We start from the raw sequence: 57,183 nt of genomic DNA, 5'->3' as shown, positions 1-57,183 counted from the left end.
CCGCGCTCGGCCCAGTCGGAAGATGGATAGCGAGATGGGCTGGCCCCGCTAAAGCTGACATCACCTTCGCAGTGCACCGCGTGCATGGGGCCACCGCCCCAACGGCGGCACATACTGCAATGACACAGAGCGATGTGATCTGTAGAAGGTGCGTTAATTTCAATCGCACCACACAGGCATTGTCCTTTCATGGTTCTTTCCTCCATGGTTTTTTCCCCGGGTGAGAGAAAAGAGTATAGCCAGTTTTTTATTGTCCCTTACCACTCAAAACGCAAACCCACTAACGGCAGCAGGCTGCCGTCCTCTTCGGAAATTTCGCCGGTGCGTTCATTAAAGTCGATGTTGGAGGGGTTCTCAGAGCCCAACAAGTTAATAATATCCACAAAGGCAATCACCTGGGTGCGACCAAAGGCGCGGCGATAATCCACGCGAACATTGAGCGAGCTGTAGCCGTCGTAGCGCAATGTATTGTTGGTAATGGTTTCGCGGCTGTAGCGCAGCGGCTCGCCTTCGCCCAGTACATTGTCGTGAATAATGTATTCGCCATAGGGCCTTCCCGACGCCCATTTCCAGCGCCCGGATAATTTCCAGCGTTGGTTGATCTCCCAGGTGCCGCCCAGACTCACGGAGTGGGGCCGGCCATAGTCAGCGTCGTACTCCGGACCGGTGGGGGAATCTTTTAACACCGCATCGTTATAGGAATAGGTGGCGCTGGCCGACCAGCCGTTATCAAACTGGCGGGTAATGGCGGTATCGACACCGAAAGAGGTACCCTCACCGTTATTGTTAAAGCGCTGATTCACGCCGTCCGCGACCACGACCAAATCGCTCAGCTGTTGATAGTAGGGCTCAATGAACATATCCCACAGGGGCGCAAAACGGTATTGAAGCCCCAGGCTAATTTGATCAATGGTTTCATAGCCGAGCGCCGCGTCGTTGGTATTGCTGGCCAGGTCCTGGATCTCGGGGCGCTGTAAATAGCGCCCGGCGGTCGCACTGAGACTGGTGTCAGGGGTGAGCTGCCAGGAGGCCGCCAAACGCGGTGATACGCCCTCGGCATCGGTAAACTCATCGCCTTCATAGCGCAGGCCCACGCGGGCGTCCCATTGGCTCCAGGCAAACTCCTGCTCGACAAAACCGGCGTATTGCAGGCCGCGTTTTTGGTAATTTGTGTTGACCCCTTCGGGCGTCAGGACGATATATTGCTGCGAGGGATTGGGGCGAAAATCCGATTGCTCGTATTCGTAGCGAATCCACTCGCCGTCAATGCGCCTTTGCAGATCCAGCTCCAGCTGGCTTAAGCGCAACCCAGAGTTAAACCGACCCCAGCCATTGTCGCTGGAAAAATCCAGCCGCCAGCCCAGTTCGGTGTCCTCCTGACTGGCGGTGATAATGGGAAAGCGACGAGGAATCTGGTTTTCTGGCGTGTCCGGGGCAACATCGTCGGGGTAGGCTTCCCCTACCTGGCTGTCTTCGCCAAAACGGCGATAATAAAGGCGATTGGTCAGCTCGGCGTTGTCGCCAAGCAGTAGTCGATAGCTAATCGCGGCCAGAGTGTTATCGGTGGATTGTTCTACCAGCTCGACATTGTCGTAGTTGCCAGTCTCGTCTTCGTCCGAGTTAAGCACATGCTCCAGGGTGCGCTCGTACTCTTCCGGCGCGTGAATCAATAAAAACTCCAGCTCGTTACCGCTGGCAAAATTAGTGTGGGTTTTAAAAATAATATCGGTCACTTGCGGTTCACCGACATCGTTCATTCCCACCAGATCAAACAGTCGGCCAAAGTTAAGCTGGCGCGCGGAAAACAATACGCTGGTGTTATCGGCGACAAAGCTCGGGCCATCGTAGCCTACCTCCAGTCCGGCGATATCCAGGCGCGCGGTGTAAGAGGGGGTGTCCGGGTTACCTTGGGCGACGTCTAGCTCCAGCAGCGATCCGGCTCGCCCGCCATAAGCAGACGACCAGCCCCCCGGCTGAAAGCTGGCGCGGGCGATAACATTGGGGGCAAAAATACTGTAGCGGCCGCCGTCTTCGGCATCGGCCAGCTCGCCAAAGCTATCGTTAAAGTGCACGACGGTATCAAAGGGAATACCGTCGACTAAAATTTGATTGTCGCGGGGACCACTGCCGCGCACGGTATAGGTAGAAAACTGACTGTCGGCAAAGAGTCCGGGCAGCCCATCCAGGGCGCGCAGTACATCGCTGCCGCTACCGGCAGAGCTGCGCAAGGCCTCGCGATCTTTCTCGCTGGCCCCTACCGAGCTTAGCCAATTGCCGCCAATGCTGTTGCCCAGCACTAATACTTCTTCTATGTTGTTTTTGGCCGCTGACATAGCCACTTGCACGGGTGTGGTTTTATCCTCTACCAGCCGCACACTGGGCAGTCGCACACCATCATACCCCTGCGACTTTAACTCTAGCTGATACAAGCCGGCATCTAAATCTTCGATGCGGCTGCGACCCTCGGGGTTGGTTTGTACACGCCACTGACGATTGTCGCGATCGGTGATGATTACCTCGACATTATCTAGGGCGCGTTTGCTGCTGGCGTCGGTGACATCCAGCAATAAATCGGCGGCCCAAGTGCTGGGTATACTGAAACAAAGGGCTAGCGGGAGGAGGGCAAACGGGCGGCGAGTTGGCATAAGACATCCTTAGTCGGGTTGGCAAAAGGCCTTGCCCAAACTATACGCTAAAAACCGAGAATGGATGTGTGATCGAAAAAACGGCGTCGTGAATGATTGGGTTTGAATAAAACGTTAACCCCGCAAGGCGAACGGGGCTAACGTAAAAAGGTGTTTAGTCGGCGCTGTCCCAATCCAGCCGTATATCCCACTGATGGCGGAATTCGCTGTCCAGGGGTTCGATAGAGGTATCTATCTCTCGGTAAACATTATCCGCAGGTGTGAGCACCGCATCGCGGCCAAACAAAAAGCTCTGCTCCTGCACAATGCGGTAGTAGGCTTTGTTTAGATCCAGAGCGCGGCGGGTTGATGGCGCGATAATGTCGTAGATGGAATCTTGCGCTTTGACCTTAGAGGTGTTGACCTTGCCTTGCTTATCAAACCAGCGCTCTAACATCTCGCCGTTCTGGCGGAATTCATCGCCGCCTCCAACACGCTCGAGGTAGGTGAGGTACTCGCCTTTGGTTTCGCCAAGGTTAGGTGCATCTTCGATAGACTTTAAATTTATATAGCCCCATCCCGCAGTACCCGGTTTTTTACGGGCAAAGGCAAAGGTATTGTCGATGGTGGTGCCAATGGTTTTGTGACACCCCATGCAAAAGAAAGTCTCCTGCTGGTTTTGCTCGCGCAGCTCACCATTGGCATCTTCGATAAAGCCCCACAGCAGCCAGCCCATGCCATTGCTGGTGCCGCGATCGCCGTGAGTTGAAACTTGCGGCAGGTTGCCAAAATGTTTTTCTTTGGCTTCGCGGTAATAGCTACTTTTTAGCCGCTGCCTGGACATCATGGTGTGTTTGCGCATGTAACGTACTTCTTTCATGCGCCGCGCATTGACGATGTTTTCACCGTCGACGCCGACGTAGCGCACGGTGTGTAAAAATTCTGTTCCCTGCGGATACAACATACGCGTGAGGGGAATATCAGAGGCATCGCCAAAATAATGAGTGCGACGCTTGAGGTTTTTAACCTGTGATTCTTCGACGCCATTGTCGTTAAAATCGATACCGGCCGCGCGCTCGTCAAGCGCAATAGTTTCAATGCTCTGGGCATCGGTAATGGCCATTTCCAAAAGCGCCAGGTTGGCAAAATAAACGTCTTTAGAGTAGTTGCCCGAGATTTCACTGAAGGCTTCTGGCAGACGGATCATGACATCGTCGGTAGAGCCGTTGGTGGGCCAGAAGGTACTGGGTACGGGTTTGTAGTTAAACGCTACCCAGCGGCTGCCGTCTTTTGCCAGGCCATTTTCATCAAAGGCGTCCGCACCATCGGCAAGGTTTTTAATGTTGGGCGCACGGCCTTGCCAGGCATCCGAATCCAGCCACTTGGCGAGGGCGCTGTAATTATCCTGGGCAATATACTCGCGAATAAACTCATCGCTGATGTCGTTAATTTCGTCGCGGCGATTTTTGAATAAATTGGCCCAACGGTTGGTGTTGCCAATGTCGGAGAACTCATAAGCTCCCTGTAAAAAACCGTCATTCAGAGCGTTGGGGCGGTGCTTATCATCGTAGCTTTGGTGACAGATATAACACGGGTTGTGTTTACTTTCGGTTTTGGTATAGCACTGCGGGGGAATAACCGCTTCGGGGTTATAAACTTCGCCGTGCTCGATATAAGCCTCGGCAGAGTATTCGGGGGTATAACCCGACTCGGCTTGTGCGCTGTGGGTTAGAGCCGGTGTCGAGCTTTGTTGATCACAACCGGTGAATAAAACAGTGCTAAAAACAATCAATAATACGATGCGATACATAGGTGTACCTGTCGATCTTTCTTATACGAAAAAAGGGAGTCGCCAAGCGACTCCCATCAAAGTGAGGTATTGCTGAATTATGCAAACTTACTCATTAACAGACGGATCGTACATCCACAGAGTGTTGTTCTCCTGGAAGCCGTCTTCACCGATAACGATGCGGCCGTCTTCCAGCACGATGACATTGTCGGGCTGAGACAGAGCGTTCACATCACAGCGCTCGGCGCCATCGAGGCTAGAGCGATAGGTTGACCCCATGACTACCGGCTCGATACGGCTTACATCATAAGCATCGGCACCGGTCATCAATGGCATACGGTAAACGCCACCGCAATCTTTCACTCGAGGTGTCAGCTGAATATCACCTTCGTCGTCCACCATGCCGTTGTCCATATCGGCGATGGCGAAGTAAACATAGGCTTGGTTTACCTCTTCGCCTTCGATCAGATCGGTACCTTCAACGGCTTCTTCGGCGCGCTTGTGGTTAACGTAGATACCTTCAAACTTGCGCCATTCGGCGGTAGCGCCCTTGGCGCGGGCCGCTTTGCGTGACTCTAAAAAGGCGATGCGATCGTCCATGGGCATACCGGCAGTGGTGCTGCCGCCGCCGTCGGCCACGCTTGGGTAATTGGCTTCGCCTGCCGCCCAGGCTTCGGCGTCGGCGTCGGTCAGGTAGTTGCTTTGGCCTTCAACGAAATCGGCGGTGGTGATGTCATCGAAGTCGGCAATCCAGCCATCGATGGTGGCGTTGTCGCTATGAGCCAGCTCAATCCACTCTATGTCAAAGCCGGTGGTCAGTGGTTCAAAGCTGCCGGCGTCTTGGGTCAGCTTGGCGCCGTACAGGGTCCCGGAAGACAAGTCGCCCGCGTTGTCAGCGACAAACTTAAAGAACACACCGTTGGTGTCGTCTTGCGACAGGTAAACGGTTTTGGAGTCGGGCATGACAATGGAGTTTTCGTGCTCGAAACGACCCATAGTGTAGTGCTTAACCGGCACCGGCTTGTCGCTGGTGGGCTCAGTAATTTCCACAATATAGTGGTAGCGATAGGTGTTGGGGAAGCTCGAAGCGCCATCGGCGTCAGTGGCGGTTGGATCGATATACATGGCCAGCATGTCGCGCGCGGTTTGTTGCGATGGGTCGTTCCACTCTTCGGTGTTATCGCCCTGGTTGCCCCATTCTTCGGAGGTTAGCGGCGTGCCCCAAGGGGAAACTGAACCGAAGCAGTTGGCGATGGTGCCGTAGGTGCCAAAGTCCAGCATTTGCACATCGTTGCTGTCCACGGACCAGTAACCGGTGCTGGCGTCTTTGTTCAATTTGATACGGCTCATGCCGCCGGGGATAGATTCCCAGTTGGTAAACAAGTAGCCTTCGTTATCACCGGTGGGAATGTAGGCGTTAAAGTCCGGCATATCGCTGGATACCACCTGAGTGCTGCCGTCGGTGGCCATTACATTGCCTATACCCTCGGGCAGGCCGCCGCCAAAAGTATCTGCAGTCTGGGCCAGTACCTGGTACTCACCATAGGCCACTTGAACGGTTTCGCGCTCTTGGATGGTTTCTGGAACGCCTACCGACACCAGATTTTTAGGCAGCTTATTGACGTTAACCCCTGCCAGTACACCCACGGTACCTGTGTGGAAAGTTTTGCCTTCGCTGTCGGTGGCCGAGTTGGCATCGCTCGGATGCTGGGCGTTAAAGAACAGATCACCTTGCTCGGTAACATAGGCGCCGGTCACTTCCGCACCTGCTGGCACTGTGGCCAGGCGGGTAAGGCCGGGAGTCATCAGGCTGGCACTACCGCCACCTGAACCGTTAGAACCATCGCTGCCGTCAGCGCCGTCGGCACCGTCTTGACCGGCCGGCCCCTGGGGGCCTTCTGGGCCTTGAGGACCTGCTGGCCCCTGAGCACCGTCTTTTCCATCGTCGCCATCACACGCAGCAAGCATCATTGCACTGATTACCGCCAGCATAAGGCGGCCTTTTCCGTTCAGTTGAAACGTCATTGTCTTCTCCTCGGGTTTTTATGATGTGGCTAAACACGGAGGAAGACGTTAGGTGCTGGAAATGACGGAGAGAGAAATATTCAGTGAAGTTTTTGTGAACCTTTTAAGACAAATAAGCCACGGTGATTGCCGTGGCTTATTACATCAGGGGATAAAGATGAACGGATTAACTGGCGAGCGCATCGGCATCCAGCGCGGGTTTGTCGTGGCGGTTGCCTTTAACAGCACCCTTGCGGTGGGACAGTGCGGCTTCCATCTTCTTCGCCGCCTGGGCAATTGCCGTATACATATCATGGTCTGAGGCTTGCACGGCAACCGCTGCGCCCAGGTATTGAGTGGTCGCCTCTATGCTCTGGCTAGAGCGTTCTACGGTAAGGGTGACATTCAGGGAGTCGAGTTGGGGAAAGTGATTGGCGACCTTGCCAAATTTTGCTTCTACATTCTCTTTAATAGCGTCAGTAACAGTAACGTGATGACCAGATACATTGATTTGCATAGACTTGCTTCCTTTTACCGCTTACCTCTGAAATTGTTGGGTGGCTTTTTAGCTCAGCCACAGTTTAAACATGAGCCCGATACGGCAAAATATCAAGCGTAAACACAGGAAATTTTTACAGATCTGTAATATTTGGCAGGTCGGATGAGTAGTGGAGAGTTAATTATGTGGTTCCAGACTGAAATTCAGATCGCCCCTAAAGCGCGGGGTTTTCATCTTATTACCGCCGAAGTAGAGCGTCAGTTGCCCGGTTTGCAGAAAGTGGACATTGGTTGGATGCAACTGTTTATTCAACACACGTCGGCGAGTCTGACGATCAACGAAAACGCAGATCCAACGGTGCGCGGGGACATGGAGCGTCACTTTAATGAATTTGTTCCTGAGCGGGCACCTTACTATGCACATGACTATGAGGGAGATGATGATATGCCTGCGCACATAAAAAGCAGTGTGTTGGGGGCAAGCATAATGGTGCCGATAACAGAGGGGAGGTTAAATCTCGGTATCTGGCAAGGTATTTATTTAGGGGAGCATCGAAACCATGGCGGTGTCCGACGCCTTATTGCTACGGTGAATGGTCGATAATGGTATCGCTATCATTATTTTGATTGGGTATTTTTTATAATTACTTATTTTTAATAGGATTATTATCAATGATTGCGTTAACATAACGGGCTGGAGGTAGGCAGCCCGTATGGGACGGGGCCTAGTTTGAGTGGTAAAGGATTATGTATAGCTTAAATGGTAACCGCAATCTCACCCATCAAGTGACTTATGAACTTGGGTGCGCCATTGTGCAAGGACGCTACCCTGTGGGGGATGGCTTTCCCACGGAAGCGCAATTGTGTCGCCAGTACCAAATCAGCCGCAGTGTCGTTCGTGAAGCGGTAAAAATGCTTACCGCTAAAGGGTTACTCTCCTCTCGGCCCCGCCAGGGTATTCGGGTTTTACCGGCGTCAGCTTGGAATATGTTTGACCCGGATGTGCTTCAGTGGAGTTTCAATGGGTGTCCCTCATTAGCCTTGCAGCATGAGTTTTTCGAGTTGCGTATGGCGTTGGAGCCGGATGCTGCGGCGCTGGCCGCACAGCGCCAAAACGATGAGGTTATTCAGCGGTTGAAACACGCCTTGGCGACATTAGAGAAGGCGGTTAATGCGCCCGCAAGCCCCATGGAAGCGATCATTGATTTTCATTTATCTGTGCTTCGGGCGAGTGGCAATCGTTTTTTTGTACAGTTGTGCCATTTTATTCGTATGGCGATTGAGGTTGATATTGCCGCCGGTCGTTACTCATCAAGTGATTACGCTGATTACCGGGCGGTGGCTGAGGCCATCATAATGGCCGACGAGAGTGGTGCTCGTGATGCCATGATCGATTTATTGTCTCGTATGCACCATAAGCCCGATATTGCCCTTTCTTCCTCGGTGTCCTAAGTAAACCATGTGCATTGGTGGTGGCGGTTTGCGCGGCTTCTTGTTGGGTGGCCAGGGCGTTCAGTTATGTTTTGTGTTGCAAATGCTTGCCACCTCTTAGCGGAAATATCTGGCGGATATTACTAGTTGCAGGTGCTTGTCGCTGGTTTCTCTGTTATCGCCCAGTATTTTCGGTAGCCGGCCGCATGAGCTTCCTGAGGCGTTCGAACCTCAAGTTAACTTTTTCGCACAGTGCCGAACTGGTTTATTTTTTTCACGCCGGCCATCACAATGAGCCATGCCGAGTCATGGGCAGTAAGTAAATAGTCTAGGGCGAACTGGCCCAGAGAGGACCTCATTGACGTTGACGCCTTAAAACAATAAAACCCGTGCAAGCGGGATAACCATTAAAAATCTGGAGTTGCCTATGTCTTTATCAGCGGTCGATATTGCCGCCTTCGTTATCTATTGTGTTGCCTTGGTGGCTATTGCCTGGTGGGTGTCACGGGAGAAAGCCGGGCACGATAAAAATACCGAAGATTACTTCCTCGCGGGCAAATCACTGCCCTGGTGGGCCATCGGTGCCTCGCTGATTGCGGCGAACATTTCCGCCGAGCAAATAATCGGTATGTCCGGTTCTGGCTTTGCTATTGGGCTGGGCATTGCCTCCTACGAGTGGATGGCGGCCATCACCCTGCTGATTATTGGTAAGTACTTTCTGCCGATTTTTCTCAGCAAGGGCATTTACACCATGCCCCACTTTCTGGAAGAGCGTTACGACCACCGCGTGCGAATCATTATGGCCGTGTTCTGGTTGGCACTGTATGTGTTAGTGAACCTGACCTCCGTTCTTTGGCTGGGCGCACTGGCGATCAATGCCATTACCGGCTTAGAGCTGGTGTACGGTTTGATTTTCCTCGCGGTGTTTTCGGTGGGCTACTCCATTTACGGCGGGCTAAAAGCTGTGGCCATGACCGACATTATCCAGGTAGTACTGCTGATTTTTGGTGGGTTGCTGGTGTCTTACCTGGCGTTGGATAAAATTGCTGAGGGTGAAGGCGCTTGGGCGGGCTTTAGCATCATGTTGGCCGAAATGCCTGAGAAATTCGACATGATTCTCGATCCCTCTAACGAGCATTATGTGAGCCTGCCCGGTATCTCGGTACTGGTGGGTGGTTTGTGGATTATGAACCTGTCTTACTGGGGCTTTAACCAATACATTACCCAGCGTACTCTGGCCGCGAAAAGCCTGGCCGAGGCGCAAAAAGGCATCGCCTTTGCCGCCTACTTGAAGTTGTTGATGCCGGTGATTGTGGTGCTGCCCGGTATTGCCGCGGCCATGCTAACGCCGGATCTGGAAAAGCCTGATCAGGCCTACCCGGAAATGATGAAGCTGGTACCCCAGGGGCTGCTAGGCATCACCTTTGCAGCTTTGGTGGCCGCCATCGCCTCGTCCTTAGGCTCTATGGTCAACTCCATCTCTACTATTTTTACCGTGGATATTTATAAGCGTGTGATCAACCCAGAAGCGACCGAGCACAAAATGGTGTGGTTGGGCCGTGTGGTGGCGGTACTGGCGATGGTTATCGCGGTCATTATTGCTCGCCCGCTGCTGGGCAACTTCCCCCAGGCGTTCCAGTTTATTCAGGAATTTACTGGCTTCTTTACTCCCGGTATTGTCAGCATCTTTTTGCTGGGCTTTTTCTGGAAAAAAGCTACCGCTTTATCGGCACTGGTGTCGGCGTTTGCCTCGGTTATTTTGTCTGCGCTGTTTTGGTGGTTTTTGCCCGAGTTTCCGTTTATGGACCGCGTAGGTGTGGTGTTTTTACTCTGTGTGGCTTTGTCGGTGGCTATTACTTTGGCAACGGGCAGCCGCGAACAGGCCAAAGCGATTGATTTGCAGGGCATCGATTTTTCTACCAACGGCAGTTTCAAACTGCTGAGTGTGGGGGTACTTGTTATCACGACAGCGCTCTACATTACCTGGTGGTAAAAAGGGGGGGGCGTAAAGGCCGCGGGGCACTGCAGTAAAAGTCACGGTATTGTGAGGGGGTAAACAGGGGGAGGTAATCCCCCTCAATGCCCTAACTATGGCACACGCTCGAAATGTCAGTGCTATAACGGCTACTGCTAGAAGTGAGGCGCGATAGGCCGTGGGAGTGTTGTTGCTCTACATTTATTGAATGCGGCGATACCAGCATGATGCTACGATCAAAAAGTAATAAAAGAATGTAATCTTCAGCAATCGTGGTTATTATCTATAAAAATAAGCCAAATTGGATGGCAGTGGGAACAGGCAGGGGAGCCGACCAATAATAGTTCGGCTGACTCTATGACCGTGGATTTATTACAACGACTCTCGTATAAGCTAGCCCGCACCAGTTTTGTGGTGGTTGTGGTATTGGGGGTGATGGTAGCGAGTCTACAGGTATATCTGGATTTTCGTTTTCACTATCAGGGTATCAGGGACGGAGTGGATGAAATAAGTCGAGTCAGTCGCACGGCGGCTCAGCGGGCGGTGTTTCTGCTTGATGAGCGCCTTGCCGAACAAGTCGTCGAAGGCCTTTCAGAATACCGTTTTCTCAGTTATATCGCTATAGCCGACGACCAAGGTCAAATAATGGCGCAGCGACGTCGAGCGATTATACCGAGTTCGACCCAGGCAGTGACAGCGCTGCTGGTAGGCGGCAAAGAAATATTCACCTATCCCTTACCAACATCCGTAAACACACCTACTGGAACATTAATATTAGAGCTTGATAAAGATCAGGCTCTCGCGCCTTTTTATCATCGCGCCTGGCGGGTATTGTTAACAGGCACAACAAGAAATGTTGGTTTAGCTTTTGTTTTGGTTCTGGTTTATCACTTTTTGTTAACCAGGCCACTCGTGACTCTGGCATCACGTTTTGCCGCGCTTAATCACACCAAAGTCCCCGTTACTCATATTCCGCATTTACGCAAGCACGAGCAAGATGAGTTAGGGCATATAGTTAATTCTGCTAATCGCTTGTTGAAAAATTTTAATCAGAAAAATGCTGAACTCAAACATCAACAACAGCAATTAAGCTTAATATTAGATGCCAGCCCCAATCAGGTGTTTGCGGTTAATGAAGCGGGCGATCTGCTCTTTTTTAATCAGGCGTTTAAACGTTACTTTCGGTCTTTAGAGGCCAGCAACTTTTTTGAGTTGCTCAAATTATGTGAGGTAAAAGAAACAAGCCAAATTCGCGCTCTTGTGCAGAGGGTTTGCCGTAAGTATGCCCCTGTTTTTAATCGACAGCAGCATTTAAGTGGGGTGCACAACGAAAGCCACGTCATGCAAATGTCGCTGGTGCCTTTTGTTGCAGACAATACCATTCATGTCATTGTTATTTTGAATAATATTACCGATCTGGTTGAAGCCGAGCAACGTGTTGAATATCTCGCCTATTGCGACACTTTGACCGGGCTGGCCAATAGAAATCGCATACTCGAACAACTACAAGAAGATTTGCATAAAAGCAACAACAGCAACCGATATGGTGCCGTTTTATTAATTGATTTAAACGATTTTAAACGTATTAATGACACTATGGGACACTCGCTGGGAGATGAGCTTTTACTGCATATTGCTCGGCGTATGGCCATGAGGGTGCGTGAACCCGAGACGTTGGCCCGCTTGGGCGGGGATGAATTTATTCTTTCTATGCCGGATATCGGCAGCAGCATTATTGAGGCTCGCAGGCGTGCAGAACAGGTGGCAGAGCGGTTTTTGCAAACCATAAGCCACCCTGTAACTTTAGCCAATCAGGACTTTTCGATAAACGCCACCATTGGTATCGCACTCTATCCGCTGACAAGTAACTCTGTTGAAATGCTTTTGTCTCAGGCTGATACAGCTTTGAATGAAGCTAAGCGTGATGCTCACAGCAGTTATCGTTTATTTGAACCACAGATGGCCGAAGAAATAAATCGTTTATTGCAGCTGGAATCGGATATCAGGGCGGCCTATGCCGAAGGTCACTTTACGTTTTATTTGCAGCCCTTGATCGATCTCCATGCTCGCTCTCTCATCGGTGCGGAAGCTTTAATTCGCTGGGATCATCCCGTGCGGGGGTTAGTGAATCCGGTAGAGTTTATTGCTTTTTTAGAAAGCTCAGACATGATTAATCCGGTAGGCCTACAGTTCTTGGATGATGTTTGTAAGTTTGTGCGCTTGCAGAAAGAGCAAGGGCGTTTTCCACCTGAACTGCGTGTGGCGGTTAATATCAGCGAAAGACAGTTGTACGATGCTGATTTTGTCGGTAAATGCATGAGTGTGCTCAATAAGTACAAGTTGCCTGGGAGTTGTCTGGAGTTCGAAATTACAGAAGGCGCTGCACTGCATAATATTGATGAAGTAATTGAAAAAATGCGCAGGCTGCAAAACGAAGGTATTACGTTTGCACTGGATGATTTTGGTACCGGCTACAGCTCGTTAAGTTATTTAAAACGTTTACCTGTTAATAAAGTTAAAATCGACAAGTCGTTTATTGACGACATCACCATCGATCCGCAAGATGCGGCTATGGTTGCCTCTATTATTGCTATCGCTCGAAATATGAATTTGGTGATAGTAGCAGAAGGTGTAGAAACCGAAGCGCAAGCGCAATGGTTAAAACAGTACGACGAAATTTTAATCCAAGGTTATCTGTTTGATAAACCGCTAAAGCCACAAGTTTTTGCAGAAAAGTACTTGCCCGAGTCAGTAGTTTTTTAAACGACATCTAACGTTAGCTTGCACCTGTTATCCAGTCGGGCAATTAAGTTGTCACCGCGGGAAACCTCGCCAACACCCGCTGGCGTGCCGGTAAAAATCAAATCACCCGGCGTAAGTGCAATATAACGAGACACCTCTGCCATAAGTTCGGGAATAGACCAAATCATATCGCGCCATAAACCAGATTGAACCACCACGCCGTTGCGCTCTAAGGTGATGCGTTTGGTTTTTTCTAAATCCTTAAAAGAACCATTTATAAACTCAGAGCAGGGTGCTGATCCGTCAAACCCTTTTGCCAGCTCCCAGGGGCGGCCCTGCTCTTTAGCTTGGCGCTGAAGGTCTCGGCAGGTCATGTCCAAACCAACAGCAAAGCCGCTGATTTGTGCGTGCTCGGGTTTCACATGTCGCCCGCCCACGCCGACGCGAACTACTAATTCTACTTCGTGGTGTACTTCACGGCTAAAATCCGGATAGACAAAGCACTCCCCAGTCGCCAACAAGGCGCTGGCGGGTTTAAAAAAGAAAAACGGCTGGCTGCGTTGCGGGTCGTGCCCCATTTCGGCGGCGTGTTCGGCGTAGTTGCGGCCAATGCAAATAATTTTACTGGGCGGGTTCTGCTCACTCACCGGGTTGCTCCAGGTACTGATCTTTCAGTTTGACGTAATTGGCCGCTGAATATTTAAAAAACGCTTTTTCGCTGTCTTTTAATGGGCGCGCCTGTTTTGCCGGCGAGCCCACGTACAGATAGCCCGATTCCAGACGCTTACCTGGCGGCACTAGCGTTCCCGCACCGATAATGACTTCATCTTCCACCACCGCGCCATCTAACACTGTAGCGCCAATGCCTACCAAAACCCGATCGCCAATGGTGCAGCCGTGCAGGCAGGCGCTGTGGCCCACAGTCACGTCATCGCCAATGGTCAGTGGAAAGCCATCCGGGTTAAAAGGCCCGGCGTGGGTAATATGCAGCACCGCATTGTCTTGAATACTGCTGCGTTCGCCTATACGTATAGAGTGCATATCACCGCGCGCTACCGCGAAGGGCCAGACGGATGAGTCAGCCCCTACGGTGACATCGCCGATCAGCAGGGCGCAGGGGTCAATGTAAGCCCGATCACCCAATGTGGGAGCGGTGTTGTTGAAAGAGCGAATCGCTGCGCCGTTATGCACTTTAGAATTCACGGGGATACCTCGTCGCCAAGTCAGTTAAGCGGTGTATCATACCCAAGACTCAGAGCTGTCCCAACCGGAGGAAGAATGACCGACCAAACCGCAGCCAATCCACTGTTAACCGACGCGGCCCTGCCGCCGTTTAGCCAAATTAAACCCGAACATGTGGAGCCGGCGGTACGCCAGCTGATCGACGAGGGGCGAGTGCATCTGAACGAGCTGCTGGCGGGTCTTGAACACCCTACCTGGGACAACCTGGTAGCGCCTCTGGAAGCCGAAGACGACAAGCTTGAGCGCGCTTTCTCTCCGGTCAGCCATCTGAACGCCGTGGCCAATAACCCTGAGCTGCGCGATGCCTACAATGCCAGCATCGCGCTGTTAACTGAATACAGCACCGAGGTGTCGCAAAACCGCGAGCTGTATCAGGCCTATCAAGCACTGGCAGACAGCCCTGAGTATCAGCAGTTATCCACCACGCAAAAAAAGGTGGTGGACAACGCGTTGCGCGATTTTAAATTAGGTGGTGTGGCTTTGGAGGGTGACGACAAAAAACGCTACGGCGATATTGTGAAGCGCCTGAGTGAGCTTTCGACCACCTTTTCCAACAACGTGCTGGATGCCACCGGCGCCTGGTACAAGCATTTCGATTCTGCCGAACCCTTGGCGGGTCTGCCCGAATCGGCGCTGGCACAGGCCAAACAGGCCGGAGAGCAGAAAAAACACGACAATGGCCAGCCGCTGGGTGGCTATGTGATCACCCTGGACTTCCCCTCTTACTTGGCAGTGATGATGTACGCCGAGGACCGCGACCTGCGTGAAGAGCTGTACCGCGCTTTCGTGACTCGCGCCTCCAGCCTGGGGCTTAAAGCCGATGGCTCCAGCGCCGCCGAGTGGGATAACACCGGCTTGATTGCCGAGACTCTGGCACTGCGCCACGAGCTGGCCAAACTGCTGGGTTTTAACAACTACGCCGAGCGTTCGCTGGCCACGAAGATGGCCGAATCACCCGCGCAGGTACTGGGCTTTTTGCAGGAGCTGGCAGAAAAATCCAAGCCTCAGGCCGAGGCGGACTTCGCCGAGCTGAAGGCCTATGCCGCCGAACAGGGCTGCACGGATATTCAGGCCTGGGATCTGGCGTACTACAGCGAGCAACTACGGCAGCAAAAATACGATATTTCCCAAGAGGCGCTGCGCCCTTACTTTCCCGCCGAAAAGGTCATCAGCGGTATGTTCGAGGTGGTGGGGCGCTTGTTCGGCATTGATATTCTGCCCGTGGCGAGTTTCGACTCATGGCACCCGGACGTGCGCTTTTACCAGATTTATAAAGACGGTCAGCAAGTCGCCAGCTTCTACCTGGATTTGTTCGCCCGCGAGCACAAACGCGGTGGTGCGTGGATGGCCGATTGCCGGGTGCGCCGTCAAACTCAAGATGGCCTGCAGCAGCCAGTGGCCTTTTTAACCTGTAATTTCACCCCGCCCGTGGGCGATACGCCTTCGCTGTTAACCCACGATGAGGTCACCACGTTATTCCATGAGTTTGGTCACGGCTTGCATCACATGCTGACGCAAATCGATATCGCGGCGGTCAGCGGCATCAACGGTGTGGCCTGGGATGCGGTAGAGCTGCCGAGCCAGTTTCTGGAAAACTGGTGCTGGCAAGAGGAAGTCATAGGCTTGATTTCCAGCCATTACGAAACCGGCGAGCCACTGCCCAAAGATTTGCTGGATAAAATGCTGGCGGCGAAAAACTTTCAATCGGGCATGCAAATGATGCGGCAGCTGGAGTTTTCGCTGTTTGATTTCCGGCTGCATGCCGAGTACAACCCCGAGCATCCGGTGGCTGCAACGGAGTTAATCAACGAAGTGCGTCGCGAGGTGGCGGTTGTGCCGCAGCCTGAGTTTAACCGCTTTGAAAATGGCTTCAGTCATATTTTTGCTGGCGGTTATGCGGCCGGTTATTACAGTTACAAATGGGCCGAGGTGCTGTCGGCGGATGCTTTCTCGGCGTTTGAAGAAGAGGGAATTTTTAACCCGCAAACCGGCACTCGCTTTTTGCAGGAAATTTTACAGCGCGGTGGCTCGCGCGAGCCCATGCATTTGTTTGTGAGTTTTCGCGGCCGTGAGCCCTCCATCGAACCGTTGCTGCGCCACAGTGGCTTGCTTGAGGAGGCCTCGTGAGCGTTTACAGCACCACGCCCCGGTTTTTGGCCGGGGCCGTTTGCCCGCGTTGTGAGGCCATGGATCGAATTAAGGTCTACAGCAAAGACGACAAAGACTACCGCGAATGTGTCGAGTGTGGCTTTTTGGATGAGCTGCACTTTCCCGGCAATAGCCGTGAGTTACCGACCAGGGTGAATCAGGCAAAAACAGAAATCGATGAGGATGTGGTTAAAATCCTACCGATTAACACGCAGGAAAACTAATTCGCTAGCGTTCAAAATTCAGAAAAATCGCGCGGTCTGCCGCCAGGCAGGGCCAGCGCGACAGCTCTACTGACCACCCCTGTTCTCGGTGTTTGCAAAAAAACCGCTCAAAAGCCTCACCTTTAAAGTTGTATTCCGTAAGTAATAAATCCGCTGAAAACAGCACTGCCTGGTCCAGTTCATTGGCAAAAGGCTCACCAATCAGTTCGTGTGCGATCAGGTTGGCGCGGGTCATATCCATAGGCACCAGCGGTGCGCCACCGAGACCGATAAAGCGGTCGTTTATTTCCTCAAGCAGGCGATGCGCGAGGTAGGCCTCACCCAGCAGCGACTCCATGGCGCTGTGACCTTTGAGTAAATCAGGTGGGCTGAGAAAGTAATCAATCGCGATGTCCAGCAATGGTTCAACTCCGCTGGAGATATCAGCCTCATTTGCAATGGCATGGATGGCCTCGATAAAGTCGGGCACATGCTCTATGTAGCGCACTACAAAGTCTGCCAGCAGCAGGGGGGCGGTGTCGCTTTCCAGGTGAATGGCACTGTGTAATTGAGGATGGCGTAGGTGCAGGCGATCCACCAGTGAAATCGTCTCAGATTCGGCTTGTGCTGCACCGTCTATGAGCTGGCGGATAGCCTCAATACGGTCGACAAAAGGTACAGGTTCGTAAGTGGCCGGGTTCACAATAGTCTCGGTATAAGGTTTGGTTTTGACCCGTAACTGCATGAACCTACCCTGGAATTTGACGGGATATCGCTTAGTTAACTGAAAAAATAATATAAAAGCCCAGCTTTGCAAGGGAATGGCACTGGAAAAATTGTAAAGATCGTTATTGACCTGGCAGCAGGTGCCAGGTGCGAGCTTTTCTTAGTTGGTTTGGCAAGAAGCCTTATCGCGCCTGTAAAAGGGGCTGTGCAGTGCGTTAACCACCCCTTTTTTAGCCAACCTGACTAAGGTGCAGATAGCGTTTGAATACCCACCCCATAGCGATACTGCGTGCAAAATTAAAACCGCAAAACGCAAACCATAAGCCGGTGTTACCCCAGCTTTGACTGAAGTACCAAAGGGGAAAAAACACAGCCAACGTACAGCTCAGCATGGTGTACTGCATAGCGCGAGTCAGACCGGCCCCTAAAAAAATGCCGTCTAACTGGTAGGCCCAAATAGTCAAAAGGGGCAGTGCAATGACCCAGTTAAATTGGCGGGAGGCCTCCGCTAAGACAGGCTCAATCGCCGTAAACAAGTCTAGCCATATCGATTTCCCCAAGACGAACGTCAGACTTATACCCAGGGCAGTAGCAAGCGCCATTGAGGTTGTGGCACCGCACACACGCAAAAACTCGATGCGGTTTTGCTCTCCGGTGGCTTTGCCGCACAATGCTTCGGCGGCGTGGGCAAAGCCGTCTAGCGCGTGTGAGGTGAGCAGCAACAATTGCAGTAAAATGGCGTTGGCTGCCACCACATGGGTGCCGGTGCGCGCGCCTTGAGCGGTGAAGAACAGAAACACCCCGAGCAGGCAGGCAGTGCGCACGAAAAGGTGCCGATTAACCGTTAAAAGTGGCAAATACGCAGGTAACTGCGTTAGTTTTTGCAGTTGCTGAGCCAATCGAGCCGCCAGTGGCAATTGTCTTAATTTATGCGCGAATAGGGCAAGACCCAAGAGGGCGGCAGAGTATTCGGCACACACACTCGCCCAGGCAGCGCCATCGCTATTGAGTCCCATCCCCAAAATAAACGCTAGGTCTAAAACAATATTGAGTGCATTGGTAAACACCAAAATCAACAGCGGGCGGCGGGTGTCCTGTTGGCCAATAAACCAGCCAATCAGGGTGTAATTGAGTAACGTGGCGGGGGCGCTTAGCAGGCGAATTTGGCAGTAGCTGGCGGCTAGCGGACTGATGTCCGTGGCCGGTGCCATCAGTTTGAGGGCAACGGGCACCAGCCATTGGCCAAGCCCGATCACGAGAACCGACAATAAAAAAGCCAGCACGGCCGAGCGCAACCACAGCGCAACAGACTCATCAAAATTGTGCCCGCCTACCGCCCGTGAAACCAAACTGGTCGTGCCCATACGTAAAAAACCCAGCGACCAAAACAGCATAGTGATGATGCTACTGCCGAGTGCAACCGCACCTAAAAACCTGGCCTCGGGCAGGTGACCAAGAATGGCGGTGTCCACCGCACCCAACAAAGGCACCGATAAATTGCTCAGTAAAATCGGCCACACCAGCGGCCAAACACCGCGGTGGTAGTGCTGCCAACGGTGAATTGATGTGATCTTAAGTAGAGTTTTCATTGTGCAATTTGTCTGGCTGGTGAACGAATTGACGATAAATTGTTTGACTTTTTTGTTGCCCTATGGCCACATTATCGCCTGTAGTTGCGACGATTTGCCGCAGTTTATTTGTCGTACCCTTCCGCACTTTTCGCTGGTACTAATAAACTCACAAAGCGAATCCCACTCGTTGTAACAAAGTGGCGATAACTTTGCGTGGGTGTTTTGTGGCAGTAATTTGGCGGCACGATAAGTGCCAAGGCCAGGCGGCGCAACTAAAAAATAAAGGTGAGCCAGAAGGTATCGTGCTCTTCCTAACAATAATCATAACGAAACCACTAACGGAGAAGATGGGCAATGTTGAAAGCAGCAGGTGGGCTCTGTGCCCGTATGCTCGGTTTCGCAGTGCTGCTCACGAGTCAACTGGCTCTGGCAGACGAAACTGAGTCGTTGAAGTTCAATATGACCCGGGGGGTGACGCCGGTCAGTCAAGACATCCACGGCCTGCATATGCAGATGTTCTGGTGGTGTGTCGGTATCGGGGTCGTGGTGTTCGGCATCATGTTTGTCAGCATGTTCCTGCACAGAAAATCCCGCGGCGTAAAACCGGCCAACTTTCACGAGAGCACCTGGCTCGAGTTAACCTGGACCGCCATCCCGATTTTAATCCTGGTGCTGATGGGCATTCCCGCCTCCAAATCCCTTATTAATTTGTACGACACTCGCGAATCCGAAGTCGATGTATTAATTACCGGCTATCAGTGGCGCTGGAAGTACGAAATTCTGGGTGAAGACGTCAGCTTCTTCAGTAACCTCTCTACCCCGCGCGACGAAATTGAAGGCTTTGCCGAGAAAAACCCCAATTATCTGTTGGAAGTGGATGAACCCCTGGTATTGCCCGTGGGTAAAAAAATCCGCTTTATCGTCACCGCCAACGATGTGATTCACAATTGGTGGGTACCCGACTTCGGCGTTAAGCGCGATGCGATTCCCGGTTTTACCAACGACTCCTGGGCGATTATTGAAGAGCCCGGCACCTATCGCGGCCAGTGCGCCGAGCTGTGTGGTAAAGACCACGGCTTTATGCCCATTGTGGTGGAGGCCAAAACCCAAGAGGAATACCGCGCCTGGCTGGACGAGAAAAAAGCCGCCGCCGCTGCGCTTGCCGAGTTGACCGAAAAAACCTTTACCTTTGACGAGCTTTACGCCCAGGGTGAAGAGGTGTACAACCGCTCCTGCGCCGCCTGTCACCAGGCCAATGGTGAGGGCCTGCCGGGCACCTTCCCCAGCCTGAAAGAGGGCATTGCGGTAGGGCCCATTCAAGATCACATAGACGTAGTGGTAAACGGTGTACCGGGTACCGCTATGCAGGCATTTGGTGAGCAATTGTCTGAAGTCGATATCGCCGCCGTGGTGACCTACGAGCGTAACGCTTGGGGTAACAACATGGGCGATTTGGCTCAACCGCTCGATATTTATAACCATAAACAGGGCAAATAAGGAGGTAGACAATGGCTCACGGTCCCGCAAAAGGCATTACGCGCTGGTTGTATACCACCAACCACAAAGATATTGGCAGCATGTATCTGTGGTTTAGTTTTGCCATGTTTTTTCTGGGCGGTATTTTCGCCCTGGTGATTCGCGCCGAGCTGTTCCAGCCCGGCCTGCAAATCGTCGACCCTAACTTTTTTAACCAGATGACCACCATGCACGGTTTGGTGATGGTGTTCGGTGCGGTTATGCCCGCGTTTGTGGGCTTGGCCAACTGGATGATTCCCATGCAGATAGGCGCGCCGGATATGGCACTGCCGCGCATGAATAACTGGAGTTTCTGGATTCTGCCGTTTGCGTTTGCAATGCTCTCGTCCACGCTGTTTATGGACGGCGGCGCCCCCAACTTTGGTTGGACCTTCTACGCACCGCTGTCCACCACCTACGCCCCGCCGTCGGTGACTTTCTTTATTTTTGCCATCCACATTATGGGTGCCAGCTCGATTATGGGGGCGATTAATATCATCGCCACCATCGTCAATATGCGCGCCCCCGGCATGACCTACATGAAAATGCCGCTGTTCGTCTGGACCTGGTTAATTACCGCCTTTTTGCTGATTGCGGTAATGCCGGTACTGGCGGGTGTGGTCACCATGATGCTGATGGACATTCACTTTGGCACCAGCTTCTTCGATGCCGCCGGTGGCGGTGACCCGGTTCTGTTCCAGCATGTGTTCTGGTTCTTCGGTCATCCCGAGGTGTACATCATGATTCTGCCGGCCTTTGGTATTGTCTCGGCGATCATTCCCACCTTTGCACGCAAGCCGCTGTTTGGTTACGCGTCTATGGTGTACGCCACCGCCGCCATTGCCTTTTTAAGCTTTGTGGTCTGGGCGCACCATATGTTTACCGTGGGTCTGCCCATTGCCGGTGAGCTGTTCTTTATGTGGGCCACCATGCTGATCGCCGTGCCCACCGGGGTAAAAGTGTTCAACTGGGTGGCGACTATGTTCAAAGGTGCCATGACCTTTGAAACCCCCATGCTGTTCTCTATTGCCTTTGTAATTTTGTTCACCATCGGCGGCTTCTCGGGCTTGATGCTCGCCATCGCCCCGGCGGACTTCCAGTATCACGATACCTACTTTGTGGTGGCGCACTTCCACTATGTGCTGGTGCCCGGTGCTATTTTCTCCATCACCGCGGGCGTGTACTACTGGCTGCCCAAGTGGTGCGGCAATATGTACAACGAGACCATGGGCAAGCTGCATTTCTGGCTGGCGTTTATCGGCCTTAACGTGACTTTCTTCCCCATGCACTTTTCGGGCTTGGCGGGTATGCCCCGTCGTATTCCCGACTACAACATGATGTTTGCCGACTGGAATATGATTTCCTCCGTGGGCGCCTTCTTGTTTGGTGCAGCGCAGGTACTGTTTTTGTACAACGTGATCGCCACCATTGTAGGCGGCAAAAAAGCCACCGACGAAGTGTGGGAAAACCCCGAAGGCTTGGAGTGGACCGTGCCCTCACCGGCGCCTTACCACACCTTTAGCGAGCCACCGGAGTTTAAATCGTCTCATTGAATTGTTCGTGAGCTTATATAGGTTTTGTGTGTGAAGTTACTGCCAACCGATCCGATAAAAAGGCTTAGTCTAAAGCTGGCGGTGACATCCTTTGGGTTTTTATTATTCGCCCTGTTTGTGATGCCGCCGCTGTACGACGCCTTTTGTGAGATTACCGGATTAAACGGCAAAACAGGTGACAAGTACGAAGCGGTAGATGCGGTAGTCGATACCAGCCGCGACATTAAAGTGCAGTTTGTCGCCACCAATAACTCAGGCATGCCCTGGCAGTTTGGCCCCGAGGTAAAAACCGTCACGGTTCACCCGGGTGAGCAAACACGGATTAATTACCGGGTTAAAAACACCACCGGTAAAGATATGATCGGCCAGGCCATTCCGTCGCTTACGCCCTACAAGGCCAGCAGTTACTTTCACAAAACCGAATGTTTTTGTTTTAACCAACAGGCGCTGTTGGCGGGTACCGAGGCAGAATTGCCGATGTATTTCATCATCGACCAGGATCTGCCCGAACACATCAAAACGGTGACACTTAGCTATACCTTGTTTGATGTCACCGACCGCTTCAGCAAAGAAGAGTTGTTAAGCATGGTCGTTACCGACCAATAACATTAACCGCAGAACAATAACATTTTGCGCGGGGAGTAGATTATGAGTGGAGGAACCTACTACGTACCGGAACAGAGCAAGCTGCCGATTTTTGCCAGCTTTGGTTTGTTTTTAACGGTATTTGGTGCAGCCAATTGGATGAATGGCAATTCGTCTGGCCCCTGGCTGTTTTTTGCTGGCGGCTTAACCTTTGCTGCGGTGTTGTGGAACTGGTTCAGCATTGTTATCAGCGAAAATATGGCGGGTCTTAACAGCCCGCAGTTAAAACGCTCCTACGTGATCGGTATGGGCTGGTTTATTTTCTCTGAGGTGATGTTCTTTGCCGCCTTCTTCGGTGCGCTGTTTTATATTCGCGCCCTGGCGCTGCCCTGGCTTGCCGGTGAAGGCGATGGCGTGGATAACGTACTCTTGTGGCCAGGCTTTGCTAACGAATGGCCCCTAATGACCACACCGGATATGGCCGCTAATGGCGAGGGCGCGACGAAAGTCGGGCCGGATGCCGCCATGAGCTGGCCGGGCTTTGGCGGTTTGTTTAGCTGGCTGCCGTTTTGGAATACCGTTGTGTTGTTAAGCTCCAGTGTCACCGTACACTTTGCTCACACTGCCATCAAAAACAACAACCGCAAACAGTTCAACATTATGCTGGGCGTAACTGTTTTGCTGGGTTTTATCTTTTTGTTCCTGCAGGCTGAAGAGTATATTCACGCCTACCACGAGTTGGGCCTGACCTTGCAGTCCGGTATTTACGGCACCACCTTCTTTATGCTGACAGGCTTTCACGGCGCCCACGTGACCATGGGTACCATTATGCTGTTGGTGATGTGGCTGCGCTCGGTGCTAAAAGGTCACTTTAAACCCGATGATAACTTCGGCTTTGAAGCGGCCAGCTGGTACTGGCACTTTGTGGACGTGGTGTGGGTAGGCCTATTCTTTGTGGTGTATGTATTTGGTTAAGGCTTTTAAGTTGGGCCAAATAAATTTGGCCCAACTTATTGCAGCTTGCGCGATAGTGACTTTTAGCGCAGATGCTGATCCCAGGGCGCGGTATCGGTCAGAATGCCAGTGTAAAAACCATAGCCTACGAACATCATCATCAAGATAGCGAGGGTAATGCGAATACCCAACGCATACAGCGTTCGCTTAGTGCCGGGCACACCGGCATCGCGCAGTAAATAATTGAGACCGGCGGTCAGGCTTAAGACCACGCCGATAAATAAAATTAGGATAATAATTTTAAGCCACATAGTGAACCCTGATTATTAGAATATGAATGGATAGACAGCGATAGTAACGCAAAGCCAGATAACTCTAAACGCTTGCTGGATATTTGAGTTATCAACGATGTAAAGGCAGCCAAAACCGTGACACCCCGAGGCAAACCCACGTTACGCTTTACGCCCAATACCTGGATTTTGGTGTTATCACTGATATTCCTACCGCTGTTAATCGGTTTAGGAATTTGGCAATTAAACCGCGCCGATGAAAAACGAGACTTAGAGGGGCAGCTGGCACAAAGGCAAACCGCCGCGCCGGTTGCTTTGCAAAGCGTAAAAAGCCCAGCAGCCTATACGCGTATTATGGTTGAAGGACAATTTGATTCTGATCACACCTGGTTAGTGGATAATCGCCTGCGCGATGGCAGGGCAGGCTACGAAGTGGTGCAACCCTTTATCTCGGATAACGGCAATAGGGTGCTGGTCAATCGCGGTTGGCTGCCCGCATCGGCGCGGCGCGAACAATTACCAGAAATAAAAAATATAACGGGCGATACTACCATTTTTGCCGAGGTGGCTTACGCCAGCGATCACCCTATGCTATCGGCGCAAAGCGACACCGAAAACTGGCCCAAGGTGATTACACAGGTTGTGCCGTCGGTAATGGCGCAGTCACTCGGCGAGCCGGTAGCGGATTACTATTTAAAGTTGGATGCTGCCAGCACGGGAGCGTTTGTCACTGCTTGGCAGCCTATTAATATGAGTTCGTCCAAGCACACCGGTTATGCGGTACAGTGGTTTGCTATGGCACTTGCCCTGATTATTTTAAACGTGTTTGCCAACACTAATGTGGCGCAAGTAATAAAACATAAAAAGCACAGGCAGTAGAGAGGTGTGTATGAGCGGGGAACAACAAGCGCCCAATAAAAGGCGCGGACAGATTCAGGCGTTACTGTTAATGCTGGTGGTGGCGCTGCCCATGATCGCCGCTTATGTGATTTACCACACAGGTATGGGCATACCCGAGGGCACGGTTAATAAAGGAAAATTATTGCAGCCACCGCAGCATCTGCCGGATTTACCCGTGCGCTTTGCCGACGGCGCGGCTTGGGATTTTGCTGAACAACCCGTGCGATGGCGTTATGTGATTCCCGGTAGCGGCAGCTGCGACCAAGTGTGCCGCGACAACTTGTATTTGACCCGTCAGGTGCATATTCGCCTGAATGAAAAAGCCCGCCGGGTGGAGCGTTATTATCTGTTGCTGGACGGCGTCATTGAGCCCCAGTTTGCTGCCTACCTGGAAAAAGAGCACCCACGTCTGCGTATTCTCGAAGCCCCCCGTAAGGAGTTAAACGCCGCTCTTTCTGAGACCAATGAAGCACAGAACCCCGATCGCGCGGGGCGTTATTTTCTGATGGATCAACAAGGCTACTTAATGATGAGCTACGGCCCCAACACTGACGGTGCCGACTTATTAAAAGACGTTAAAAAAATGCTGAAGACATCCTATGAAGAGTAACGTTACCTGGGGCTTTCGCTTGGCGCTGTTGGCCACTGCGCTGGCATCGGTTGTCGTCGTATTGGGGGCCTTTACCCGGCTGGTGGATGCGGGGCTGGGCTGTCCCGATTGGCCCGGTTGTTACGGTCATTTAACCTGGCCCACCACCGAAGAGCATGTCGCCACCGCCGAGGCGCTTTTCCCCGAAACGCCGGTCGAGCACGATAAAACCTGGCCGGAAATGGTGCATCGTCATTTCGCTGGGCTGCTGGGCTTGCTGATACTGGGTTTAACCATTTTTACCTGGCGCCGGGCTGCGCAAACCGGGCAGCCTTTACCCAAGGGCCACACCCTGGGCTTGCTAATTTTGGTGATTATTCAGGCCGCCTTTGGTATGTGGACGGTCACCCTTAAGCTTTGGCCCCAGGTGGTTACTGCGCACCTGCTGGGGGGCTTTGCCACTTTAAGTCTGCTGTGGCTGTTGGCCCAGCGCCTGGGGCCCTGGCAGTGGATTAGCCAGCAGACCGGTAAAATACGCGCGCTTAAACCACTGGTGCTGTTGGCGTTAGTACTGGTGGTGCTACAAATTGCCCTGGGCGGCTGGACCAGCTCGAACTATGCGGCCCTCGCCTGTACCGACTTTCCCACTTGCCATGGCAAGTGGTGGCCCGAGATGGACGTAGCGCGCGGTTTTAATTTTGCCCAGACCATTGGCCCCAACTATTTGGGTGGTCTGCTGGAGGGTGAGGCGCGCACCGCCATTCACATGGCCCATCGTTTGGGGGCCATAGTCGTCACCCTGGCGGTTTTGCTCTTGGTGGTGCGGCTGTTCGGAATTCGCTGCGCCCGGCATATGGCGGGTACCTTGCTGGCCGTGCTGGCGCTGCAGGTGAGCCTGGGCATTACCAATGTGATGGCGCATTTGCCGCTGGCAGTCGCCGTGACGCATAACGCCGTGGGGGCGCTGCTGTTGCTCACCCTCGTCACCTTGACGCATCGGGTGTTTACGGCGCAAAGTACTTAACGACAACGCACCACATATAAGAATGATATAGGTACGCTTATGGCACAAACACAGGCACTGGCCCAATCGCTCAGTTGGCGCGATTACTACGAGCTGACCAAACCCAAGGTGGTCATGCTGATGATTCTCACCTCGGTGATCGGCATGTTGCTGGCGGTGCCCGGAATGGTGCCGCTGGATGTACTGCTAATTGGCAATCTGGGCATCGCCCTGTGCGCCGGTTCGGCGGCGGCGGTCAATCACCTGGTGGATCGCACCATCGATCAGAAAATGTCGCGCACCTTAAACCGCCCGGTGGCCAAAGGTCGGGTCGAGCCCATGCAGGCGCTACTGTTTGCCGGGGTTATCGGTGCTTTGGGTATGACGTTGCTGGTGGTGTTTATTAACATCTTAACCGCCGTGCTCACGCTTATTTCGCTGCTCGGTTATGCGCTGGTGTACACCCTGTTTTTAAAGCGCGCCACGCCGCAGAATATTGTGATTGGCGGCATCGCTGGCGCCGCTCCGCCGCTGCTGGGCTGGACGGCGGTAACCGGCAGCATTGACGGCCACGCGCTCTTGCTGGTGCTGATTATTTTCGCCTGGACGCCGCCGCACTTCTGGGCCCTGGCGGTCCACCGTAAAGACGACTACGCCAAGGCCGATATTCCCATGCTGCCTGTCACCCACGGCGAGCAGTACACCAAGCTGCATATATTTCTGTACACCATCATTATGGTGCTGGTGACCTTGCTGCCGTTTATTACCGGCATGATGAACTGGATTTATTTGGTGGGTGCGCTGGTGCTGGGGGCCGGGTTTTTGTACTGGTCGTTTATGCTCATGGTGAGTAAGCGCGAAGGCCTGGGTATGGAAACTTTTAAATATTCCATTATTTATTTGATGGCGCTGTTTGTGGTGATGCTGGCGGACCATTATATATTGCCTGCGCAAACCATAGGCGCGGTTTAATCTTTTAATCAATTGATGTTTAGGTAAAAGCGCAATGAGCAGTTCTTCCAACCGGCGCGGTATTTTCATCACGGTTTTGTGTTGCGTAGCATTTATGGCGCTGGTGGTAGCCGGGGTGGTGCACAAGCTGCTCAGCCCCCGGGTGATGACCCAAAGCGAATTGCAGCTCAACGGCGCCATCGTGTTCGACAAGCCCCGCCGCTTTGAAGACTTTGAGTTACTCGACCAAAACGGCGAGCCTTTTACGAAAGACGATTTAACCGGTCAGTGGTCGCTGCTGTTTTTTGGTTTTACCCACTGCCCGGATATCTGCCCCACCACCATGGCCGATATGGCGCGCCTAAAACAAAACCTGCCCGCCGACATTGCTGAACAAACCCAGGGCGTGCTGGTGAGCCTGGACCCGGCGCGCGACACGCCAGAGTTACTAAAAGATTATGTGGGTTATTTTAATCCGGAGTTTATCGGTGTTACCGGCGACTTTCTGCAAATTCGCCGCTTTGCCAATCAGGTGAACGTCGCTTTTACCAAAGTCACCCAGGGCGACGACTACACCGTGGATCACTCGGGTAATATTGTTTTAATTAACCCCTACGGTGACTACCACGGCTTTTTTAAACCGCCGTTTGAATTGGCTAAATTAAAAGCCACCTATAGCTCAATTGTCACCAGCTTTGATTAACCCCGGCTTGGCAAAGGATCGCCCAATGCGTTTTTTTTGTTTTACTCTTATTGCAACTGGGCTACTGGCAAGTGGCTGTGTGGCAAAACCAAAAACCATTCATGTGTACGATGCCGAATGTAATATTCAAGTGCGTAAGGCGGTGCTGGATACCTCGCAAGTCAAACAGACGTTGAGTTGTACTAACGACGAATGTGTAGACGACCTTATCGCCAGCAGTATAGTGGGGGCGGGCAGTGTGATCGTCGCGGGCAGTATTGTAATGGTGTCTAACGTGGTGTACTGGATTGAGCGAGAGCAAGAATGTCAGGCCGTCAATTAAAAACCTTCGCCTGGGCGGCCGTATTTATTGCCGTTTTTCTCTGGTCGGCCATTGCCCCTCACGACTATTTTACTTGGGTGCTTGAAGTCGCTCCCGCGGTTATCGGCGCTTTATTATTGCTCGTTACGCGAAATCAATTTCCGCTCACGCCTTTATTGTCGGTATTAATTTTAATGCACTGCATTGTGTTGATGGTGGGCGGCCACTACACCTATGCCGAGGTCCCGCTGTTTGAAAACCTGTGGGGCAGTGAGCGCAATAACTACGATAAGCTCGGTCACTTCTTCCAGGGGTTTGTGCCGGCACTGCTCGCGCGCGAAATTCTCTTACGGCAGCAGGTGGTTAAGCCCGGCCGTTGGCTCGCATTATTTGTGGTGTCTTTGTGTTTGGCGTTTAGCGCCTTTTACGAGTTGATCGAATGGTGGGTGGCACTGGCTACCGGCGAGAATGCCGAGGCATTTTTAGGTACTCAGGGCTATGAGTGGGATACGCAGTCGGATATGGGTTGGGCCCTGCTGGGGGCTGTCAGCTGTTTAGTTTGCCTTAGCAAGTGGCACAATCGACAGTTGCAGCAACTGACACTATTGAACTGACAGTGGTGGTTAGCTGAGGCAAAAGTAAGATTACGATGCACGTTCGCTTTAACCGTGCATAGTCGAGCCGTTGTTAACCCACCGCGATAGACATGTTCAATAATTGTCAGCGACTTCGATGTGTGGGCTTTAGCTTTAAGCTCTTAAGGTTGCTCCGCCTCGGCGCTAATATCCTTAAAGGCCTGTATCAAAGTTGCTGGCTCTTGTGCCCCAGAGATCAAATATTTTTGGTTAACAATAAAAGCAGGTACAGCCGTTACACCGGCTTGCTGATAGGTCGCTTCGTCTTGTCGCACGGCATCAGCGAATTGCGTCGACTGCAATACCTCTAGGGCAGCTTTCTCGTCCAGCCCAAGCCGGGTGACAATCTCTAAGAGAACCTTTTGCTGTGAGACATCTTCAGCGCGCCCAAAGTATGCTTCAAACAGTGCCTGCTTCATCTCGGTTTGCTTGCCTTGCTCAGCGGCCCACTTCACTAAACGGTGGCCGTCGAATGTATTGCAGGTATAGCGTTCTTGCAGTTTGTCAAAGTTGATTCCCAGGCTCTTCGCTACCTGGATCATTTGCTCCTGATTTGCGCGCATCTCCTCTTCCGTACCGCCGTATTTTCGTACCAGAGCCGGAAGAATAGGTTCACCTTTGCCGGAGTGGTCAGGGTCCAGCTCAAAGGCGTGCCACTGAACAGTAAAGTGGTAATCGGGTGCGAGCTGCTCCATTGCCTGTGTCAGGCGTGCATAACCGATAGCGCACCAGGGGCAAGCGATGTCAGAGACGATGTCAATCTGGATAGTGTGCATTCAGTACCTTTTCAGAAAGGGGTTATAAATTCAATAGCGCTAGGGCTAGTTGAACTTACTTGAGGCCTTGGTTCAAGCCTTTTAGGTGTGAATTGCAGAGGAAAGCGAATGACTGTGGTGCAACGGGAGAGGGGGTGGCGTTTAGATTAAAATGCTAGTCGTATTGGTGATGCTGGCAAAGTGTCACAAGTATGACCTTTGCCAGCGGGGTAACTTATACGGGTTGTGTTTGGGCTTGGATTTCAGCCAGCCTTTTTTCTTTGGCTTTTACTTTGCGCCACCAGATAATCACCCCGGTAATGCTGAGGGCGGCTACTACGATCCCCATAATGGAAATCAGGATGCGACCGGGTAAGCCGAGAATACGACCCGAGTGCAAAGGAAATTGCGCCTGTACAAAAATATCGGCCGCCGTACCTTGCCAGGGCACAAAGTCGCCCAGCACCTCGCCTGTATGGCCGTCGAAAAACAAAGCCTCGTGGCCCACGCCACCCGAACCGTGGCTATCGCCATCGTCGAAATACTCTACCCGGTACATACCCCACTCACGGGCGTACCAAATAGAGCCCACCGGTTGGGTCCAGCCAATAGCATCACCTTCGGTGCGCGCCAGGGTCTGGATATCGCTAAAGGTCAGAGTCGGTGTAATGGGGTCGTCGTGGTCGTTGGGCGCGCGCTCTTCCAGAGGTGAAGGTGTTACATCTGACACCATGGACATCACTGGAAAAAACACCTCTCGGTACAAGTTGAGTGAAAAAGCCGTAAACGCAATGACAAACAGCAGCAGCCAGGTCCACAGGCCCAGCGCGCGGTGTAAATCAAAGTTAAAACGTATCGGGCCTGCGGTGCGGCGGATTTTCCATGCCGGTGCCCAGCGATTCATCCAACCGCGGCCGTTTTTACGCTCGCGGCCTTTGTTGCGTGGCAAAGTGAGGTAAAAGCCCACAAAACAATCGAAGGTCCATAGTAGGGCGATCACGCCCAGCAACCAAATGCCCCAGTGATCAATGTCGAAAAACTCTGGAATGTGCAAGCTAAAGTGCAGCTTGTACAAGAACGACATAAAGGTTTCACCGGTAATAGGCCACACTTGGCCCCACAAGCGTTTACCCATAATCTCGCCGCTGACCGGGTCCACATACACTTGGTTAAACTCGGGCTTGTATAAGTGGCCGGTTTCGGGGTTGACTCGAGGTGCCACCCAAAAGTATTGCGAGTGGCCGGGCTCTGGCGCCAGCTCAAAATAGGTGACTTCGACTTTGGGGTATGCGTTTTCAACCATTGTCGCCAGGTCAGTGGCCGCAATGGGGGTGCCTTCGGTGTGAGTCTTATTCAAGTGGGGGTTGAGCCATTCATCCAGCTCGTGATCCCAGGAAATAATCGCCCCCGTTAGACCGGTGATCACCAGAAAGGCCGCGATGGTCAATCCCAGGTACCGGTGTAGGATAAGCATAAAAGAGCGCATGATGGTTACCACTGTTTTACATTCATAATATAGAGCGCGCATTGTATTACAAATTATTCGCATTTACTTGCGAGATGCACTTTCATTAAAGCTCTGTCTTCAAGACAAAAGCGGGCTAAGACCACTTTTTTTAACAGGGCTCGTGCTATGCTCGCGTTTTCTGTGGGTTTATAAAAGGAAGGAGTAGGGTCTAGCGATGCGCGCATTAGGATTGGCGGTAGCACTGGTATTGGTGGCGGCTTGTAGTCATACCCAAACGGACGACAAGGCGACTAATTTGCCAGCAGATGTTACATACCATCAGCTGGTCGACAGCGTTAGCTCTCATACAACCCTTCCGGATTTAATCAGCCTGCGGGAAATATACGTGCAAACCAGTTACTACCAGCCCTACTCGGGGCCCGAGCTGGTGTTGTCTCAGGTTATGTTTGAAGCTTTGGGCGCAGAGGACTGGAAAAGTTGCCAACGCCATGCGCAAACCATTCTCGACAGCAACTTTATTAGTTTACCCGCGCACTATGCCGCCATGGTGTGTGAAGAAATGCTGGGTAATACCGACACTAGCAGCTTCCATCAAGTGCTGCTGGATGGACTGGTGGAGGCTATTTGGTCGTCGGGAAATGGCACCAGCGAAGAAGAAGCCTTCTTTTGCACCAGTACGCCCGAACTGCAGGCGTTTATTCAAATTCAAGGTTTAGAAATTACCGGTCAAGCTCTAAGCGAGGGTGAGGATGGTCGCGCTTTTGATATTATGGACATTAAAGAGCCGCTTACCGAGCGCGCATTTACCTGGTATTTTGATATCACCACTCAGTGGCAAAAAGGCCTAAAGAACCTTAGCACTTTATAACTACACGCCAAAAAAAGGGAGTGGCAGATGGGACGCCAGTATCAAACTATAGGACGAGAGCTTCACGCATTTATCCGTCAACAGAAACTCTTTTTTGTTGCGACGGCAACTGACAGCAGCCGGGTTAATGTGTCTCCGAAGGGGATGGACTCTTTAAGGGTATTGAACCCTAATCGACTGATTTGGCTCAACGTTACAGGTTCCGGTAACGAAACAGCCGCCCATGTTAAAGCAAATCCACGTATGACCATTATGTTCTGTGCTTTTGAGGGGGCGCCCATGATTCTGCGCCTCTACGGTACGGCCACAACTGTTCAACCGAAAGATGATGACTGGCCTGCTCTTGTTTCACACTTCACGCCGCTGCCGGGTGCCAGGCAGATTTTTGATATGAAAGTAGAGCTAGTGCAAACCTCTTGCGGAATGGCAGTGCCTTTTTTTGAATATCAGGATGAACGTGATCAACTTAATCAGTGGGCGCGAGCAAAAGGGGATGCGGGTATAAACGAGTACTGGCAGAAGAAAAATAAGCAGAGTATTGATGGCTTGCCGACTGGGATAAAATAATTGGGTAACTGAGTTTCAGCCGACGTCTAAAACTTATTCTATTCACTACCCTGATTAACAAATGAAGTATCGGAAATACGAAATAAACGGGATTTTATTCTTTTAACAAAATGGGTTTATAAAAATGAAGTATGTGTGGCTGTTCATGGTTTTTGTTTGTGCTTCTTGTTCCTTGAAAAATATTCAACAAGAAGCAGAAGAGGCACAATCTGCCGCTACTCTTACGGGTCGAGTTGAGAGTGTTTCACCCGATAAAAAAAGCTACGTAGGGGCTTTAACGAGCACTAACGGTCAGTATGTTTTACAGGCGGTAACTGAGGTTAAGAATGGGTCGTACCGCATTAATGTACCTCAGGGGCAGTATGCCATCGCTGCTTATACTGATATGAATGAGAACGGGAAATTTGATTCTGATGTTGATTTATCGACTTACTGGGGGGACGAAAGTGGTTCTCCCATGGTGTTAGAGTATGCGGCTAGTGAAACTGTTGCTGTTCCCGATTTAGAAATCTCTAAAATTTCCGACCGTCACTTTTCCACCGATCTTAACAGCCGATATTATAAGCACAGAGACAATATTGCCAAACGGGTTAGCCTAGAAGATCCTATTTTCAGCGAGTCAGCCGCCAGTCTGGGGGTGTGGCAACCTCTTAGTTATCTTGAGAGCTATGGCGGAGGTTTAATGTTTCTGCAGGAGTTTGATGCAGAAAAGACACCGGTTATTTTTGTGCATGGAATTTTTGGCACCACAAAAAGCTTTTCCAACGTGATAGAGGGGCTAGATAAAGAGCGTTACCAAAGCTGGGTGTTGCAATACCCCAGTGGATTACGCCTGGGAATGGTAAGCGACTACTGGGTAGAGGCATTAAATAAAATTGCCGATGATTACGGTGTGAAAAAAGTCATTGTGGTGGCTCACAGTATGGGCGGGTTAGTCACAAGAGATTTTGTGCGTAAATATACTCAGCAAGAAAATCCAGTGGAGCTGAGCAAGGTCATTACGGTAAATAGCCCCCTGAATGGAATGCCCAGTGCAAAGTCGGGCGTTGAGTACTCGCCGATCATCGTGCCCTCGTGGTTTGACGTGGCAAGTGACAGTGAATTTGTTCAAGAGCTGAAGGAGTGGCATTGGCCTGCAGAAATTGATTATACGCTGGTGGCTTCTTACTTGCCGGGTAAGACCGGGGATGGTGTGGTTGCTATAGAAAACTCAGTTACTTATAAACTACAAGCTGAAGCCCGTAAGTTTTATCTGGCTCAGGGAGAGCATACACAAGTATTGGCAGAATCAGAGATGGTTAACTTTCTTGTTAACGAAATAGAGTCTGTGCCACAGTAATTGAGTTTTAGTGCTGTGATATAAAAGTATGGCTTTTGTATTTTATGACTATAGCGAGGTTCATAAATAGAAAAGCTACCGCGCTGCGTAAAGCCGGCCAGAAATCTATGCAAAAAGATTTTATGAATCTGTGATATTGAGAGCGTATAACCCCAAAGTGCTCGTGGCTCGAAATCAAACCAAAAAGGGCACACGGTAATAATAAGGCCAGCCTCAAGTGAGGTTGGCCTTAGGTTTTAAGGATGTACTTACGGCGGGCTTGGCGCGTGAGCTTGCAGCGCCCGCCTTAGGGTTATTGCTTAATACCTTCGACGTGCAGTTCAAGCTCTACCGAACGCGAGGCAGGGCCTAAATCGTAATCAATGCCGAAGTCTTTCAACATGATCGTTGTATCACCTTCAAAGCCTACGCGGTATCCACCCCAGGGGTCTTTACCTTCGCCGACTTTTTCAACCTCAATGGTGACTTCTTTGGTCACGCCGTGCAGGGTCAGGTCGCCGACAATATCAAACTCTTCGCCGTCATCGTCGATATCGGTAATGCGCTTGCTGACAAACTTGGCCTCCGGGTATTTGCTCACTTCCAGAAAGTCATCACCGCGCAGGTGCTTGTCGCGTTCGGCATGGTTACTGTCGATGCTGGTAGTGTCAATGTTGACAGTGATGCTGCTGGCGGCCACATCGGCAGGGTCGTAACTGAAGTTGCCGCTAAAATTGTTAAAGCGGCCGGTGAGCCAGCTGTAACCCAAATGCTTAATTTTAAAGTTAATGGCGGCGTGAGCGCCTTTGGTGTCGATCACATAATCATCGGCCAAGGCTTGGCTGGCGGTTAAGCTCGCACCCGTTAAGACTGCAGCGGCGGCCATCGATTTAGCCAGAGTTTTTACGGTTTGCATATCGATCTCCTTGATCAGACTTCATTAAAGAGGTTTTGTAGGTTTTAACATACGTACTAAGGTGGAATCGCGATGTACAAAATGATGCAACAAGGCAGCTGCGCCATGTAAAGCCGCGAGGACAATAATCGCCCAGGCAAACACCAGGTGAACTGTACCGGCCAGGTCGACCTTATCGGCACCTAGCTTCATTACCGCAGGAATAGTAACCAAGCCAAAAATTTCTGCGCCTTTGCCCTCGGCAGTGGTAATCAGATAACCCGTAATGAGTAACGTAAAAAGCAGCGCGTAGAGAAAAACCTTAATGGCAGTGGCCCCGAGTCGCATCAGCCTGGTATGACTCGGTAGGGGGGCGGGCTTAGGGTTGATAATGCGCCAGAGCAGGCGCAACAGTGTTAGCGCAAAGAGCAGCAAACCGATACTGATGTGCAAAGTGGGGCCTTTGTGGTACCAGGGCTCATAATAACTGAGGCTGGTCATATACAGCCCGAGTGCAAACAGAAAAACAATGGTGAGCGCGCTAATCCAGTGGATGGCAATACTCACCAGGCCATAGCCCTGGCGACTGTCCTGCAGCATGAAAAATAGCCCTGTTACCTAATGGAAACGTGTGTATAAGTTAGCAGAGAAAGTTTGCTTGTGCGGTTAAGAACTGTGTAAAACGCTCTGCATACTGCGCGTAAATTGTCATAGCCTGTTAACGCTGCACTGGGCGGGTGCGGCCGTTGTCATCAATGGCGACATACACAAACTCGCCTTCGGTGACTTTAGCCACCTCGCCGTTACGGTGATCCTTAATCCACACCTCAATCATAATGCGGATAGATGACCGTCCGACTTCAACCTGTTCGGCGTACACACTGACGGTAGCACCGATGGGGACCGGGCGCAGGAAAACCATACTGCCCACAGCCACGGTAGTGACGCGGCCACGGGCAATGTCCTGAGCTAAAATGGCGCCGCCGATGTCCATTTGTGACATCAGCCAGCCGCCGAAAATATCGCCGTAAGGGTTGGTATCGGCGGGCATGGAAAGTGTTTGCAGGGTTAATTCGCCGTTGGGCGTGGGATCGTCGTCCAGACCGTGCATGGCCATGTGTGTGCTTACCTTTTATATCCGAAATGAAGGGTTCAAATGCTACCGCAGTAACGACAGGCAAATACGAAGCCAGTTCCGGTTATAGCGTATTGATGTTACGACCAGACCAACTCAGGCCAAATTGCCAGTGCCAGCAGCAGGAGTAATTGTAAGACAATAAACGGCGCCACGCCGCGATAAATTGCGCCGCTGGGCACCGACTGGGGCGCTACGCCACGCAAATAAAACAACGCAAAACCAAAAGGCGGTGTCAGGAAAGACGTTTGCAGGTTGATGGCGATCATAATGCCAAGCCACACTGGGTCCACCCCCATGCCCAGTAACACCGGCCCAACAATGGGCACAACCACAAAAGTGATTTCAATAAAGTCGAGAATAAAGCCCAGTAAAAAGATCACCAGCATCACCACCAGCACCGCGCCCACCACGCCGCCAGGCAGCTGCGAGAACAAGTGGTGTACCAGCTCTTCACCACCAAAACCGCGAAACACCAGTGAGAACAGTGAGGCACCGATCAAGATGGTGAAAATCATCGCACTGATGCGGGTGGTGGCGGTCATTACCTCGCGTAGGCGTGCAAGACTCAGTTGTTTTTTCAGTGCGGCCAGAATCAGCGCCCCTGCCGCACCTACTCCCGCCGCTTCCGTCGGTGTGGCAAAACCTCCGATGATAGAACCCAGCACCAGCGTAATCAGCACCAGTACCGGAACGAGCGACAGCAATAAGCGCGTGCGTGACACGGCTGAGTCGTCATCGCAGTCTAGCGCGCGCGGTGCCTGTTGCGGCCGCAGCCAGGCGACGCACAGTACATAGCCCATGTACAAGGTTATTAGCAATAGGCCGGGCACCACGGCACCGACAAATAAATCACCCACCGATACGGTGTCCAGATTCAGCACCCCAAGGTGTAGCTGTGCCTGTTGGTAGGCGCTGGAAATGACATCCCCTAACAGCACCAGGGCAATAGACGGCGGAATAATTTGCCCCAAAGTACCGGTAGCGCAAATGGTTCCTGTGGCAAGCGTTGGGCTGTAGCCGTGACGCAGCATGGTGGGCAGCGACATTAAGCCCATGGTCACCACCGTAGCACCGACAATGCCGGTGCTGGCGGCCAGCAGTGCCCCCACCACAATCACCGACAGGCCCAGCCCCCCGGGCAGGCGGCCGCAGGCCTTGGCCATATTGCTTAACAGCTCTTCGGCCAGGCGGGATTTTTCCAGCATCACCCCCATAAACACAAACAGGGGCACGGCTACCAAGGTGTAATTGCTCATAATGCCGTACAAGCGGCTGGGGAAAGTGAGCATCAGCGCTGGGTCAAACACCCCGGCTAAAATGCCGCCTCCGGCAAACAACAGCGCCACCCCGGCCAGAGTAAAAGCCACCGGGTAACCCAGCATCAGCGCCAGGCACACCACCGCGAACATAATAATGGGCAGAAACTCAATCATGGCGCGCCCCTTCACTGTGCTCGCCGTAGACCAAAGTCGCTACTGCGCGGCCAAACTCCGCTAACCCTGCCAGCAGTAAGCTGGCCGAGAACAACAACATGAATGACTTGAGCACATACACAAAGGGCAGGCCACCGGCATCGGTTGAGATTTCCCTCACCTGCCAGGAGCCTAAAACGTAAGACCAGCAAATGGCGGCGGTAAACACACACAGCGGTAGTAAAAACAGCAACGTGCCCAGGGCATCTACCCAGGCTTGAGTAGGGGGCGAAAAGCGGCGATAAAAAATATCCACCCGAACTTGCTCGGAGTGTTTAAGTGCGTAACCCGCCCCCAGTAAAAACACGGCCGCGTGCATATACACCACCGATTCCTGCAGACCGATAGAGCCGAGTCCGAGAAAGCGACGCACCAGCACTACAGCGCAGGTGGCCAGCACCATAATCAAGGTCATCCAGGCGCAGGCGCGGCCCGTCCATTCGGTAATAGCGTCCAGCCAGCGCACAAAGGCGAATGCCGCAGGCTGGTGAGAGGTGTTAGTGGGGTCGGGGTGGGTCATGGGTTTATTATTATCGGCTCGAAATACAAAAGCGCCCATTATAGCGGGCGCTTGATCGGGACTCTATGGCCGCAGTTGTGTGATACCGCCAGGTTCGACAGCGGTAGCAACGGAGGTGTTAGCCTCCTTGTTGCAGCTGTTGTAATTTGGCCTGGGCTGCTTTGGCGATTTCGCCGTCGCCCTGGGCGGCCATTTGGAAATACTGAATGGCTTTTTGCCGGTCACCGTTCTCCATGGCGTATTCACCCAAGTAATAGGCGCTGATTTGCGTGGGCAGCAGGTTCATGCTTTTTTGAAAATCGGCGGCGGCCTCTTGGGGTTTGTTCAGCTGCTTATAGGCCATACCCCGGTACACGTAGGGACGAAAGAACTCTGGGTTAGCGCTGATGGCGCGGCCGAAGGCCTGTGCGGCGCCGTCCATATCTTTTTGCTGTGCTTCCAAGCGGCCCTGTAATTCCCAAAATAAAGGTTCTTTAGGCTGTGCTTTAACCGCTTTGTTGTTCAACGAGCGGGCCAGGGCATAGTTTTCTTCGCTCATGGCTTTCAGCGCTTGCTGATAATTTTGGTAGGCGTCCATGTCCTTTTTCAGTTGCGCAATGGCGGCTTGGTACTCCGCACGGTTGCGCACACCGCCCGGGTTCTGGGCGGCCATTTGACGGTTGGCTTCTACCCTTTTTTGCGAGGGCGGGTGGCTGGCGAAAAAGCTTTCCATCCAGCTGGCGCTTTGCCCTTCGGACAATTTTACAAAGGTTTTTTGCAGTTCTACCGCGCCCTGGGGATCGTAACCGGCGCGTATCATGTAGTCGATACCGTATTTATCCGCCTGCAATTCCTGGCGTTGGCCATACTGAGCCTGCCAGGCTTGAGCGCCCACACCTAAAGCACCAACGGCCAGGCCAGCGGCCTGGTGATCCTGTGTGGCCAGGGCTACCCCGGCGGCCATCAGGCCCACGTTCAGCAGCGTGCCCTGGGTTTGCTGCTGAGCGCCGTGACGGGCGGCGGCGTGAACAATCTCGTGCCCCAGTACCGCGGCTAACTCGGATTCGTCATCCAGCAACACCAAAAGGCCGCGGTTAATGGCAATCTTACCGCCGGGCAGCGCCCAGGCGTTGGGGACGTTATTATTGAGTACCACAAACTCGTAGGGTAAATCGGGTCGGTCGCTCACCCGGGCCAGCTTTTGCCCCACATTATTAACGTAGACATTAAGATCCGGGTCTACCACATAGCGCCCACCCTGAGACTGCTGGCTAGGCTCGTACTGTTGCTCGCCGATGGCCACCTCTTGCTCGGGCGACATCAGCGACAACTCGCTACTGCCGGTAACCGGGTTAACGCTGCAGCCTGTAGCAAGGGCGAGTAAAAGCGCAATGGATGCTATTGAACGAAGCAATTTCACAACCGACTCCTTAAGTTGTTATAACCTTATCAAGGGTTAGCTTAAACATCTGTTAGTTTAAGCATTTATAATGCCGCATTTTACCCACACAGAGGATACATGGAATCACTGCAAGCGATAGAACTGTTCGCTGGCCTGAAACCCGATGGCCAGCCCATGGTAGAACGACTGCCCGTAAAAGCCCTGCCCGATAATACTTTGCAGTTGGTGCGTTCACCGGCCTTTGTGAAAGGTTTGGCCGGTGGCGATGTGATTAAAGCTGACACCGACAAACGCGAGTTTGAAATAGTAAAGCACAGCGGCAACCTGAGTGTGCGGGTTTATTGCAAAACCGATACAAGCGCGCTGGCCGATCAACTGAACGGCCCCGTGGCCAAGCTTGGTGGCGAGCTGGATTTTGAAACCCCGCGCATGTTGATTTACACCATTCACGTTAGCTGTGGCTTTAGCGCCATTGAAGAGGTGTTTAACCCCATCAACGGCGATAACGCCATGTGGCTGTACGGCAATGTGTACGACCCGACCGACGGTGTTACCCCGCTCAACTGGTGGCAGGACATTCTCAAGCCCGACTAACCCCGCCCCTACTGTGACGAGACGATTATGTTGATATTGATTTCGCCGGCGAAAACGCTGGATTTTGAAACCCCGGCGGTGACCGATACCTTCACCCAACCGGATTTTCTGAAGGACTCGCGCGCCCTGATCAAAGAGCTGCGCGAGCTATCGCCTGCGGATATCTCCGGGTTGATGAAAATCTCCGATAAACTGGGGGTGCTGAATTTCGACCGCTATCACGCCTTTAAAACCCCCTTCACCCAGGCCAATGCCAAGCAGGCGGCGCTGGCGTTTCAGGGCGATGTGTACACGGGCTTGGCGGCCGAGACGTTTAAGGCGCGGGATTTTGACTTTGCGCAAAAACATTTGCGCATTCTCTCGGGCCTGTACGGCCTGTTGCGACCGCTGGATTTAATTCAGCCTTACCGGCTGGAGATGGGCACCAAGTTTAATAACCAGCGCGGCGATAATCTGTATCAGTTCTGGGGCGACATTATTACCAACGCAGTCAATGAGCAGCTGGCTGCGGTCAAAAGTAAAACCCTGGTGAATTTGGCCTCCAACGAATACTTTAAAGCGGTAAAGCCCAAGCGGCTGAACGCCGAGATTATTACCCCGGTCTTTAAAGATTGGAAAAACGGCCAGTACAAAATCATCAGTTTCTACGCTAAAAAGGCGCGTGGCCTGATGAGTGCCTATATTATTAAAAATCGACTCAAAGCGGCCGAAGACCTAAAAGGCTTTGACGTGGACGGCTACGGTTTTGCGCCCGAACTGTCCAAAGAGCGAGAATGGGTGTTTACCCGTAAAGAATAAATTATGCGCCAAAATCGGCTATTCTGTTAGGGATAAATTTGACGCAATATCAACAGAGGGCCGGCAATGGCGCTTAGAATACTCGTGGCGGATGACGCCAGCTTTATCCGCGACATGGTGAAAAAACACCTGCGTGACAAACTGCCGGGGGTAGAGATCTACGAAGCGCCCGATGGCAGCCGGGCACTGGCGGCCTCAAAAGGCCAAACCATGGACTTAATTTTGTCCGACTGGGAGATGCCCAACCTTAGCGGTGAAGAGCTACTGCGCAGCCTGCGCGAGCAACCCCGCTACGAGTCCACCCCATTTATTATGATCTCCAGCCGCGGCGACCGCGCCCACGTGGTGAAAGCTGTGCAGGCCGGGGTGACGGACTACATCACCAAACCCTTTACCCCCGAAGAGCTGATTCGCAAAGTTTTTAAGCAATTGCAGAAAATAGGCAAGTTGCCACCGGCGCCCGGCAAAGCCTCGGTGCAGGCGCAGACCAAGGGGCAAGGCCATGCGTTTGGTTCGGTAGACGTACTCACCACCGGTGCAACCGAACCCGCCACCGCCGCCCCCGCGGTGAAGCCCAAGGCCAAAAAGCTGCGCGCGCAGTTACGCTTTGACAGTAATAAACCGCCGGTTGCCTGTGTGATACGCGATTTAAACTTGCAGGTGCTTTCCGCCGCCATCGCTAAAGACAATGGTTTGCCAGGGCTGTTTGATCAGGTGGTGGTCGACATCGGCACCGAAGACGGCAGTGAAACGGTGCAGCTCAATGCTTACACCCACAGCCTGCAAGCCGCTGAGCCACGCCCCGATAGCCGTTTGGTAAAAATCCAGCTGCGCTTCGTGGATAACGACGGCGCTAAAGCCGAGCAGCTCTCTCACTTAATAGGCCGCTGATGACACAGAGTGATTTTTTAGCCCGCAGTATCGAATTGGCGGCAGCGTCTGCTGCCAGTGGTGGCGGCCCCTTTGGCGCGGTGATCGTCAAAGACGGGCAGGTGCTGGCTGAAGCCAGCAACCAGGTTACCAGCAGCTGCGACCCCACGGCCCATGCCGAAGTGGCCGCCATTCGTTTAGCCTGCGAGCGCCTGGGCGATCACCAACTGACGGGCTGCACGCTCTACAGCAGTTGCGAACCCTGCCCCATGTGCCTGGGTGCTATTTACTGGGCGCGGCTCGATGCCGTGTACTTTGCCGCAACCCGCGAGCAGGCCGCCGCTGCAGGCTTTGATGATTCACTTATCTACCGCGAAGTTGCGCAGCCATTGTCCCAGCGGCAAATACCGTTTCATCACCTGGAGCTTACCGAGAGCAATCGACCGTTTCACGAATGGTCCTTAAATGTTGATAAATTAGCGTATTAGCGGCGTGCGCCGTTATGAGCGACCAATAGAATATTAAGTAAAAAATGCTCGGTTATAGTAATTAATCTATAGGGTTGTTCTGCAGGTTTTGAAGATGCTTTCGTAAAATCCTGGTGTTTCGAGTATTCGCTTTAAAGTAAGCATCGAACACATCACCAACCACCGGAATTAAGCCACCACAAAAATCAATGGCCATATTCGACATTATTTTTAATTTTACCCCCGTGCTGGCACCTGCTTTTTGCGCTTCAAGTAATACATAACTTGACAGCAGCAAACCCGCAATATCCCCTACAAAAGGAATTAAGCCAATAATGGCTTCAAATCCTATATGAAAATTTGTGAAAGGAATTCGAAGGCTGCTGTCCATTACTCGGCTGAAAGTCTCCAGTCGGTTTAATATCGCTTGTCGTTCTGCCTGTAAGCTCTGTGGCATTATGTTGCCTTTATAAATGTCTACAGTGAATGAAGTGCAAAGCCAAAGAAATTGAAATAACCATCAATCTCTGCGGTAACGAAGCCGTACACTCGTAGTGTTGCATGGCGCTGATACCGGCGCTAAATAATATTCTTACCCTCTTCAGGCTCGCGCGAGTTTTGCGCCTGCTTTTGAATATTTTCGGTATCACTGGCTAAATCATCCAGCAAGCGCTCGGCCACTTCGGGGTTTCTTTCAGATAAATCATGGTTGCTTGTGCTAATGCGGTCAGAAATTTCGTGAGGCTCTGTTGGTTCAGTACCGGGCTTTGTTAACGCCTGCGCCGAAGGCTGGGTGTCTTGATCCTGCTGATCCCAGGGCACACCCTGCGGGAAAATAATTTCACGGGCATCGTCGGGCATGGACACATCCGCCGCTTCAAAGGCGCGCACTACCTGCCGCATTAAGGCCGAGGCCACTTTGATCACACTGTACTGAGTGGCATCCACCCAGAAATACACGCGCAGGTTAATGGTGGAAGATGCGAGGTCCTCGATCAGTACCTGCGGCTCAGGGTCTGCCAATACCGCTGGGTGCTCCAGCATAACCGCCATGGCGGTTTCCTGAGCAAAACGAACCTTAGAGTCGTAGCCCACCCCAATTAAAAAGTTGCCACGCACATTGGGGTTGGCAGAAAAGTTCTGAATCACTTCTTTGTAAATGGTGGCATTGGGCACCTGTATATGATTGCCATCAAAGTCCACCAGCGTTGTTCCCCGCGTTGTCACTTTTTGCACCACACCGCGAAAACCACTGACCTCAATCACATCACCCAAACGAAATGGCCGCTGCATGCTGATTAACAAGCTGGCAATAAAATTCTCGGCAATATCGCGAAACGCAAAGCCCACCACCAGGCCCAGAAGGCCGGTACCGCTCATTACCGCAACGGCAAACTGGGTCAGGCCTGCAATGCGCAAAAAGAAGTACAGCCCCAGCAGGACAACTAGCACGGCGACGATACGCTGCAGAACAACTTTAATAAGCGTGCTGTCGGTCACGTAGCGAACCGGGCCCACTAAAAATGCCGCTACAGGCCGAGAGATAAAAAAGAACACCACAAACGTCAACGCGGCGGCCAGCAGCAAGGGTAGCGCGTGGAGAAATTTATACCAGGCTTTAAGCAGTTCAGATTTAAACACTGAGACGCTAAAGTAGTTGCCCGGGCTCTGCTCCAGGTTATTCACCACCGCCACAACACCCTGGGTATTATTGGCAATGTCACCGGCCCACTGAACAAAAGCGCGCTTGTCCGTGTAGCCTTTTAAAAAGACCAGGCCGTTATCCACCCGAACCTCCAGCTGGGTAAACTGCTCCGAGCTGGTTAAAATTGCTTGTAAGCGAGCCTGTATCTGGCTATCCGTTGCACTGGCATTCGCCTCAATCACCTGGCCGGTGCTGTGAAGACTGCCCGAATCAATGGCGGCTTCATTGGTCGATTCGGTATCGGCAAAAACAGACGCTGCACTCAGCAACAGCGCCACCGCCAGTCCGATAACAGTAATAACTCTCGGGTTAGATCGCATCGCCTTATTCCTATCATTGATCTCAACCCTTAGCCTAACGTATTCCCCCAACACCGGCCACCAACGCTTTTGCAGGTGTGATACATTGTGGGATAGGCAATGCTGGAACAACGCTCATCGGACATTTTATGCAGCTGGTCTACACCCACGAGAATAAAATTCTGGTCGAGAATGCCCGCAACCTGCTGCGGGAAAACGGTATTGATAGCAGATTAAAAAACGAATACGCCGCAGGCGCCATGGGCGATCTTTCTCCCATTCAGACCTGGCCGGAGCTGTGGGTAGACGAGGCCGACTACGCCAAAGCCAAAGCGATTATCGACGATTTACTAAACCGCCCAGCGGGCCAGGCCTGGTACTGCCCGCAATGCGGCGAAGAGAACGACGCCAGCTTTGAGGTTTGCTGGCACTGTCAATCTGAGCGATAAGCTCAAAGTGGCCGCCAGCAAGTGGCGGTAGCCTGTAAATACTTAGCTAAGCGCACCTTATTTAAGCCAGTAAAAAACGAATACCGACCACAAACAGCAGTACCGCAAATAATTTTTTCAGCAACTTGGCGTCCAGCGAGTGAGCCAGCTTTGCGCCTATGCGCGCACAAGGCACACTGGCAATGGCGATACCCAACACCGCAGGCCAGTAAACATAGCCGGTGCTCCACTGGGGCAAATCCGGATGGTTCCACCCGGCAACGATATTGGCGAAGGTAGCCGCCACCGCAATAGGCAAACCACAGGCTGCAGACGTTGCCACGGCGTTTCGCATATTAATGCGCAGCCAGGATAAATAAGGCACAGTAAACGTGCCGCCACCAATACCAAACCACGATGAGCCAAACCCAATCACACCACCTGCTATGCTTAACCCTGCAGCGCCCGGCTCTTTGCCTTCACCGGGTGGCTGCCAGTTAAGCAGCATTTTCAACGATAGCAATAAAGCGAATACGCCAATCAGTTTTTGCAGTACCGGTCCCGGCACCGACGAAATAAAGAATACGCCAATGGCCGTGCCGACAATTAACCCTATAGTCATCAATTTAACGATTCGCCAGATAATTGCCCCATTGCGATGATGCGTCCAAACCGAACTGATCGAGGTAAACACAATGCTGGCCAAGGACGTTGCCACCGCTATGTGGGTCAGCACATCGGGCGAAACACCCACGGCAATAAAACTGAAAATAAGTACCGGCACGATCACCATGCCGCCACCAATGCCAAACAAACCGGCTAGCAGTCCGGCAAAGGCGCCAACCAATAAATACAAAAGAAAAAAGAACATGAATAGCCTTAATCGCTGTAACTTTATTATTCCCAATGCAAGAAAACCCCAGCGCATTCAAGCTGAGGTTTCTATTACAGGGCTAAATTTTTAAAACCCGTGAATCAACGGTGACCCGCAAGCTCTTTACGCACAATTTCCGCCCCCGCGCTGAGAGCGCTAAGCTTACCCCGCGCCACCGAGCGCGACAAAGGTGCCATACCGCAGTTGGTACTGGGGTAAAGGTTTTCGGCGTCGACAAACTCCAGTGCCTTACGCAAGGTGTCAGCTACTTGTTCGGGAGTTTCTACCGTATCGGTTGCCACATCAATGGCGCCAACCATGACCTTTTTACCCCGAATCAACGCCATTAACTCCATTGGTACACGGGAGTTTTGACACTCCAGCGAGACGATATCGATACTGGAGCTTTGCAGTTTGGGAAACACCTCTTCGTACTGACGCCACTCAGAACCCAGGGTTTTCTTCCAGTCGGTATTGGCTTTAATGCCATAGCCATAACAAATATGCACTGCCGTCTCACACTGAAGCCCTTCAACCGCTTTTTCCAATGCAGCGATACCCCAGTCGTTGACCTCGTCAAAAAACACATTAAAAGCAGGCTCATCAAACTGGATAATATCCACACCTGCCGCTTCCAGCTCTTTGGCCTCTTGGTTAAGAATTTTGGCAAACTCCCAGGCCAGGTTTTCACGGCTTTTGTAGTGATCATCGTACAGGGTATCGATCATGGTCATGGGGCCGGGCAGCGCCCATTTAATCGGCTGCTGAGTTTGCTCCCGTAAGAACTTCGCATCGTCAACAAATACAGGCTTCTGCCGAGCGACGGCATCTACCACCACAGGTACGCTAGCATCGTAGCGATCGCGAATTTTTACCGTTTTGCGTTGTTCAAAATCCACACCGCTTAAATGTTCAATAAAAGTCGTCACAAAGTGCTGACGGGTTTGCTCGCCATCGCTGACGATATCAATACCCGCCTGTTGCTGCTCTTGCAAAGCAACTCGCAAAGCATCTTGCTTGCCTTCAATCAGCTCATCGTTTTGTAGCTTCCAGGGGGACCACAGCTTTTCGGGCTCAGCAATCCAGGACGGCTTAGGCAAACTGCCCGCCGTTGAGGTTGGTAATAGTTTTTTCATGGGTATCCTAGTATTTTTATAACAGGCTGTATCACCACAGCCTGATCGGTTAAACCGCGTAGTTTTCGGCCCAGTGTTGCAGCACGCTTTGATAGGGCTTTATAAAGTGTTCTTCGGCGTATTTGCCCTGCGCAATACCCAGCTTGCTGCGCTCTTCTCGGTCGTAAACGATTTGGGTTAAAGAAAAGTCGCGATGCTTTAAGCTCGGTTGGTAAGACGCACCGGCTACGCTGTTAGCGTTGTAAATTTCCGGGCGATAAATTTTCTGGAAAGTCTCCATGGTGCTGATGGTGCTAATAAGCTCAAGGTTTGTGTAATCGCTAAGCAAATCGCCAAAAAAGTAAAACGCCAAAGGCGCCGCACTGTTTGGCGGCATAAAATAGCGCACCTGCAGCCCCATTTTCTTAAAGTACTGCTCGGTTAACGAAGGCACATTGGGCTGATACTCAACCCCCAATACCGGATGCTGATTTTCAGTTCGTGTATAAGTTTTGTTATCCGACACGCTCAAGCAAATTACAGGCGGCTTGCTAAAATTCTGCTTGTAGGCCGCAGAGCTGATAAAGCTTTTAAAAATTTTGCCATGCAACTCGCCAAAGTCTGCCGGAACAGTAAACTTCGCTTGATTTTTATTGTGCTCGCGCAACACCACACTAAAATCATAGTCGCGCACGTACGAGGAAAAGTTATTACCCACCACGCCTTCAATGCGCTTGTTGGTTTTATGATCAACAATCTGCGTTTTTAACACCTCAATCGCAGGAAAAGCTTCATCGCTGGCCTCAATGTCCAGATCGACGGAAATAATCTCCAGCTCAACCGAGTAACGCTCACCCCTGGGGTTGTCCCAGTGGGCCAGGGCGTTGAATCGGTTATCGATCATTCGCAGCGCGTTGCGCAGATTCTCCTGCCGACTTTCCCCGCGCGCCAGATTGGCAAAGTTCGTGGTAATACGCGTACTGTCCGCTGGGTGATAATTCTCATCGAAATCAATGCGTTTAATCGAAAACGTAAACTCGCTGTTCATGGTAATCCACCGTCCTTAATCTGAGGCTCAATCCAATTTAACTTTCTGGCCTACAAGGCAAATAAGCACCCTGGTCAGCGTCAACTTGCCTTAAGCCGAAAACAGGTGTGATTTATACGCGAGCATCATCATGAACAAAAACTCTTTTATTTCATAATTTGATGAATTCAGCTCATATCTTCTGGTGGAAGAACTAAATAGCAAGAAATAGAAGGACTGATTAAGTGGCCGGGGGCAGCGTGGATACGGCAAGTCAAATAGACAAGCTCTCCATTTCAGACCCGGCCTCAATAGTGATTTTTAACCGTGTTATTGGCCGCCAGAAATAGCCTTATCACCGGCCGCGTCGCTTAAGTCACTACCAATACACAGCGCCAGTGCTATGGTTACCTTCACACCACTCAGGTAGGGAGACACACAAATGTGCAGATCTATTGGATGGGTTTCTATCGCGATTTTATTGGCAGCATGCCACCCGCGCCCAAGCTATCAGCATGTGTCACTGGCCCCCAATGTTCGCCAGCAGCTGTACACCTATGAAATAGGCCCGAGGTCGGGCATTGCCTGTCTCAGCGTGGATACAACGCCCTTGCCCCACTACACCTTTGAGGGCCTTGCGGACGATGCGGCGGAGGTTGGGTACTTTAGCGACGCCAACGCGGGCAATGTACGGCCCAGGTGCAATCGGGATTACAACACGGAGTTTCACGTGCTGCTGAGGTTTGACTTGAACGATCTGCGCATAAACCCACCAGCCGGCGAGCTGTACCAAGTGACTCTGAGCGGTGAAGAGAGATCGCAAAGCGACAATAGCGCCTGTGAGCTAACGCGAGATTCCATTTTAAAAATGGTGGTGGTGGGGCGTTCACCTCTACACAGAGAGGCAATACCCGAGCCCGAAATAGCCATAGAGATAGCAGATAGTCACCCCGAGAGGGAGGGCAGCTTTCGAGACTATTACGAAAGCATCGGCACGGGCAATACCGCACCGCGAATCGGTAACCGCCCCAACTTCGTTTACTCCTGGACCACCCCATCCGTCAGCGAGCTGCGCTTGAGGCTGACGCCCGAACGCATCGACGACTACCCGGTTTTGTTGTTAGGGGCTGATAACAGGGACATCACACGGGACAGGCGTTGCCTTGCGGATCTAACCAACCTAAGGCTCAATCTGGTGTTTAGGGAGGAGTAATAGGGGAAAATTCCAAAGCGCTCAAACTCATGGATCTTTTGGTTTTTTATTTGCCGCACCGCTGGGGATACGAGTTCTCACATGGCCACCAATGCCAAGATGACCAGCAGCACAAACGTATGAAGACCAATCAGCGCGGGGGTGTTTTGTTTGGCGATTTCATCCATTCTCAACTTCATCAGTTGTCGTTCATTATCGCAAATCTCATCGCCGCAACCTCTGCAGTACGCATCCACGATAGCAATATGCTCGTGACAATGGACGCAGCGGTACACATCGCGCAAGTTCCATGGCAAGGCCCCCACCACAGACTGAATATTGTTTTTCATCTGATCGATATCGGCAGCCGTAAACCGCACCCCACACCCTCGGCAGTGCCTATTTCCATGAGCCACAACCGCTTTGCATTGTGCACACTGATATATGTCGTTTAGAGTTCTCATATTGCTATCCCTGTCGCTATGCAAATAGATCGCTAGCCCTATCCCGATTTCTTATGATGCAAGCCCCAGGTTATTTTAAAGCTATGGAAAATGTAAGGCCTGATACGAATCAGCATCGCTGATCCCTTAATACCATTTCGTCGTACTTAATTTTTTGTGCTACTGGAGCTTTGCTATGCGTTCTATTCTAACACCCCTTATAACCACGTTTTTATTAGCCTCTTGTGTTAGCCAACCTGAAGGCGTAACACCTGTAGAGTCATTCGAGCTGGACCGGTACTTAGGCAAATGGTACGAAATCGCCCGGCTAGACCACAGCTTTGAAGAAGGCCTAACCCACGTCACCGCCCACTACAGCTTGGACGATGACGGAAATGTTACCGTCATCAATCGAGGCTATGACGCACAAAAATCCGAATGGAGTGAAGCGGAAGGCACAGCCAAATTCGTCGATTCGCCGGATGTCGGCTTTCTTAAAGTCTCCTTCTTTGGGCCTTTCTACGGTTCCTACATCGTGTTTGAACTGGACCAAGACTACCAGCACGCATTCGTCGCAGGCCCCAATACTGATTACCTTTGGCTGCTATCCCGCCAACCAACAGTACCGGACGCCTTAATACAAAAGTTTGAGAACCAGGCCCAAACGCTGGGTTTTCCCATCGACCAACTGATTTATGTTGACCAGAGCGATAAACCTTAACGCTATCACCAAACGGAGCTATTTAGACAGTCTTCTGGGGTGCGGGTTTGCACTCGCGACTTTGAGATAAATTGTGTAGCCTGCCCTTAACCTTTTTAGTAATTGCGTAAACCTAAATAGGTTAAGTCAAGATTTGACCCCTTATTTTTTCTCTTTACCGTTATTAAAAAGTTCCATCTGGATTAAGGCTGATTGGGCGCCAGACTTTCCCCTCGCTTTTTAATCTCGCTTTGTACTCCTCCAAGGTCTCGCCAGTCGACATTCTCTGAGGAACATCAAAAATAGTCTTGTCCTCAACGTCGTCGTAATTCTGGCTAATTTTATTACCTATTATTCGAATGCTGTCCCTTATCTCTTTTAAATCTTCGGGAAAGATTAAGTCGAGGTCGTAATCTTTTGAACCCACAACGGCCTGTTGCTTTCTTTTGTGATACTCGGAGTTTTCTAAATCTTCATTCACCGCGAAAGATCTACGCATAAACAAATCCTTAAGTTGACCATCTACCACGAGATAACAAGTAATCATTACCCCATCTAGGTAAACGTCTGCCGCAACCTTTCTGGGTTGGAAATTGCCGATTACCATGCATTTTATATCGTTAAATTCAAAGTAGGTTCCAGGCACTCTTTTCACTTTTTTACCATCGACAAACTTCGATGAGTATCTAGTAAAGTAAGCTTCCATATCACCATCAATAAGAAACTGCTTAAGGGACTGCCTATGCTCTAGCGCTATCCGATCGGAAGTTCCTTCAACCATGCCAAGCGTCATAGAGGTTACGAATCCTTCAGAGATGTCTTTATCAATAGTTATTGCCTGGTCTATATGTTCAATATCTTTTACGTAAGTTAACCACCTTCCACTCTCTGGTATTTTAAAAGACATCGCGGGGTGGCCTAGAGGTTGCTCGACAGTGTACCGTTTACCCGGCTCCAGATAATCGGGGCCGGGTGAGGCGCAAGCGGTTAAAAAAACAGCTAACAACAAAACCTTATAGTTCAAGCGAATCCCTCCGATAGAAGTGGCGATTACCGCACGTTTTTATTCTTCGACACATGAATATGTAGAGTAGGTGGATATATTATTGGTCACATTTCCTTCATCGTCCAAGGCTTCGGTATTATCCACTCTCAAAATTTAAATAATTATCGAGTTGTCCGCTTATAGTTACACGCGCTGGATAGAAGCTGGCGGCCAGCTAAAGGGGTATCGTAGAGATATGTTGAAAAACATTCTTCACCCAACCAATTTTTTTAATTAGCTAGTCATCATTATGGAGAATGGTCCCGATTCCGAAAGTTTACTTATTGTTAGCTGAATTATGAAAATCATAATTCAAAGACTTGATCCTGCTGTTCTTTAATTGTCGCCTTTCGATCTGAGTACATTCTAAATGCAAAAACAATGGGCAACGAAAACAGCGTGCAATTTAAGATACTCGCTACAATATGTACAAAAACATAATGGGCCCCAATAGCCGTTAGGGTTTTACTCGCCATCCAGTCCGTCACTTCAATGGCCGAATACATTACTACAAGGCCAATCAAGAGAATCCACTGATTTTCTCTGGTTTCATTCCAACTTTTCTTTATTGCCTCTATTGGGCCTTTATTCTCAAGCACACAGTAGAATTGGGCATAAGAAGTTCTTGCCATTACGATCAGGCCAGGAATAATCAGTGCCAAAAATCCAACACCAATGAGGATAGAGGTCGTTAGGTATACGACCGCCATAAGCGGCCAAAACCGAAAAGCTTTAGAGTAGATTGCTTTAAACGATATGGAATTACCATCTAATCGTGAGGCCATGAAAACTATCACTGCGGAGAGATATAGCGGTATCAGTATTGCGTGCAACCCAAAGAAATACCAAGTTGTATCGAACTCTAACTGAATAACGGAATAATCCAAAAGAATGAGAAAATTAAAGGGTATCGTTGGAATTAACACTAATATTGAAAGAGAAAATAAATAAGAGGTATAGAACCTCCAGCTGTCATTAAGAAAAGTTCGAAGATTATTCATAGATAGTTAACATTTGTATATCGCTCATACGCGACATCACTCCTTGAAAAGACATTCAGACAAACCCGAGGAGACTCGGGATCACCCATTAGAAAAATGGTCAAATACTACTTTATTCTACTCTTCAGGCGATTTTTTTGAACCAAGAATTTTTACGGCAAAACCGAAATTTATCCCGATGAACCCAGCGGCACATATCACTTTAATTAAAAGCGTTAATATTATTCTTGATCTGGATTTATAGGTATACATGTCGAATTGCTAAAAATAGTATTTAGATTTCTACAGAAGCCAAGCCTTGGGCTTAACCCATTCACCATTCAAGACCTGACCCCGACTTATTCATTCGTTCAATTCACAATTCAAGACCTGACCCTGACTTTATTAGCGAAGGCTTCTAGGTCTTTTGGGGTCATGCCTATCTCCTCAGTGAGGGTTAATGATAGGCAGTTACACAGTTATTGGTACAGTCTCAAAACAACAGTCACTTAGAAAAGCTCTTTTCTTTCAACAACATATGTTCCTTCTGCTTATCGGGCATAAAGAGTACACGGTTGTCCTTTAATGACGCTGGATACTTATTCAAACCAGTTGATATGATAACTTGAAAATCAACTCCATAATTTCTCAACTCTTCCAGCTGACGAATACAGTTAATAAGATGCTCTAATTCGATTCCGGCAGTTTCAGGTGTATCAATAAGTAAAAAACGCGGGAATGGCACGGATTCATCAGACAAAGCTAAATGCATGAGAGTAATAAAATACATCAGTCTAATTGAAACAAGTGAGCTTGTTTCCCGATAGAGACCATCATTAATTGAAGGCAAATAGTTGTCGAGCGTAATCTTTGCCGACCGGCAATCACGCAACGTATTTTTCATCAATTTATCATACTTTTTACTGAACGCATTTACTTTTGAAATTACGTCCTGTTGAGCCTTAACCTCAAGCCCCTTCCTTTTTAATTCAGCTTCTTTTGCTTTGGATCTAACCAAATCAAAGTTTTTTTGAAAACCTTCTAACTTTGACTCGATCTCTAAAAGTCGATTTAGGTTCGCAACATCTTCTCTAACCTGCAATATTTTATCGTCAATATCATTCAGGCTTTCAATATCAACAACCTCATCGACACGCCCAAGCATTTCCTGTAATTTTTGACGCAGTACTATTGATTTCTTCTCTATTGACTCGATTTCTTTTTTGGTTTCTTGAACATCAGAGTCGCAATCATCGTATGCGGTTTTTATTGTTGATAGCGCCTTAAGTTTTGTTTTTAGAATATCTTTATACTCTTTTGATGTGTAGAAGAACCTCTCATATTGTTCCTCTTCAATCGAAGCGCCACATACACAATGACCTTCAACACGTTCAACATGACTCAAGCAATATGGACACGTATCGGATGTAAAAAGATTTAGCTGGTCATGAGAAAAAATGACTTTTTCAATACGCTTAATTTCTGAAGCTGATTCGCTTCTAACTACGTTCAATTTGTACCGTTCATCGAGAGCAGATACCAAACTCTCTTTCAATCTACTTAACTTGAGCTCACAATCAATTAATTCAGACTTGCACGACTCTATATCTTGATTGACGGTGTTTGAGCCAGACCGGTTACGTTTGAATGCAAGTCTTGCTTCATGCAGCTTATCAATTTGCCCCTCTTTATCAGATATTTCTTTCTGCAAAAAGCTGACATTTTTAGCCTCGCCATTTTTTCGCATTTTATCGGCTAAAAGTGTGTACTCATTCACAACCTCTTTAGCCAAGCTTTTCTCTCTCGACAGTTTCTTTTCCTCGACAATAGAGTTGTAGTAATCAGAATAAGCTTTACCAACTAAGAGTTCAAAAATAGCTTTTCGAACTAACTCAGAATCAGAAACATACGTTGAATTAGTGTCTGGCTTTTTATAAATACCCTCTGGGTTCGGCTGTTGATCGTGATAAATCAACCGCATCAAATCTGATATATTTATCTTAAATGTATTGTATCCATGGAAAAGCTCGACCACAGATATTTCCAACTTTTCGAGAATCCAGTCAGAAAAGACGTATGAATCTTTGCTTCTGTTTACGGGATATATTTCAGTCTTATCTTCCGAAAGAGAAAACCTTACCTTCTCTTCAAGTAAGGTCTTATTATCTTTTGAATATATTTTCTCAAGCACCCGCTCATAGGGAATTATTGTTATTTCATTATCTCCAAAGTAACGCCTCAGCAAATAGCTGCCATCATTGATTGAGACATAAAGATCAACATAGTTATCGCTATCTGAAGTTATTTCATCGTGACGCTTATCATTATTTCTTCGAAATATTGGCACCTCACCACCCAATGCAAAATAAATCAAATTACAAAAGGTGCTTTTCCCTGTTCCATTATCGCCTTCAATTAGGATGATATTTTCATCGAACTCTTTAGACTCGAAATAATACTTGCTCCCTTCATAAACAAGCTTATTAACTCGCATCAGACCCATGTTCGAACTCCATTTTCAACATAAATTTTACTTAACATGGTATCCAAGGTTAGAGATGCCAATCGTTTTACTTTCTTTGACACATCTCTTATGTTATTAGACTCCGACTCAAAAATATTGCCGTTTAAAAAGTCATTGGGAAGATTATCCTTAGTCAAAGTCACATCAATTTCTTGTGCCTTTCCTCGATTCAAACTCACATAGCCTCTCTTCTCAAGAACAAACAACAACTTAAGAATTTCACTTCTTCTGGTTAATCCGTTTGAATAGCTGTCAAGTAAACACTCATAATCTTTAGGGTTCAGTTTTCCTCCTGAAGAATGAGCAACCACATAGACTGTTTTATCATCACTAATAATGTCAGTTAAAAAAGCCAACTTCCTATAGTCTCTAAAATATTTCCCATCGCGGCAGCCTAAAAAATCCAAAATAACAAAAACGGAATAGCAATAAAGATAAAAATCTTCGCCGCTTAGGTACATCAGCCTTTTCTTTGTACTTACATCACTCATCACTATACTCATCAAAAGCTAAAAAACACCCATCAAACAAATTCCAAATAACTCCTTCTATTGTTTTATCATTAGAAATCGTATATTTGTAATCGGTCTTTAACTTAGAAATATCTTCTACCGCTTTTGATACAAGAGTTTTAAGAACAGAATCCAAATCGCCACCGCTTTCAGGGGCTACATACCCATCACCTGAAAAATATTCTTCACAAGCTTCAAAAACACGATACTTCAAAGACAAAAAAGACTTGTCCGCTTCACGCTCTTCATACTTCGAGCCACTTGCTTTTCTTGCGAACTGTCTAATCCTACGATCTGAAATATCTTCTATTACTGAGAGCACTTTTTCTTTTAGATTTCGCTTATCGGTCACATCCTTTTCAAGATCAGCGATATAGCGCCATGTAGGATCTATACTTTCGTCTGCAATTTGAGACTCTGCTTCTTTAAAAACTAGCTTTACATCTGAACTATGAACCAATTTATCGACCAAGTTTTTACTATTTTGCCTTTCACTCAGCTTGTCCATTAGCAAACAAAATATTATATTTTCTTTGCCTATATGCGCATTATTGTGAAGTGGTGACTTCTCAATATCCTTTAAAACTGTCTTCTTGAGAGCATCCTCATCTTCCTGACCGAAATGCCATGATATTTTACTCAAAAACTCTTTAAACCTATCAACTGTTAGCCCCTGAAGCGTTTCTAAGTTTCCTGATTTAGACTTTCCTTTATATTGGGAAGCGTACTCTTCAACAAGAATTTCTTTTACTAAATTAATAGTTTCGTCTGAAACTTCATCCAGCGATTTAAGAATTTCTAAAATTGGTTTTTCTGGTAGAGTTATTTCTTTACCGCTATTGAGATTGGATTTTCTCTCCTTACCGACATCCCTCGTTGTGTAAAAGCCCAGGTAAACGCTGTTACTGGTGCGAAATTGATCTACATAGATATCATAAAAACTGACCAACGTATTTATAACCGGAGGGCTAAAAATTGTGAAATTACCGTTCAGGTCATAATTCTTGTCTTCTTCGAAGTAATTACTTACTTCTCCATCTAAAATAGTCTGATGGGAAACATCTTCGAGATTTTCCACCGCAGTAAAAAACACAGTGCTTTGATCCTGCTGAATCGTTTGCAGCATGAGCTTTATCGCCCTTATGAGCTGTAATCTAAAGCCTTTGCCAGAGTCCCCAGCTTCCCTATCGATAGCCTCTGCTGTCATACAAAAGTGTCGCCTTGATTAAATTTTACCAATGTACGCAATCGCTTTTTGAAAGTTAACGCCTTAAATAAGCGGCCGTTTGGAGCGCCAGCGCAAAACGGCCCGCTTGATTCACTTGTTAAATGGCTACAAGCTCGATACTTAACTTATGCTTTGATTCAAGCATTTTGAGGAACACCTCATCTAAGCGTCCAACCAACAAACGGATTCCGGTTTCCTCACTAATAAACACGAGCTTTGTCAGCCTTTCTCCTGAAACTTGATACTCGTTGTAGGTGAGCACCTTTACCAGGTCTTTGTAGAACTCGTGGTGCGTATTTTTGCCAGAAACCTTGAGTTCATATGCTGTTTTATTCTTCAAATCGACGACATCGATTCGCTCATTATTGGCCCTTGAAACCCTCACCTCACCCAACACGTCATCACCGCAGACCGCTGCTTGCCATTGCTTTGTAATGACCTGCGCGGACTTGGTATGTGCAGACACATCGCCTTCCTGTAGCCGATGTCGTAGATGGATTTTTTTCAGAGCTTCAACAATCATCGCCATTTAACAGCTAATTCATGAGCATGGTCAGATATAGACATTATGTGTATATCTGACCATATATTCCTATATGTAGACATGTCTAAATATAAACATGCAAGAAACTGCAGGAGCCACTTACTCTCTATTGGTTATTTTTGGCAGGCCGCTCAAGCGGCTTTCCTGAACAACAAGCAAAAGGGAAACATTAAAATGAAGGGGATACGTCAATGATTAGATACTGCCCTGTTCTGTCCCCAGCCTCCTGGCTACGTTTCTGTTTTATAGTCGTTCTCTAAGACAACAATAAACGCATGTTTTGATGAGGAAAATAGTGCCATGGGCTAACCCGTTTTGCAACGGGTTAGCGTCGGAGGTCTGACGCCAAACGGAAAAAACTAATAAGGTGACAATGCAACGAACTCGCGTGGGGTTTTCGCCCGTTTACAACTGAGCCGAGCGGAGGCCGATTTTAGGGGTTGAGCGCTCTGGACGAGCGCGAAAGGTTTAAGCGCACAGGGATGGGCGGTTTAGACCGACCGCTAAAATCGGCTGGAGGGAGG

57 protein-coding genes (1 of these 57 running past the window's edge) are annotated in these 57,183 nt (G+C 50.2%); 27 read left to right on the top strand and 30 right to left on the bottom strand.

The genetic code is table 11. The annotated features are described in order from the left end of the window. The 5 genes from D568_RS0105325 to hpf all read right to left on the bottom strand — a co-directional run. Positions 1-191, bottom strand: partial view of a GFA family protein gene (locus D568_RS0105325; RefSeq protein ID WP_020208548.1) — the 5' portion only. 202 nt of this gene lie to the left of the window's left edge; only the first 191 of its 393 coding nucleotides appear in the window; its start codon is at positions 189-191; its stop codon lies off the left edge, out of view. 66 nt (positions 192-257) lie between these two features. Next, on the bottom strand, positions 258-2,645 hold the full coding sequence (locus D568_RS0105320; protein ID WP_020208547.1) for a TonB-dependent receptor: 2,388 nt from the start codon (positions 2,643-2,645) through the stop codon (positions 258-260). Positions 2,646-2,799: 154 nt separating this feature from the next. Beyond that, positions 2,800-4,434: a hypothetical protein gene (locus D568_RS0105315; protein WP_020208546.1), complete on the bottom strand. Its 1,635-nt coding sequence runs from the start codon at positions 4,432-4,434 to the stop codon at positions 2,800-2,802. 87 nt (positions 4,435-4,521) lie between these two features. Then, entirely contained in the window at positions 4,522-6,438 is a 1,917-nt protein-coding gene (locus D568_RS22140; protein ID WP_020208545.1) for an alkaline phosphatase PhoX, read from the bottom strand. A gap of 166 nt (positions 6,439-6,604) precedes the next feature. Then, positions 6,605-6,934, bottom strand: a complete 330-nt coding sequence (gene hpf, locus D568_RS0105305; protein ID WP_020208544.1) for a ribosome hibernation-promoting factor, HPF/YfiA family — start codon at positions 6,932-6,934, stop codon at positions 6,605-6,607. 165 nt (positions 6,935-7,099) lie between these two features. Between hpf and D568_RS0105300 the strand changes: the two genes are divergently transcribed. The 4 genes from D568_RS0105300 to D568_RS0105275 all read left to right on the top strand — a co-directional run bounded on the left by D568_RS0105300 (position 7,100) and on the right by D568_RS0105275 (position 13,084). Then, positions 7,100-7,519 (top strand): secondary thiamine-phosphate synthase enzyme YjbQ, encoded by a 420-nt coding sequence (locus tag D568_RS0105300; RefSeq protein WP_020208543.1) that lies wholly within the window; start codon positions 7,100-7,102, stop codon positions 7,517-7,519. Positions 7,520-7,662: 143 nt separating this feature from the next. Next, positions 7,663-8,367, top strand: a complete 705-nt coding sequence (locus tag D568_RS0105295) for a FadR/GntR family transcriptional regulator (protein WP_020208542.1) — start codon at positions 7,663-7,665, stop codon at positions 8,365-8,367. Positions 8,368-8,773: 406 nt separating this feature from the next. Further along, positions 8,774-10,339 carry a sodium/sugar symporter gene (locus D568_RS0105280; protein WP_020208539.1) on the top strand — a complete coding sequence of 522 codons (1,566 nt, stop codon included), beginning with the start codon at positions 8,774-8,776 and terminating at the stop codon, positions 10,337-10,339. 339 nt (positions 10,340-10,678) lie between these two features. Further along, on the top strand, positions 10,679-13,084 hold the full coding sequence (locus tag D568_RS0105275; protein ID WP_020208538.1) for a putative bifunctional diguanylate cyclase/phosphodiesterase: 2,406 nt from the start codon (positions 10,679-10,681) through the stop codon (positions 13,082-13,084). Here D568_RS0105275 and D568_RS0105270 read toward each other — a convergent pair. Beyond that, on the bottom strand, positions 13,081-13,710 hold the full coding sequence (locus D568_RS0105270) for a fumarylacetoacetate hydrolase family protein (protein ID WP_020208537.1): 630 nt from the start codon (positions 13,708-13,710) through the stop codon (positions 13,081-13,083). The two genes, D568_RS0105275 and D568_RS0105270, sit on opposite strands and share 4 nt — an antisense overlap. After that, positions 13,703-14,266, bottom strand: a complete 564-nt coding sequence (locus D568_RS0105265; RefSeq protein ID WP_020208536.1) for a gamma carbonic anhydrase family protein — start codon at positions 14,264-14,266, stop codon at positions 13,703-13,705. The genes D568_RS0105270 and D568_RS0105265 overlap by 8 nt, the downstream gene beginning before the upstream one ends. A gap of 75 nt (positions 14,267-14,341) precedes the next feature. Here D568_RS0105265 and prlC point away from each other — a divergent pair, with 75 nt between their 5' ends. Together prlC and D568_RS0105255 are read left to right on the top strand one after the other, a co-directional pair. Then, positions 14,342-16,432, top strand: a complete 2,091-nt coding sequence (gene prlC, locus D568_RS0105260) for an oligopeptidase A (protein WP_020208535.1) — start codon at positions 14,342-14,344, stop codon at positions 16,430-16,432. Further along, complete coding sequence (locus D568_RS0105255; protein WP_020208534.1) at positions 16,429-16,677, top strand: YheV family putative zinc ribbon protein; 249 nt, start codon at positions 16,429-16,431, stop codon at positions 16,675-16,677. The genes prlC and D568_RS0105255 overlap by 4 nt, the downstream gene beginning before the upstream one ends. Positions 16,678-16,681: 4 nt before the next feature. On the opposite strand, the gene D568_RS0105250 is transcribed toward D568_RS0105255, so the two are convergent. After that, positions 16,682-17,401, bottom strand: a complete 720-nt coding sequence (locus tag D568_RS0105250) for a hypothetical protein (RefSeq protein ID WP_020208533.1) — start codon at positions 17,399-17,401, stop codon at positions 16,682-16,684. Positions 17,402-17,612: 211 nt separating this feature from the next. Further along, positions 17,613-18,971: an MATE family efflux transporter gene (locus D568_RS0105245; protein WP_020208532.1), complete on the bottom strand. Its 1,359-nt coding sequence runs from the start codon at positions 18,969-18,971 to the stop codon at positions 17,613-17,615. Positions 18,972-19,307: 336 nt separating this feature from the next. Here D568_RS0105245 and coxB point away from each other — a divergent pair, with 336 nt between their 5' ends. Genes coxB through D568_RS0105225 form a run of 4 tightly spaced genes read left to right on the top strand, consistent with a single transcriptional unit; the run spans position 19,308 to position 23,581 of the window. After that, positions 19,308-20,450: a cytochrome c oxidase subunit II gene (coxB, locus tag D568_RS0105240; RefSeq protein WP_020208531.1), complete on the top strand. Its 1,143-nt coding sequence runs from the start codon at positions 19,308-19,310 to the stop codon at positions 20,448-20,450. An 11-nt stretch (positions 20,451-20,461) separates the two neighbouring features. Further along, positions 20,462-22,021 carry a cytochrome c oxidase subunit I gene (gene ctaD / locus D568_RS0105235; RefSeq protein WP_020208530.1) on the top strand — a complete coding sequence of 520 codons (1,560 nt, stop codon included), beginning with the start codon at positions 20,462-20,464 and terminating at the stop codon, positions 22,019-22,021. 30 nt (positions 22,022-22,051) lie between these two features. After that, positions 22,052-22,627: a cytochrome c oxidase assembly protein gene (locus D568_RS0105230; protein WP_020208529.1), complete on the top strand. Its 576-nt coding sequence runs from the start codon at positions 22,052-22,054 to the stop codon at positions 22,625-22,627. A 42-nt stretch (positions 22,628-22,669) separates the two neighbouring features. After that, the gene (locus D568_RS0105225; RefSeq protein ID WP_020208528.1) at positions 22,670-23,581 is read left to right on the top strand and encodes a cytochrome c oxidase subunit 3; all 912 of its coding nucleotides are present in this window, start codon (positions 22,670-22,672) and stop codon (positions 23,579-23,581) included. A 62-nt stretch (positions 23,582-23,643) separates the two neighbouring features. On the opposite strand, the gene D568_RS0105220 is transcribed toward D568_RS0105225, so the two are convergent. Beyond that, positions 23,644-23,871 (bottom strand): DUF2909 domain-containing protein, encoded by a 228-nt coding sequence (locus D568_RS0105220; RefSeq protein ID WP_020208527.1) that lies wholly within the window; start codon positions 23,869-23,871, stop codon positions 23,644-23,646. 117 nt (positions 23,872-23,988) lie between these two features. Here D568_RS0105220 and D568_RS19345 point away from each other — a divergent pair, with 117 nt between their 5' ends. The 7 genes from D568_RS19345 to D568_RS0105185 all read left to right on the top strand — a co-directional run bounded on the left by D568_RS19345 (position 23,989) and on the right by D568_RS0105185 (position 28,911). After that, positions 23,989-24,729: an SURF1 family protein gene (locus D568_RS19345; protein WP_020208526.1), complete on the top strand. Its 741-nt coding sequence runs from the start codon at positions 23,989-23,991 to the stop codon at positions 24,727-24,729. A gap of 10 nt (positions 24,730-24,739) precedes the next feature. Further along, positions 24,740-25,360 carry a hypothetical protein gene (locus D568_RS19340; RefSeq protein WP_020208525.1) on the top strand — a complete coding sequence of 207 codons (621 nt, stop codon included), beginning with the start codon at positions 24,740-24,742 and terminating at the stop codon, positions 25,358-25,360. Continuing rightward, positions 25,350-26,363 (top strand): COX15/CtaA family protein, encoded by a 1,014-nt coding sequence (locus tag D568_RS0105205; RefSeq protein ID WP_020208524.1) that lies wholly within the window; start codon positions 25,350-25,352, stop codon positions 26,361-26,363. The genes D568_RS19340 and D568_RS0105205 overlap by 11 nt, the downstream gene beginning before the upstream one ends. A 39-nt stretch (positions 26,364-26,402) precedes the next feature. Continuing rightward, entirely contained in the window at positions 26,403-27,314 is a 912-nt protein-coding gene (gene cyoE, locus D568_RS0105200) for a heme o synthase (RefSeq protein WP_020208523.1), read from the top strand. A gap of 34 nt (positions 27,315-27,348) precedes the next feature. Next, positions 27,349-27,996 (top strand): SCO family protein, encoded by a 648-nt coding sequence (locus D568_RS0105195; protein ID WP_020208522.1) that lies wholly within the window; start codon positions 27,349-27,351, stop codon positions 27,994-27,996. Positions 27,997-28,075: 79 nt separating this feature from the next. Next, positions 28,076-28,318 (top strand): hypothetical protein, encoded by a 243-nt coding sequence (locus tag D568_RS19335; RefSeq protein WP_157497629.1) that lies wholly within the window; start codon positions 28,076-28,078, stop codon positions 28,316-28,318. Then, complete coding sequence (locus D568_RS0105185) at positions 28,300-28,911, top strand: DUF2238 domain-containing protein (protein ID WP_020208520.1); 612 nt, start codon at positions 28,300-28,302, stop codon at positions 28,909-28,911. The genes D568_RS19335 and D568_RS0105185 overlap by 19 nt, the downstream gene beginning before the upstream one ends. A 143-nt stretch (positions 28,912-29,054) precedes the next feature. Here D568_RS0105185 and D568_RS0105180 read toward each other — a convergent pair whose 3' ends face one another. Both D568_RS0105180 and D568_RS0105175 read right to left on the bottom strand, forming a co-directional pair. Beyond that, complete coding sequence (locus tag D568_RS0105180; RefSeq protein WP_020208519.1) at positions 29,055-29,708, bottom strand: DsbA family oxidoreductase; 654 nt, start codon at positions 29,706-29,708, stop codon at positions 29,055-29,057. Between the two features lie 214 nt (positions 29,709-29,922). Next, positions 29,923-31,173: a PepSY-associated TM helix domain-containing protein gene (locus D568_RS0105175; protein ID WP_020208518.1), complete on the bottom strand. Its 1,251-nt coding sequence runs from the start codon at positions 31,171-31,173 to the stop codon at positions 29,923-29,925. 196 nt (positions 31,174-31,369) lie between these two features. On the opposite strand from D568_RS0105175, the gene D568_RS19330 reads away from it, so the two are divergent. The 3 genes from D568_RS19330 to D568_RS20970 all read left to right on the top strand — a co-directional run bounded on the left by D568_RS19330 (position 31,370) and on the right by D568_RS20970 (position 33,929). Then, on the top strand, positions 31,370-32,023 hold the full coding sequence (locus tag D568_RS19330) for a DUF4919 domain-containing protein (protein WP_020208517.1): 654 nt from the start codon (positions 31,370-31,372) through the stop codon (positions 32,021-32,023). A 27-nt stretch (positions 32,024-32,050) separates the two neighbouring features. Beyond that, positions 32,051-32,590, top strand: a complete 540-nt coding sequence (locus D568_RS0105165) for a pyridoxamine 5'-phosphate oxidase family protein (protein ID WP_020208516.1) — start codon at positions 32,051-32,053, stop codon at positions 32,588-32,590. 124 nt (positions 32,591-32,714) lie between these two features. Continuing rightward, positions 32,715-33,929: an alpha/beta fold hydrolase gene (locus tag D568_RS20970; RefSeq protein WP_020208515.1), complete on the top strand. Its 1,215-nt coding sequence runs from the start codon at positions 32,715-32,717 to the stop codon at positions 33,927-33,929. Between the two features lie 292 nt (positions 33,930-34,221). Here the strand turns inward: D568_RS20970 and D568_RS0105155 are convergent, their stop codons facing one another. The 6 genes from D568_RS0105155 to D568_RS0105130 form a co-directional block, all read right to left on the bottom strand. Continuing rightward, positions 34,222-34,824, bottom strand: coding sequence for a YceI family protein (locus D568_RS0105155; protein ID WP_020208514.1), 603 nt, complete (start codon positions 34,822-34,824; stop codon positions 34,222-34,224). Positions 34,825-34,848: 24 nt separating this feature from the next. Then, a complete protein-coding gene (locus tag D568_RS0105150) occupies positions 34,849-35,403 on the bottom strand; it encodes a cytochrome b (RefSeq protein ID WP_020208513.1) in 555 nt (184 codons plus the stop codon). A gap of 118 nt (positions 35,404-35,521) precedes the next feature. Then, positions 35,522-35,914, bottom strand: a complete 393-nt coding sequence (locus D568_RS0105145) for an acyl-CoA thioesterase (RefSeq protein ID WP_026286865.1) — start codon at positions 35,912-35,914, stop codon at positions 35,522-35,524. A gap of 104 nt (positions 35,915-36,018) precedes the next feature. Next, positions 36,019-37,374, bottom strand: coding sequence for a TRAP transporter large permease (locus D568_RS0105140; protein ID WP_020208511.1), 1,356 nt, complete (start codon positions 37,372-37,374; stop codon positions 36,019-36,021). Beyond that, complete coding sequence (locus tag D568_RS0105135) at positions 37,367-37,972, bottom strand: TRAP transporter small permease subunit (RefSeq protein WP_020208510.1); 606 nt, start codon at positions 37,970-37,972, stop codon at positions 37,367-37,369. The genes D568_RS0105140 and D568_RS0105135 overlap by 8 nt, the downstream gene beginning before the upstream one ends. A 79-nt stretch (positions 37,973-38,051) precedes the next feature. Beyond that, a complete protein-coding gene (locus tag D568_RS0105130) occupies positions 38,052-39,332 on the bottom strand; it encodes a M48 family metalloprotease (RefSeq protein WP_020208509.1) in 1,281 nt (426 codons plus the stop codon). Positions 39,333-39,431: 99 nt separating this feature from the next. Here D568_RS0105130 and D568_RS0105125 point away from each other — a divergent pair, with 99 nt between their 5' ends. The 4 genes from D568_RS0105125 (at position 39,432) to D568_RS0105110 (ending at position 42,064) form a co-directional block, all read left to right on the top strand. Then, positions 39,432-39,908: a DUF4265 domain-containing protein gene (locus tag D568_RS0105125; protein ID WP_020208508.1), complete on the top strand. Its 477-nt coding sequence runs from the start codon at positions 39,432-39,434 to the stop codon at positions 39,906-39,908. A 27-nt stretch (positions 39,909-39,935) separates the two neighbouring features. After that, on the top strand, positions 39,936-40,706 hold the full coding sequence (yaaA, locus tag D568_RS0105120; protein ID WP_020208507.1) for a peroxide stress protein YaaA: 771 nt from the start codon (positions 39,936-39,938) through the stop codon (positions 40,704-40,706). A 66-nt stretch (positions 40,707-40,772) separates the two neighbouring features. Then, positions 40,773-41,597 carry a response regulator gene (locus D568_RS0105115; RefSeq protein ID WP_020208506.1) on the top strand — a complete coding sequence of 275 codons (825 nt, stop codon included), beginning with the start codon at positions 40,773-40,775 and terminating at the stop codon, positions 41,595-41,597. After that, positions 41,597-42,064 carry a nucleoside deaminase gene (locus D568_RS0105110; protein WP_020208505.1) on the top strand — a complete coding sequence of 156 codons (468 nt, stop codon included), beginning with the start codon at positions 41,597-41,599 and terminating at the stop codon, positions 42,062-42,064. The genes D568_RS0105115 and D568_RS0105110 overlap by 1 nt, the downstream gene beginning before the upstream one ends. 61 nt (positions 42,065-42,125) lie before the next feature. Here D568_RS0105110 and D568_RS0105105 read toward each other — a convergent pair whose 3' ends face one another. Both D568_RS0105105 and D568_RS19320 read right to left on the bottom strand, forming a co-directional pair. Further along, positions 42,126-42,500, bottom strand: coding sequence for a DUF4112 domain-containing protein (locus tag D568_RS0105105; RefSeq protein WP_026286863.1), 375 nt, complete (start codon positions 42,498-42,500; stop codon positions 42,126-42,128). A gap of 122 nt (positions 42,501-42,622) precedes the next feature. Further along, a complete protein-coding gene (locus D568_RS19320; RefSeq protein ID WP_020208503.1) occupies positions 42,623-44,068 on the bottom strand; it encodes a mechanosensitive ion channel family protein in 1,446 nt (481 codons plus the stop codon). 128 nt (positions 44,069-44,196) lie between these two features. Between D568_RS19320 and D568_RS0105095 the strand changes: the two genes are divergently transcribed. After that, complete coding sequence (locus tag D568_RS0105095; RefSeq protein WP_020208502.1) at positions 44,197-44,496, top strand: putative signal transducing protein; 300 nt, start codon at positions 44,197-44,199, stop codon at positions 44,494-44,496. A 61-nt stretch (positions 44,497-44,557) separates the two neighbouring features. Here D568_RS0105095 and D568_RS0105090 read toward each other — a convergent pair whose 3' ends face one another. The 3 genes from D568_RS0105090 to D568_RS0105080 all read right to left on the bottom strand — a co-directional run bounded on the left by D568_RS0105090 (position 44,558) and on the right by D568_RS0105080 (position 47,512). Further along, positions 44,558-45,346 carry a sulfite exporter TauE/SafE family protein gene (locus D568_RS0105090; protein ID WP_020208501.1) on the bottom strand — a complete coding sequence of 263 codons (789 nt, stop codon included), beginning with the start codon at positions 45,344-45,346 and terminating at the stop codon, positions 44,558-44,560. Between the two features lie 104 nt (positions 45,347-45,450). Next, positions 45,451-46,485 (bottom strand): methionine synthase, encoded by a 1,035-nt coding sequence (locus D568_RS0105085; RefSeq protein ID WP_020208500.1) that lies wholly within the window; start codon positions 46,483-46,485, stop codon positions 45,451-45,453. A 49-nt stretch (positions 46,486-46,534) separates the two neighbouring features. After that, positions 46,535-47,512, bottom strand: coding sequence for a DUF1852 domain-containing protein (locus D568_RS0105080; protein WP_020208499.1), 978 nt, complete (start codon positions 47,510-47,512; stop codon positions 46,535-46,537). Between the two features lie 421 nt (positions 47,513-47,933). Between D568_RS0105080 and D568_RS0105075 the strand changes: the two genes are divergently transcribed. Beyond that, positions 47,934-48,704: a hypothetical protein gene (locus D568_RS0105075; RefSeq protein WP_157497624.1), complete on the top strand. Its 771-nt coding sequence runs from the start codon at positions 47,934-47,936 to the stop codon at positions 48,702-48,704. 77 nt (positions 48,705-48,781) lie between these two features. Here the strand turns inward: D568_RS0105075 and D568_RS0105070 are convergent, their stop codons facing one another. Then, complete coding sequence (locus D568_RS0105070) at positions 48,782-49,147, bottom strand: double zinc ribbon domain-containing protein (RefSeq protein WP_083915299.1); 366 nt, start codon at positions 49,145-49,147, stop codon at positions 48,782-48,784. Between the two features lie 175 nt (positions 49,148-49,322). Between D568_RS0105070 and D568_RS0105065 the strand changes: the two genes are divergently transcribed. Beyond that, positions 49,323-49,847, top strand: a complete 525-nt coding sequence (locus D568_RS0105065) for a lipocalin family protein (protein ID WP_020208496.1) — start codon at positions 49,323-49,325, stop codon at positions 49,845-49,847. 163 nt (positions 49,848-50,010) lie between these two features. Here D568_RS0105065 and D568_RS0105060 read toward each other — a convergent pair whose 3' ends face one another. The 6 genes from D568_RS0105060 to D568_RS0105035 form a co-directional block, all read right to left on the bottom strand. Then, complete coding sequence (locus tag D568_RS0105060; RefSeq protein WP_020208495.1) at positions 50,011-50,850, bottom strand: hypothetical protein; 840 nt, start codon at positions 50,848-50,850, stop codon at positions 50,011-50,013. Between the two features lie 326 nt (positions 50,851-51,176). After that, positions 51,177-51,872 carry a DUF7847 domain-containing protein gene (locus tag D568_RS0105055; RefSeq protein WP_020208494.1) on the bottom strand — a complete coding sequence of 232 codons (696 nt, stop codon included), beginning with the start codon at positions 51,870-51,872 and terminating at the stop codon, positions 51,177-51,179. 484 nt (positions 51,873-52,356) lie between these two features. Beyond that, entirely contained in the window at positions 52,357-54,354 is a 1,998-nt protein-coding gene (locus D568_RS0105050) for an AAA family ATPase (protein WP_020208493.1), read from the bottom strand. Further along, on the bottom strand, positions 54,345-54,866 hold the full coding sequence (locus D568_RS0105045; RefSeq protein WP_040516329.1) for a helix-turn-helix domain-containing protein: 522 nt from the start codon (positions 54,864-54,866) through the stop codon (positions 54,345-54,347). The genes D568_RS0105050 and D568_RS0105045 overlap by 10 nt, the downstream gene beginning before the upstream one ends. Further along, positions 54,859-56,094 (bottom strand): hypothetical protein, encoded by a 1,236-nt coding sequence (locus D568_RS0105040; RefSeq protein WP_020208491.1) that lies wholly within the window; start codon positions 56,092-56,094, stop codon positions 54,859-54,861. The genes D568_RS0105045 and D568_RS0105040 overlap by 8 nt, the downstream gene beginning before the upstream one ends. A 118-nt stretch (positions 56,095-56,212) precedes the next feature. Next, on the bottom strand, positions 56,213-56,644 hold the full coding sequence (locus D568_RS0105035; RefSeq protein ID WP_020208490.1) for a hypothetical protein: 432 nt from the start codon (positions 56,642-56,644) through the stop codon (positions 56,213-56,215). Between the last annotated feature and the right edge of the window lie 539 nt (positions 56,645-57,183).

Source organism: Gilvimarinus chinensis DSM 19667, assembly GCF_000377745.1.
Taxonomy (GTDB): domain Bacteria; phylum Pseudomonadota; class Gammaproteobacteria; order Pseudomonadales; family Cellvibrionaceae; genus Gilvimarinus; species Gilvimarinus chinensis.
The sequence above is the reverse complement of the archived record's forward strand: the minus strand, read 5'-3'. Positions and strand labels throughout refer to the sequence as shown.

Excerpts from the sequence above, each read along its gene's own strand:
- D568_RS0105320 (WP_020208547.1), bottom strand. The coding sequence starts at position 2,645 with ATGCCAACTCGCCGCCCGTTTGCCCTCCTCCCGCTAGCCCTTTGTTTC.
- D568_RS0105315 (WP_020208546.1), bottom strand. The coding sequence starts at position 4,434 with ATGTATCGCATCGTATTATTGATTGTTTTTAGCACTGTTTTATTCACC.
- D568_RS22140 (WP_020208545.1), bottom strand. The coding sequence starts at position 6,438 with ATGACGTTTCAACTGAACGGAAAAGGCCGCCTTATGCTGGCGGTAATC.
- hpf (WP_020208544.1), bottom strand. The coding sequence starts at position 6,934 with ATGCAAATCAATGTATCTGGTCATCACGTTACTGTTACTGACGCTATT.
- D568_RS0105300 (WP_020208543.1), top strand. The coding sequence starts at position 7,100 with ATGTGGTTCCAGACTGAAATTCAGATCGCCCCTAAAGCGCGGGGTTTT.
- D568_RS0105295 (WP_020208542.1), top strand. The coding sequence starts at position 7,663 with ATGTATAGCTTAAATGGTAACCGCAATCTCACCCATCAAGTGACTTAT.
- D568_RS0105280 (WP_020208539.1), top strand. The coding sequence starts at position 8,774 with ATGTCTTTATCAGCGGTCGATATTGCCGCCTTCGTTATCTATTGTGTT.
- D568_RS0105275 (WP_020208538.1), top strand. The coding sequence starts at position 10,679 with ATGACCGTGGATTTATTACAACGACTCTCGTATAAGCTAGCCCGCACC.
- prlC (WP_020208535.1), top strand. The coding sequence starts at position 14,342 with ATGACCGACCAAACCGCAGCCAATCCACTGTTAACCGACGCGGCCCTG.
- D568_RS0105250 (WP_020208533.1), bottom strand. The coding sequence starts at position 17,401 with ATGCAGTTACGGGTCAAAACCAAACCTTATACCGAGACTATTGTGAAC.
- D568_RS0105245 (WP_020208532.1), bottom strand. The coding sequence starts at position 18,971 with ATGAAAACTCTACTTAAGATCACATCAATTCACCGTTGGCAGCACTAC.
- coxB (WP_020208531.1), top strand. The coding sequence starts at position 19,308 with ATGTTGAAAGCAGCAGGTGGGCTCTGTGCCCGTATGCTCGGTTTCGCA.
- ctaD (WP_020208530.1), top strand. The coding sequence starts at position 20,462 with ATGGCTCACGGTCCCGCAAAAGGCATTACGCGCTGGTTGTATACCACC.
- D568_RS0105225 (WP_020208528.1), top strand. The coding sequence starts at position 22,670 with ATGAGTGGAGGAACCTACTACGTACCGGAACAGAGCAAGCTGCCGATT.
- D568_RS0105220 (WP_020208527.1), bottom strand. The coding sequence starts at position 23,871 with ATGTGGCTTAAAATTATTATCCTAATTTTATTTATCGGCGTGGTCTTA.
- D568_RS19340 (WP_020208525.1), top strand. The coding sequence starts at position 24,740 with ATGAGCGGGGAACAACAAGCGCCCAATAAAAGGCGCGGACAGATTCAG.
- D568_RS0105205 (WP_020208524.1), top strand. The coding sequence starts at position 25,350 with ATGAAGAGTAACGTTACCTGGGGCTTTCGCTTGGCGCTGTTGGCCACT.
- cyoE (WP_020208523.1), top strand. The coding sequence starts at position 26,403 with ATGGCACAAACACAGGCACTGGCCCAATCGCTCAGTTGGCGCGATTAC.
- D568_RS0105195 (WP_020208522.1), top strand. The coding sequence starts at position 27,349 with ATGAGCAGTTCTTCCAACCGGCGCGGTATTTTCATCACGGTTTTGTGT.
- D568_RS0105185 (WP_020208520.1), top strand. The coding sequence starts at position 28,300 with ATGTCAGGCCGTCAATTAAAAACCTTCGCCTGGGCGGCCGTATTTATT.
- D568_RS0105180 (WP_020208519.1), bottom strand. The coding sequence starts at position 29,708 with ATGCACACTATCCAGATTGACATCGTCTCTGACATCGCTTGCCCCTGG.
- D568_RS0105175 (WP_020208518.1), bottom strand. The coding sequence starts at position 31,173 with ATGCGCTCTTTTATGCTTATCCTACACCGGTACCTGGGATTGACCATC.
- D568_RS19330 (WP_020208517.1), top strand. The coding sequence starts at position 31,370 with ATGCGCGCATTAGGATTGGCGGTAGCACTGGTATTGGTGGCGGCTTGT.
- D568_RS0105165 (WP_020208516.1), top strand. The coding sequence starts at position 32,051 with ATGGGACGCCAGTATCAAACTATAGGACGAGAGCTTCACGCATTTATC.
- D568_RS20970 (WP_020208515.1), top strand. The coding sequence starts at position 32,715 with ATGAAGTATGTGTGGCTGTTCATGGTTTTTGTTTGTGCTTCTTGTTCC.
- D568_RS0105155 (WP_020208514.1), bottom strand. The coding sequence starts at position 34,824 with ATGCAAACCGTAAAAACTCTGGCTAAATCGATGGCCGCCGCTGCAGTC.
- D568_RS0105150 (WP_020208513.1), bottom strand. The coding sequence starts at position 35,403 with ATGCTGCAGGACAGTCGCCAGGGCTATGGCCTGGTGAGTATTGCCATC.
- D568_RS0105145 (WP_026286865.1), bottom strand. The coding sequence starts at position 35,914 with ATGCACGGTCTGGACGACGATCCCACGCCCAACGGCGAATTAACCCTG.
- D568_RS0105140 (WP_020208511.1), bottom strand. The coding sequence starts at position 37,374 with ATGATTGAGTTTCTGCCCATTATTATGTTCGCGGTGGTGTGCCTGGCG.
- D568_RS0105135 (WP_020208510.1), bottom strand. The coding sequence starts at position 37,972 with ATGGGCGCTTTTGTATTTCGAGCCGATAATAATAAACCCATGACCCAC.
- D568_RS0105125 (WP_020208508.1), top strand. The coding sequence starts at position 39,432 with ATGGAATCACTGCAAGCGATAGAACTGTTCGCTGGCCTGAAACCCGAT.
- yaaA (WP_020208507.1), top strand. The coding sequence starts at position 39,936 with ATGTTGATATTGATTTCGCCGGCGAAAACGCTGGATTTTGAAACCCCG.
- D568_RS0105115 (WP_020208506.1), top strand. The coding sequence starts at position 40,773 with ATGGCGCTTAGAATACTCGTGGCGGATGACGCCAGCTTTATCCGCGAC.
- D568_RS0105110 (WP_020208505.1), top strand. The coding sequence starts at position 41,597 with ATGACACAGAGTGATTTTTTAGCCCGCAGTATCGAATTGGCGGCAGCG.
- D568_RS0105105 (WP_026286863.1), bottom strand. The coding sequence starts at position 42,500 with ATGCCACAGAGCTTACAGGCAGAACGACAAGCGATATTAAACCGACTG.
- D568_RS19320 (WP_020208503.1), bottom strand. The coding sequence starts at position 44,068 with ATGCGATCTAACCCGAGAGTTATTACTGTTATCGGACTGGCGGTGGCG.
- D568_RS0105095 (WP_020208502.1), top strand. The coding sequence starts at position 44,197 with ATGCAGCTGGTCTACACCCACGAGAATAAAATTCTGGTCGAGAATGCC.
- D568_RS0105090 (WP_020208501.1), bottom strand. The coding sequence starts at position 45,346 with ATGTTCTTTTTTCTTTTGTATTTATTGGTTGGCGCCTTTGCCGGACTG.
- D568_RS0105085 (WP_020208500.1), bottom strand. The coding sequence starts at position 46,485 with ATGAAAAAACTATTACCAACCTCAACGGCGGGCAGTTTGCCTAAGCCG.
- D568_RS0105080 (WP_020208499.1), bottom strand. The coding sequence starts at position 47,512 with ATGAACAGCGAGTTTACGTTTTCGATTAAACGCATTGATTTCGATGAG.
- D568_RS0105075 (WP_157497624.1), top strand. The coding sequence starts at position 47,934 with ATGTGCAGATCTATTGGATGGGTTTCTATCGCGATTTTATTGGCAGCA.
- D568_RS0105070 (WP_083915299.1), bottom strand. The coding sequence starts at position 49,147 with ATGAGAACTCTAAACGACATATATCAGTGTGCACAATGCAAAGCGGTT.
- D568_RS0105065 (WP_020208496.1), top strand. The coding sequence starts at position 49,323 with ATGCGTTCTATTCTAACACCCCTTATAACCACGTTTTTATTAGCCTCT.
- D568_RS0105055 (WP_020208494.1), bottom strand. The coding sequence starts at position 51,872 with ATGAATAATCTTCGAACTTTTCTTAATGACAGCTGGAGGTTCTATACC.
- D568_RS0105050 (WP_020208493.1), bottom strand. The coding sequence starts at position 54,354 with ATGGGTCTGATGCGAGTTAATAAGCTTGTTTATGAAGGGAGCAAGTAT.
- D568_RS0105045 (WP_040516329.1), bottom strand. The coding sequence starts at position 54,866 with ATGAGTGATGTAAGTACAAAGAAAAGGCTGATGTACCTAAGCGGCGAA.
- D568_RS0105040 (WP_020208491.1), bottom strand. The coding sequence starts at position 56,094 with ATGACAGCAGAGGCTATCGATAGGGAAGCTGGGGACTCTGGCAAAGGC.
- D568_RS0105035 (WP_020208490.1), bottom strand. The coding sequence starts at position 56,644 with ATGGCGATGATTGTTGAAGCTCTGAAAAAAATCCATCTACGACATCGG.